Source organism: Atlantibacter sp., assembly GCF_032062175.1.
GTDB lineage: Bacteria > Pseudomonadota > Gammaproteobacteria > Enterobacterales > Enterobacteriaceae > Atlantibacter.
Genome location: NZ_DAMBQK010000014.1, coordinates 56,644 through 111,358 on the forward strand (window position 1 = coordinate 56,644; position 54,715 = coordinate 111,358).

General features: G+C 53.1%; 50 protein-coding genes (1 of these 50 cut by a window edge). 31 read left to right on the top strand and 19 right to left on the bottom strand.

The window, feature by feature from the left end:
* The 12 genes from RT120_RS13630 to RT120_RS13685 all read left to right on the top strand — a co-directional run.
* On the top strand, position 1 holds a 1-nt sliver of the coding sequence (locus RT120_RS13630; RefSeq protein WP_312983283.1) for a fimbrial protein. It extends 533 nt beyond the left edge of the window; only 1 of the gene's 534 nt is visible here; the start codon falls outside the window, past its left edge; the stop codon is cut by the window's left edge — 1 of its three bases falls inside, at position 1.
* Between the two features lie 78 nt (positions 2–79).
* Positions 80–787, top strand: a complete 708-nt coding sequence (locus tag RT120_RS13635; RefSeq protein ID WP_312983285.1) for a molecular chaperone — start codon at positions 80–82, stop codon at positions 785–787.
* A 13-nt stretch (positions 788–800) separates the two neighbouring features.
* A complete protein-coding gene (locus tag RT120_RS13640; protein ID WP_312983287.1) occupies positions 801–3,257 on the top strand; it encodes a fimbria/pilus outer membrane usher protein in 2,457 nt (818 codons plus the stop codon).
* A 7-nt stretch (positions 3,258–3,264) separates the two neighbouring features.
* Positions 3,265–4,239 carry a fimbrial protein gene (locus RT120_RS13645; RefSeq protein ID WP_409515050.1) on the top strand — a complete coding sequence of 325 codons (975 nt, stop codon included), beginning with the start codon at positions 3,265–3,267 and terminating at the stop codon, positions 4,237–4,239.
* Positions 4,240–4,316: 77 nt separating this feature from the next.
* Positions 4,317–4,868, top strand: coding sequence for a fimbrial protein (locus RT120_RS13650; protein WP_312983291.1), 552 nt, complete (start codon positions 4,317–4,319; stop codon positions 4,866–4,868).
* A gap of 44 nt (positions 4,869–4,912) precedes the next feature.
* A complete protein-coding gene (locus tag RT120_RS13655; RefSeq protein WP_312983293.1) occupies positions 4,913–5,443 on the top strand; it encodes a fimbrial protein in 531 nt (176 codons plus the stop codon).
* A 147-nt stretch (positions 5,444–5,590) separates the two neighbouring features.
* Complete coding sequence (locus RT120_RS13660) at positions 5,591–6,175, top strand: fimbrial protein (RefSeq protein ID WP_312983295.1); 585 nt, start codon at positions 5,591–5,593, stop codon at positions 6,173–6,175.
* A 42-nt stretch (positions 6,176–6,217) separates the two neighbouring features.
* Positions 6,218–6,745: a fimbrial protein gene (locus RT120_RS13665; RefSeq protein ID WP_312983297.1), complete on the top strand. Its 528-nt coding sequence runs from the start codon at positions 6,218–6,220 to the stop codon at positions 6,743–6,745.
* 114 nt (positions 6,746–6,859) lie between these two features.
* Positions 6,860–8,251: a uracil-xanthine permease family protein gene (locus RT120_RS13670; RefSeq protein WP_312983299.1), complete on the top strand. Its 1,392-nt coding sequence runs from the start codon at positions 6,860–6,862 to the stop codon at positions 8,249–8,251.
* Between the two features lie 504 nt (positions 8,252–8,755).
* Positions 8,756–9,286: a fimbrial protein gene (locus RT120_RS13675; protein ID WP_312983301.1), complete on the top strand. Its 531-nt coding sequence runs from the start codon at positions 8,756–8,758 to the stop codon at positions 9,284–9,286.
* A gap of 63 nt (positions 9,287–9,349) precedes the next feature.
* The gene (locus RT120_RS13680) at positions 9,350–9,904 is read left to right on the top strand and encodes a fimbrial protein (protein WP_312983303.1); all 555 of its coding nucleotides are present in this window, start codon (positions 9,350–9,352) and stop codon (positions 9,902–9,904) included.
* A 118-nt stretch (positions 9,905–10,022) separates the two neighbouring features.
* Positions 10,023–11,762: an AsmA family protein gene (locus tag RT120_RS13685; RefSeq protein ID WP_312983305.1), complete on the top strand. Its 1,740-nt coding sequence runs from the start codon at positions 10,023–10,025 to the stop codon at positions 11,760–11,762.
* 34 nt (positions 11,763–11,796) lie between these two features.
* Here the strand turns inward: RT120_RS13685 and fabY are convergent, their stop codons facing one another.
* From fabY to RT120_RS13735, 10 genes are all read right to left on the bottom strand, one after another.
* Positions 11,797–12,738 carry a fatty acid biosynthesis protein FabY gene (fabY, locus tag RT120_RS13690; protein ID WP_312983307.1) on the bottom strand — a complete coding sequence of 314 codons (942 nt, stop codon included), beginning with the start codon at positions 12,736–12,738 and terminating at the stop codon, positions 11,797–11,799.
* 44 nt (positions 12,739–12,782) lie between these two features.
* On the bottom strand, positions 12,783–13,220 hold the full coding sequence (gene dtd / locus RT120_RS13695) for a D-aminoacyl-tRNA deacylase (RefSeq protein ID WP_312983309.1): 438 nt from the start codon (positions 13,218–13,220) through the stop codon (positions 12,783–12,785).
* Positions 13,217–14,089, bottom strand: a complete 873-nt coding sequence (locus RT120_RS13700; RefSeq protein WP_312983311.1) for a virulence factor BrkB family protein — start codon at positions 14,087–14,089, stop codon at positions 13,217–13,219. The genes dtd and RT120_RS13700 overlap by 4 nt, the downstream gene beginning before the upstream one ends.
* Positions 14,083–14,682, bottom strand: a complete 600-nt coding sequence (yihX, locus tag RT120_RS13705) for a glucose-1-phosphatase (RefSeq protein WP_312983313.1) — start codon at positions 14,680–14,682, stop codon at positions 14,083–14,085. Before yihX ends, RT120_RS13700 begins: the two co-directional genes overlap by 7 nt.
* 130 nt (positions 14,683–14,812) lie before the next feature.
* A complete protein-coding gene (locus tag RT120_RS13710; RefSeq protein ID WP_312983315.1) occupies positions 14,813–15,610 on the bottom strand; it encodes an IclR family transcriptional regulator in 798 nt (265 codons plus the stop codon).
* Positions 15,611–15,734: 124 nt separating this feature from the next.
* Positions 15,735–16,382, bottom strand: a complete 648-nt coding sequence (locus tag RT120_RS13715) for a bifunctional 4-hydroxy-2-oxoglutarate aldolase/2-dehydro-3-deoxy-phosphogluconate aldolase (RefSeq protein WP_312983317.1) — start codon at positions 16,380–16,382, stop codon at positions 15,735–15,737.
* 46 nt (positions 16,383–16,428) lie between these two features.
* Positions 16,429–17,736 carry an MFS transporter gene (locus RT120_RS13720; protein ID WP_312983318.1) on the bottom strand — a complete coding sequence of 436 codons (1,308 nt, stop codon included), beginning with the start codon at positions 17,734–17,736 and terminating at the stop codon, positions 16,429–16,431.
* Positions 17,737–17,774: 38 nt separating this feature from the next.
* Positions 17,775–18,764, bottom strand: coding sequence for a 2-dehydro-3-deoxygalactonokinase (locus RT120_RS13725; protein ID WP_312983320.1), 990 nt, complete (start codon positions 18,762–18,764; stop codon positions 17,775–17,777).
* A 19-nt stretch (positions 18,765–18,783) separates the two neighbouring features.
* On the bottom strand, positions 18,784–19,800 hold the full coding sequence (locus RT120_RS13730; RefSeq protein WP_312983322.1) for a 2-dehydro-3-deoxygalactonokinase: 1,017 nt from the start codon (positions 19,798–19,800) through the stop codon (positions 18,784–18,786).
* 44 nt (positions 19,801–19,844) lie between these two features.
* The gene (locus RT120_RS13735) at positions 19,845–20,999 is read right to left on the bottom strand and encodes an iron-containing alcohol dehydrogenase (RefSeq protein ID WP_312983324.1); all 1,155 of its coding nucleotides are present in this window, start codon (positions 20,997–20,999) and stop codon (positions 19,845–19,847) included.
* 644 nt (positions 21,000–21,643) lie between these two features.
* On the opposite strand from RT120_RS13735, the gene RT120_RS13740 reads away from it, so the two are divergent.
* Together RT120_RS13740 and RT120_RS13745 are read left to right on the top strand one after the other, a co-directional pair.
* A complete protein-coding gene (locus RT120_RS13740; protein ID WP_312983326.1) occupies positions 21,644–22,927 on the top strand; it encodes a collagen-like triple helix repeat-containing protein in 1,284 nt (427 codons plus the stop codon).
* Between the two features lie 60 nt (positions 22,928–22,987).
* The gene (locus tag RT120_RS13745; RefSeq protein WP_312983328.1) at positions 22,988–24,700 is read left to right on the top strand and encodes a ShlB/FhaC/HecB family hemolysin secretion/activation protein; all 1,713 of its coding nucleotides are present in this window, start codon (positions 22,988–22,990) and stop codon (positions 24,698–24,700) included.
* Between the two features lies 1 nt (position 24,701).
* On the opposite strand, the gene RT120_RS13750 is transcribed toward RT120_RS13745, so the two are convergent.
* Positions 24,702–25,502 (bottom strand): DeoR/GlpR family DNA-binding transcription regulator, encoded by an 801-nt coding sequence (locus RT120_RS13750; RefSeq protein ID WP_312983330.1) that lies wholly within the window; start codon positions 25,500–25,502, stop codon positions 24,702–24,704.
* Positions 25,503–25,536: 34 nt separating this feature from the next.
* Positions 25,537–26,433 carry a sugar kinase gene (locus RT120_RS13755; RefSeq protein WP_312983332.1) on the bottom strand — a complete coding sequence of 299 codons (897 nt, stop codon included), beginning with the start codon at positions 26,431–26,433 and terminating at the stop codon, positions 25,537–25,539.
* 152 nt (positions 26,434–26,585) lie between these two features.
* Here RT120_RS13755 and yihU point away from each other — a divergent pair, with 152 nt between their 5' ends.
* From yihU to ompL, 9 genes are all read left to right on the top strand, one after another.
* Entirely contained in the window at positions 26,586–27,470 is an 885-nt protein-coding gene (gene yihU / locus RT120_RS13760; protein ID WP_312983334.1) for a sulfolactaldehyde 3-reductase, read from the top strand.
* Between the two features lie 26 nt (positions 27,471–27,496).
* Positions 27,497–28,372 (top strand): sulfofructosephosphate aldolase, encoded by an 876-nt coding sequence (gene yihT, locus RT120_RS13765; protein ID WP_312983336.1) that lies wholly within the window; start codon positions 27,497–27,499, stop codon positions 28,370–28,372.
* A 15-nt stretch (positions 28,373–28,387) separates the two neighbouring features.
* A complete protein-coding gene (yihS, locus tag RT120_RS13770; protein ID WP_312983338.1) occupies positions 28,388–29,629 on the top strand; it encodes a sulfoquinovose isomerase in 1,242 nt (413 codons plus the stop codon).
* A gap of 17 nt (positions 29,630–29,646) precedes the next feature.
* Positions 29,647–30,498, top strand: coding sequence for an aldose-1-epimerase (locus tag RT120_RS13775; protein ID WP_312983340.1), 852 nt, complete (start codon positions 29,647–29,649; stop codon positions 30,496–30,498).
* A 27-nt stretch (positions 30,499–30,525) separates the two neighbouring features.
* A complete protein-coding gene (locus RT120_RS13780) occupies positions 30,526–32,562 on the top strand; it encodes an alpha-glucosidase (RefSeq protein ID WP_312983342.1) in 2,037 nt (678 codons plus the stop codon).
* Between the two features lie 46 nt (positions 32,563–32,608).
* Entirely contained in the window at positions 32,609–33,496 is an 888-nt protein-coding gene (locus tag RT120_RS13785) for a sulfite exporter TauE/SafE family protein (protein ID WP_312983344.1), read from the top strand.
* Between the two features lie 29 nt (positions 33,497–33,525).
* On the top strand, positions 33,526–34,902 hold the full coding sequence (locus RT120_RS13790; protein WP_312983346.1) for an MFS transporter: 1,377 nt from the start codon (positions 33,526–33,528) through the stop codon (positions 34,900–34,902).
* 23 nt (positions 34,903–34,925) lie between these two features.
* Positions 34,926–36,350, top strand: coding sequence for an MFS transporter (locus RT120_RS13795; RefSeq protein WP_312983348.1), 1,425 nt, complete (start codon positions 34,926–34,928; stop codon positions 36,348–36,350).
* Between the two features lie 79 nt (positions 36,351–36,429).
* Complete coding sequence (gene ompL, locus RT120_RS13800; protein WP_312983350.1) at positions 36,430–37,116, top strand: porin OmpL; 687 nt, start codon at positions 36,430–36,432, stop codon at positions 37,114–37,116.
* A gap of 48 nt (positions 37,117–37,164) precedes the next feature.
* On the opposite strand, the gene typA is transcribed toward ompL, so the two are convergent.
* Entirely contained in the window at positions 37,165–38,988 is a 1,824-nt protein-coding gene (gene typA / locus RT120_RS13805; RefSeq protein WP_312983352.1) for a ribosome-dependent GTPase TypA, read from the bottom strand.
* Between the two features lie 368 nt (positions 38,989–39,356).
* Here typA and glnA point away from each other — a divergent pair, with 368 nt between their 5' ends.
* From glnA to RT120_RS13825, 4 genes are all read left to right on the top strand, one after another.
* Complete coding sequence (gene glnA / locus RT120_RS13810; RefSeq protein WP_125295044.1) at positions 39,357–40,766, top strand: glutamate--ammonia ligase; 1,410 nt, start codon at positions 39,357–39,359, stop codon at positions 40,764–40,766.
* 143 nt (positions 40,767–40,909) lie between these two features.
* Positions 40,910–41,959: a nitrogen regulation protein NR(II) gene (glnL, locus tag RT120_RS13815; RefSeq protein ID WP_312983355.1), complete on the top strand. Its 1,050-nt coding sequence runs from the start codon at positions 40,910–40,912 to the stop codon at positions 41,957–41,959.
* A 56-nt stretch (positions 41,960–42,015) separates the two neighbouring features.
* Positions 42,016–43,425, top strand: coding sequence for a nitrogen regulation protein NR(I) (gene glnG / locus RT120_RS13820; RefSeq protein WP_312983357.1), 1,410 nt, complete (start codon positions 42,016–42,018; stop codon positions 43,423–43,425).
* A gap of 111 nt (positions 43,426–43,536) precedes the next feature.
* Positions 43,537–43,659 (top strand): YshB family small membrane protein, encoded by a 123-nt coding sequence (locus RT120_RS13825; RefSeq protein WP_144133064.1) that lies wholly within the window; start codon positions 43,537–43,539, stop codon positions 43,657–43,659.
* A gap of 36 nt (positions 43,660–43,695) precedes the next feature.
* Here RT120_RS13825 and hemN read toward each other — a convergent pair whose 3' ends face one another.
* Positions 43,696–45,069 (bottom strand): oxygen-independent coproporphyrinogen III oxidase, encoded by a 1,374-nt coding sequence (hemN, locus tag RT120_RS13830; protein WP_312983359.1) that lies wholly within the window; start codon positions 45,067–45,069, stop codon positions 43,696–43,698.
* A 186-nt stretch (positions 45,070–45,255) separates the two neighbouring features.
* Entirely contained in the window at positions 45,256–45,762 is a 507-nt protein-coding gene (gene yihI / locus RT120_RS13835; protein WP_312983360.1) for a Der GTPase-activating protein YihI, read from the bottom strand.
* A gap of 620 nt (positions 45,763–46,382) precedes the next feature.
* On the opposite strand from yihI, the gene yihA reads away from it, so the two are divergent.
* Positions 46,383–47,018 carry a ribosome biogenesis GTP-binding protein YihA/YsxC gene (gene yihA, locus RT120_RS13840; protein ID WP_312983362.1) on the top strand — a complete coding sequence of 212 codons (636 nt, stop codon included), beginning with the start codon at positions 46,383–46,385 and terminating at the stop codon, positions 47,016–47,018.
* A gap of 303 nt (positions 47,019–47,321) precedes the next feature.
* Here the strand turns inward: yihA and polA are convergent, their stop codons facing one another.
* On the bottom strand, positions 47,322–50,108 hold the full coding sequence (gene polA / locus RT120_RS13845; protein WP_312983364.1) for a DNA polymerase I: 2,787 nt from the start codon (positions 50,106–50,108) through the stop codon (positions 47,322–47,324).
* Positions 50,109–50,532: 424 nt separating this feature from the next.
* On the opposite strand from polA, the gene RT120_RS13850 reads away from it, so the two are divergent.
* Entirely contained in the window at positions 50,533–51,456 is a 924-nt protein-coding gene (locus RT120_RS13850) for an acyltransferase (RefSeq protein ID WP_409515051.1), read from the top strand.
* Between the two features lie 20 nt (positions 51,457–51,476).
* On the opposite strand, the gene dsbA is transcribed toward RT120_RS13850, so the two are convergent.
* The 3 genes from dsbA to RT120_RS13865 all read right to left on the bottom strand — a co-directional run bounded on the left by dsbA (position 51,477) and on the right by RT120_RS13865 (position 53,459).
* Complete coding sequence (gene dsbA / locus RT120_RS13855) at positions 51,477–52,100, bottom strand: thiol:disulfide interchange protein DsbA (RefSeq protein ID WP_312983365.1); 624 nt, start codon at positions 52,098–52,100, stop codon at positions 51,477–51,479.
* 27 nt (positions 52,101–52,127) lie between these two features.
* A complete protein-coding gene (locus tag RT120_RS13860; RefSeq protein ID WP_312983366.1) occupies positions 52,128–53,114 on the bottom strand; it encodes a serine/threonine protein kinase in 987 nt (328 codons plus the stop codon).
* Positions 53,115–53,189: 75 nt separating this feature from the next.
* A complete protein-coding gene (locus tag RT120_RS13865; protein ID WP_312983367.1) occupies positions 53,190–53,459 on the bottom strand; it encodes a YihD family protein in 270 nt (89 codons plus the stop codon).
* 69 nt (positions 53,460–53,528) lie between these two features.
* Between RT120_RS13865 and mobA the strand changes: the two genes are divergently transcribed.
* On the top strand, positions 53,529–54,101 hold the full coding sequence (gene mobA, locus RT120_RS13870; protein WP_312983368.1) for a molybdenum cofactor guanylyltransferase MobA: 573 nt from the start codon (positions 53,529–53,531) through the stop codon (positions 54,099–54,101).
* On the top strand, positions 54,101–54,619 hold the full coding sequence (gene mobB, locus RT120_RS13875) for a molybdopterin-guanine dinucleotide biosynthesis protein MobB (RefSeq protein ID WP_312983377.1): 519 nt from the start codon (positions 54,101–54,103) through the stop codon (positions 54,617–54,619). The genes mobA and mobB overlap by 1 nt, the downstream gene beginning before the upstream one ends.
* Positions 54,620–54,715: the final 96 nt, after the last annotated feature.

Here is a 54,715-nt window from a genome sequence, read left to right on the forward strand (position 1 = left end):
ATCTTCTTTTATTTGTTGTCGCTTTGCCCGTTGCTTTTAAAGCAACGGGTTTTCCTCCGGTGTTTATTGGATTTAAAAAATGAAAAAGTTACTTTTATCAACGCTCTTCACTACCACTTTTCTATCAGGGATGTCACATGCAGCACTAATGCTGAATGCCGATCGTTTAATTTATAACGAGAAAGACGGAGATGCGTCAGTAACTGTACACAGCGATGAAGAACGCGCTTATCTTATTCAGTCATGGCTTGATGACGGCGACAGCACCGTTAAAAAAAATCTGCCGTTTGTCGTAACGCCGCCGTTATTTCGCCTGGCCCCGAAGAGTGACAACGTTATCCGTGTCGTTTATTTAGGAAAAGGACTCCCGGCCGATCGTGAAAGTTTATTTTGGCTGGATGTTAAGGGCGTGCCGGGTCTGAACGATGAAGAATCAAAAGTTGAAAGCCGCATGGTGCTGGCAATCAATAACCGTATCAAATTTTTCTATCGCCCAACGGGCTTAAAAGGCGAGCCCGGTGAGGCAATTAAAAACCTTCACTGGACACGCACTGGCAATACCCTAACGGCAAAAAACGATTCACCGTTTTATCTGGTGTTGAGCAGCATCGTTTCTGATAAAGAATCGGTTCCTGTTTCCGTGGTGGATAACAACACGGTTATCCCCCCTTTCGGTAACAAGTCATACCGGTTTAAACATACGCCAACAAGCGGAGCAAACGTTGAATGGAATGCCATTAATGATTTTGGCACGACGTCCAACACGTTTACCCAACGCCTTGATTAATTAACAGGGCGCTATGCGTAGTCCAACAAAAACGTGGCTAACGTCTTTGGCCGTGACGGCGGCATGCGTCCAAACCGCGCTGGCGGGCGAATACTTTGACCCAGGCCTTTTGCAAGCGGTTAACGGTAATGCGGCGATCGCTGACACCCGCGCGCTCAGTCAGGGATTTCAGCCAGCAGGGATCTATCGCGTTCATGTCAATGTAAATGACCAGAGCGTGATGGTGAGTGATGTCCGATTTGAGGCAGACAACAAGAAGCAATTAGTCGCCTGCCTTTCTTATCAGGACTATCAGAAACTGGGGGTGGATATGAGCAAACTTAATGCAAAAGCAGAAGACAATGCGCTCAAAAATACCTGCTTGCCCATCGAAGAACAGGTGCCCGGTTCAAAGAGCAACTTTGATTTCTCAAAGCTGCAACTGGATATCTCGCTACCCCAAACCGTATTGCGCGACGAAACCCTGACCGGTGTTCCTGTTGAAGAGTGGGATGACGGTATCCCGGCGTTAATCAGCATGTATCAGCTCTCCGGACAGCAGTACATCACGCACCATGGCGACACAGCAGACTCGATTTACGCCAACTTAACCAATGGGTTCAATCTGGGGCGTTGGCGTTACCGCAACAACTCGACGATGAGTAAAGAAGATGGCTGGAAAAATATCACCAACTACGTCGAAACCGCCGTTCGCAGCCTGAAAGGCGAGCTTACCTTCGGCGATGCCAGCACGCCCAGCGATGTTTTTGATAGCGTGATGGTACGTGGTGCTCAGCTCAGTTCCGATGATGACATGATCCCGGATCAGTTAACGGGTTTTGCCCCGTTGATTCGCGGTATCGCCAAAAGTAACGCCCGGGTCACCGTGAGAGAAAACGGCAACGTTATTTATCAGCGCTCCGTTCCGCCGGGCCCGTTCGTGATAAGCGATCTGTCTTCGGTTTCTAACGGCGGAAAACTGGATGTAACCATCACCGAAGCTGACGGTTCAGAGTCACACAGCACAATCTCTTACTCCAATGTGCCGCAGCTCCTGCGTACCGGGCAGATTAAGTACAGCCTTGTGGCCGGGCGCTATCTCTCTGGCGACAACGCCGTGGAAAAAGATCCCGACATCGTACAGGCCACATTATCCTGGGGCTTACCGCTGAATACCACGCTTTATGGCGGCAGCCAGTACCACGAACGCTATCAGGCATACAGTCTGGGCCTCGGATTTGATTTGCAACGCGCCGGGGGGATTGCGCTGGATGTCACGCGCAGTAATAGTCGCCGTCGCGCATCCCAGGAAAACAGCGGTGAAATGCTGCGCCTGACCTACCGCAACAGCATTCCGGAAACCGACACGCAAATCCAAATCGATAGCCGCTATTACCTGAATGACTATTTGTCGTTCAATGACTGGGCAGAATCCCACGAGCTGTTTGATGACTCCACCAAACGGCGTGAATACAACATGACCATCAACCAGTCGATCACCAGCGAGCACAGTTTTTTCGCCACGGTAAGCCGAAGCGAAAATGCCGACAGTTCGGTATCACGGATGTGGCAACTGGGCTGGAATGGCGCATGGCGATCGGCCAGTTTCTCACTGGCTTACAGTATGACGCGCGATAATGGCGCGGCGGAATGGGATAAACAGCTTGCCCTGACCTTATCTATCCCGTTCAGCGAAATGTTCCCGAACGCACAACCGATGGTGAATATGACCACCATGTCAGGGCTGAAGGACGACGTTTCCCAGCAGGTCGGGATCACGGGACGAGTCGGCGATCGTCAGGATCTCACCTGGAATACTCAGGTCTCTTATGCCCATCAGAATGGGCAAGATGATACGAAAAGCGGCTCCGCCGGGCTGAACTACCAGGGCCGCTACGGTGATATGGATGCGACCTGGTACACCGGGGACAACCAATATCTCTCCTGGAATGCGTCGGGCAACATTATTGCCCATCGTCATGGCATTACTGCGGGTCGCTATTCGAGCGGCAGCCAGGCGCTGGTTGCTATTCCCGGCGCGCCGGATGTGGTGCTGGACTCGGGTCAACACACCATCACGGATTCACGCGGATATGCCATTGCACCGGATTTACGCGCCTATCACCGCAACCCTCTACGTGTTGACACGCAAACCAGTAAACAGGTCGATTTCACCAGTACCGCGACACAGGTCGTGCCAACCAAAGACGCCGTCGTGCTGGCGCAATTTACCGCGATCACCGGCCATAAAATGGTCCTGACCGTTAAACACAACGGTGAGTACCTGCCATTTGGTGCCCGCGCCCGCATCGAAGGCAACGACGCCACTTATTACGTTGGCGACCAGGGTCAGGTTTACCTCAATGCAGCCCCGGAAAAAGGAACGGTGACATTTGACTGGGGTGAAAAGCAGCAGTGCGCTGCGCCCTTTATTATCCCGGCGAGCGATACCACGCTACCCCTCGCGTTGCTTTCAGTGAATTGCCAGTGATGATGCCATGAACAAATTCTTTATTCTGATCACAGCTCTACTTTTGGCGCTCGCGCTTAACGCCGCCGCTTTTGCCGCGGAGCCAGGCGACTGCAAAGCGCGTCATTCTGATGCCCAAAACCTTACCGTGCCCCTTACCGTACAGTTGCCGTTACGCACCGCCACCGCGGCGGCGGGCACCGTGCTGTATAAAAAAGAGGCATCGCTGGCGCAACTGACGGGTTCTCACCGTAACCTCACCGGCACCTGTCTTGAACAAATCCAAAAAATGCTCAGCGGGCGAATCTCCGCCTCGCAACAGGGAGCTGGCGTGTTTGCTACCGCATTGCCCGGCCTGGGTCTGCGGATAACGGTGATTTTTGATAAACCCGGCCAGCCCAGAAAAGAGTGGGTGCTGCCGTTTAGTTCGCCTATGACGGATTTATCGAAAGCCGTGGTCTCGACGGACGATATCAAGCTCCGCTTTGAAGCCATCAAGACCGGCATTATCCAAAGCGGTACGGTCAATGTCCGTTTACCGTCGCTGCTGGCGCTCAACGATAATTCCCTTGTCGTGAACCTGGCGATGACGATATTAACGGCAAAAGCCCACTGCACGATTCAGGTGGCGAGTCCTCAGATCGATCTACCGCCGATAGATTCATCACTTCTTGAAAAGAGCGGCAGTATTGCTGCGCGTCCAGTCAACGTCAATTTGTTATGCCTGAATACCCAGAAAGCCAGCATTAATATTGAAGGTGCCAACGATTCACAAAGCCCATCAATATTTAAAAATGTGTCTGAAGATAATCCTGCCAGCGGTGTGGGGATAGAAATGCTCTATAACCAAAATGTGATGATTCCTGGTCGCCCTATGGATATTTCATTACCGCAACAAAGCGGATATAGCCTGCCGCTTAGCGTTCGCTATGCCAGAACACAGGGGGCGGTTTCCACAGGAAAGGTTAAAGCGCAGATCACCTTACGCATTAATTATCTTTAAACAGGAAATAGGGAAGAATGTTCACCTTGGTGAATGTTTTTCACCTATTTCATTCATAAAACATTAGGGATTAGATTATGAAAAAGTCATTTTTGGGATTAGCGATTTCTACACTGTTTATGGTTGGTGTCGCTCAGGCAGAAGTCAGCCCTAACGATGTATCTGCAACACTGACTGTGACAGGTTCCGTCACCCATCAATATGCCTGCATGGTTAACCTGAGCAAGCCGACTATCAATGTGAGTGATAACGTTGACAGCCTGACTGCACAAGGTTCCAATGGCCTGAGCAATGCCAGTATCCAGTCTGTAGAAATTAGCCTGTCTGGCGATCAGGAATGTTCTGACAGCGCGCGTGAGCAGAAAATTGCCTATAAATTCCTGGGCACCGCTGACAGCGGAGATGGGACCTCACTGGCAAACAATGCAGGCGTTGATGGCGCAACCGGCGTAGGCATCGCGCTTTATGATATAAGCGGCAATATCGTTAAGGTTAACCAGGACACCATGCTTGCTAAACCTGACGAAAATGTTTCACAGCTTCTGCTTGGCGTGGTGAAACTGAATAATCAGACCGCGAAAGCCGGTTCTATTAACGGCTCTCTGACCGTACAGATTGAACGTCTGTAATTTCACGCATTCGTATTCTACGAATAAACAAAAGGATATTGAAAATGAAAAAAACATTACTTGGTTTAGCGCTGTCTGGCTTGTTTTCCATTGGTGCCGCGCAGGCAAATGACCACTCCGCAACGCTGGATATTTCCGGTACGGTAACTGCCGATGTAGTTGAATGTACTATTTATACCCAGGCTTCTGTCTCTCTGACGGGTAAAGTCGGTGAGATGATCGCCCCGGGATTGACGGCAACCAACCCAATCAATGTGCCTTTCTCAATTGGTAGCAGCAATACAGAGGGTAACAATACTTGCGCAGGTAAAGTTGCTATCCAGTTACATGGTACAGCAGACAGCACTTATAACGACGTACTGGCTAATACCGATATAAGCGAAGCAGGCGCGAAAGGCGTTGCTATTGGGATTTATGATGGCACGACAAATTCGCCGCTTCCGGTGAATGTGGCTGAAATTATCCCATCAACGGCTGGAGGCTCCTTTGGCTTACAGCTGGTCGCACTGGGTGGAGAAACTGTGGTTGCAGGTAATGTCCACAGCTCATTAACTCTGGATGTTGTGCGTCTGTAATTGAATTCATAATTCTAAGTTATTAATTACCAAAATCAATTAACCCTGCAATGACTTATTGCGGGTCACTCATTGGCATGCCCTGTGAAAATAGGGCGTGCTTTTTGGTAACAGAAATCAATGAATTATCTATCAAGAGAAAACGCAATGAAAAAATTAGCAATAGCGTTTATGGTCAGTAGCGCATTAATGACCATCACGAATACAGCAATGGCAGAAGAGGTCATCAGCCACGGGCATGGTATGACGATTTATGCGCGTCTGGAAAACGCAAAGAGCGGTTGTACCGTTCTGATGAGCAAATATCTGCTTAATCTGAATCATGACGATAAATCGTTACCGGCCCAAGGTTCAAACATCAATACCTATAGCGCAGACGACCATATTTACGTTCAACTCGGCGGTGAAAATTGCGACGCCAATGAGGGGTATAAAAATATAGGTCTGAAATTCCTGGGCACGACGGATGACAGTAAAGGAACGACTCTGGCGAATACGGATACCAGCAGCACTGCCGCTCAGGGGATCGGTGTGCAGCTTTCAGATATGTTTAACAATATCATCGAGCCGAATGTCACTATTGGGCATTTCCCGAGTGCCAGCCCAGATGGCAAATCAACCACGTCGACGGCCTCTTTCCCGCTCTATTTTTCACTGGTTCAGCTAAATAACCAGTTAGCGACGGCAGGGAATATCCAGACAAACCTCACGGTGCAAATCGAACGCCTGTAACAGGGCGTTGATTTTATCCGGAATCTGAAAGGATTTAGCGTTATGAAAAACACAGTTTTAGGCCTGGCCATTTCTGCCCTGTTTATTACAGGTTCGGCCATGGCGCAGGATAATTCAGCAACCGTGGTGATTGATGGCATCGTCAAACCTGCGGATACCGTCTGTGCAGTGCAAGCCAGTGAGGCTTCTGTCTCTTTACTGGAATTGCCAGAAAGTTTGATTAATCAGGGCGACAATGCGACAGCGCCTTATATTGTTCACCTCGCAGTAGACGGCGATACCAAATGCGCAACTCTGGTTGACGAAGGGAAACTGGCCTTCAGATTTTCTGGCGTTGCGGATGAAGGCGACGGAACGGCTCTGGCAAACCTGTTAACTGACGATAGCGCAGCGAAAGGCGTCGCAATTGGCATGTTTGATGGCGACAACAAACCGGTGCCAGTAAACACTGGCTTACTGCCCGCCAAAAAAGACACCACTTTTGGCCTGCAGATGGTGCGCCTGACGGGTAGCCAGGCAGTGAGCGGTAACATCAACTCCTACGTTACTATCGATATCGAACGTCTGTAATCTCCACGCCCATCTTTCGATGGGCGTTTCGCCAAAGACTTTTCGTTAGCAACCGTTTGCTTTTACCTTTCAGTCCGATAAAATGCCCGCTTTTCCACCGTGGGATTGCCTCTGATGTCTGTTAACGCCGTAGAGTCACACGATGCGCAACCGATTGCGCAGACTCAAAACAGTGAATTGATTTACCGCCTTGAAGATCGCCCGCCGCTACCGCAAACTCTGTTCGCCGCTGGCCAGCATTTGTTGGCGATGTTTGTTGCGGTCATCACGCCTGCGCTGTTAATTTGCCAGGCGCTCGGCCTACCGGCGCAGGACACCCAGCACATCATCAGCATGTCGCTGTTCGCTTCCGGCGTGGCATCCCTTATCCAGATTAAAGCCTGGGGCCCGGTGGGCTCTGGCCTGCTGTCTATTCAGGGCACCAGCTTTAACTTCGTTTCCCCGCTGATTATGGGTGGCCTGGCGCTGAAAAATGGCGGCGCGGATATCCCGACTATGATGGCGGCGCTGTTCGGCACATTAATGCTGGCCAGTTGCACCGAAATGCTGCTCTCACGCGTATTGCACCTGGCTCGCCGCATTATTACTCCGCTGGTCTCCGGCGTGGTGGTGATGATTATCGGCCTGTCGCTGATTCAGGTTGGTTTAACCTCTATTGGCGGCGGTTATGCCGCGATGAGCGACAAAACCTTCGGTGCACCGATGAACCTGTTCCTGGCAGGCGTCGTGCTGGCGGTAATTATCCTGCTTAACCGCCAGCGTAACCCCTATCTGCGCGTTGCTTCGCTGGTCATCGCCATGGCCGTGGGGTACGTAGTAGCCTGGGCGCTGGATATGCTGCCGCAAAACACCGCACCGTCCAACGACGCGCTGATTATGGTTCCGACGCCGCTCTATTACGGCCTGAGCATCGACTGGAACCTGCTGATCCCGCTGATGCTGATCTTTATGGTGACCTCTCTGGAAACCATCGGCGATATCACCGCGACCTCTGACGTTTCTGAACAGCCGGTTTCTGGCCCGCTGTATATGAAGCGCCTGAAAGGCGGCGTGCTGGCGAATGGCCTGAACTCCTTTGTTTCCGCCGTGTTCAATACCTTCCCGAATTCCTGCTTTGGCCAGAATAACGGCGTGATCCAACTGACCGGTGTAGCCAGCCGCTACGTGGGTTTTGTGGTGGCGATGATGCTGATTGCGCTGGGCCTGTTCCCGGCGGTGAGTGGTTTTGTACAGCATATCCCTGAGCCGGTACTGGGCGGCGCAACCATCGTGATGTTCGGCACCATTGCGGCATCCGGCGTACGTATCGTGTCCCGCGAGCCGCTCAACCGCCGCGCAATCATGATTATCGCGCTGTCGTTAGCGGTAGGTATGGGCGTATCCCAACAGCCGCTGATCCTGCAATTTGCCCCCGACTGGCTGAAAAACCTGCTCTCCTCCGGCATTGCCGCAGGCGGCATCACGGCGATTATCCTTAATCTGATTTTCCCACCGGAAAAAGCGTAATTTTCCACGGCGATGGCATCGAATTGCCATCGCCGCCTCCCGTCACTGTCTCTGCCCTGAGCCATCCCCATAAAATAAATCAGTATGTGTTACACAATAGTAATGACTCATAAAGCTGACGAGTTGTATTTTTGAGATAAAAATTCCGGGCCATTAAAACACAATCCAATCAAAGTCTAATTTTTATAGCGTATCCCCTGAGATAAAACGCATCACCATATTATATAGCAACCAATGCTATCACATTGAAAACTTTACGTATCGAGCCGTGTAAATAGTAAAACTCCATATTCACAAGTACATTAAAGCACAATTAATCGGAACAAATTAATATTTATCGAATCATGACAAATATTAAAAATTATTTTAAAATTAGCATCCTGTAATTATTTATAAATAACTTAAAAATATCACCAGAAAATATATAAGAACAATAACCCATTTAATAATGGTGAATATTCTTCGCCTATTTCAATTTCAGGGAAAATTAAAGGGAAATTTGATATGAAAAAAACACTATTTAGCCTTGCTGTCTCTACACTTTTCGTCGTATGCGCAGCGCAGGCAGAAGATCAATCCGCTGTAATTAATATTAATGGGGTGGTCACTGCAGGCACAGAAAGCTCATGTACCGTATTTCCTTCTACCAATTCAATAACCCTGTCAGGAAAAGCCGATACTCTGCCGCTACAAAATGAGCCTGTCTCCAGTGCGACAACTTTCACCGTTCAGGTAAGTGGCGACAAAGAATGCATGGACAAAATTGATACCAATCAAATTGGCGTTCAATTAAAAGGCACCGCAGATGCCAACGGCACAGTGCTGGCCAATACACATACCGGAAGCGATGCGGCACAAGGTGTCGGCATTGGGATTTATAATGCGAATGGTGACGTAATAAACGTTAACGACAACCATAACGTCATGCTTCCTGAAGGCATTGGCTTTGGCCTCAGCATGGTTCAACTCAATGGCCAAACCCCTGTAGCGGGTTTAGTCCATGGTTCACTGACTATTGATATCGAGCGTCTTTAACAAAGCTATGCCCATCATGTTAATGGGCATTTTTAATGCAAAATATAAATAAGGAAATTGAACATGAAAAAAATGCTCCCGATGTTTTTTTCAGCATTATCTTTAATAGCTGGTGCTCAGGGTAACGCGCAAGCAGAAGATGTAGGCGCTACACTCTCCATTACTGGATCTGTAACGCAAAGCATTGCGCAGTCATGCTCTATGTACCTCAGTAAAAATGCAGTCGCGCTACTTGGTGATGTTTCAAACCTGGTCAAGCAGGGCGAAGATTTTAAAGCAGGCGCCAGCATTGATGTTTCAATCGGTGCTAATTCAAGCACGGCGGCCTGTAAGCAGATGGCCGATGAAGGCAAACTGGCTTATAAATTTATGGGCATTGCAGATGATGCAGACGGTACTGTGTTGTCAAATAGTGAGATTTCTACTGGCGCTGCCAAAGGCATTGGTATCGGCGTTTTTGACTCGGAAACTAAAAAGCTCCTGAAGATTAATGAAGATACGATACTGGCTAAATCATGGGCAAATACCTTTAACGTAGCCATGGTCAAACTTAATGGCCAGACTGCGACCGCCGGCGCAGTAAAAAGCGCACTGACAATTCAGTTTGAGCGTTTGTAATACAATAAGTAAGGCCCATCCTACGATGGGCTTTTATTCCTCTGCATCCATTCTGCCTTGAGCAATCGCCATAAATCGTGCATAACTCCTTCATTGGCTATTCATCGGATGGAAGACAATGAAATTTCTTGGAAAGCTCATCGTTGCGCTGCTTGTCGCCGTTCTGGTCGCGATCCTGGGGCTGTACATTTTGCTTCAGACCCGTTGGGGCGCGGGCTGGATCACCGACTGGGTCAACGCGCACAGCGACTACCACATCACTTTTGATGAGATGGATCACCGCTTTTCATCGCCTTCACATGTGTTGCTGAAAAACGTGACCTTTGGACGTAACGGCCAGCCCGCGACGTTAGTGGCCCAAAGCGTAGATATTGGCCTGAGCAGCCGCCAAATCACCGATCCTTTCCATGTTGATGCCATTATCCTCAGAGAAGGCACGTTAAATATTTCCCCGGATACCGCCTCGATCCCTTTCCAGGCCGACCGTTTACAGCTCAGCGACATGGCATTCAACAGCCCGAACAGCGCGTGGAATCTCAGCGCCCAGCGGGTCAACGGTGGCCTGACGCCCTGGCTGCCGGAAGCCGGACGCATTCTGGGCAGCAAAGCCAGAATCGAACTCAGCGCCGGTTCGCTGACGTTGAACGGCATTCCGGCCAGCAATGTGCTGATCCAGGGCGATATCGATAATGACGAAGTGAATTTCACTACCCTCGGCGCGGACGTGGCGCGCGGCTCACTCACCGGCAATGCACGCCGTAATGCCGATGGCGGCTGGCAGGTGGATAACCTGCGCCTGAGCGATATCCGCCTGCAAAGCGATAAAAGCCTTGTCGATTTGCTCTACCCCGTCACCAGCCTGCCGTTGCTTAAACTGGGCCGGGTAGACGTCACCAATGCGCGCCTGGAAGGACCAAACTGGGCAGTGACCGATCTGGATATGACACTGCGGGACATCACCTTCAGCAATAACGACTGGCAGAGTGAAGAAGGGAGAGTGTCCCTTGATGCCACTGAATTTATCTACGGCTCCCTGCATTTCTTCGACCCTATCGCCAATGCGAATTTATCCAGCAAAGGTGTGGAAATCAGCCAACTGACGTCACGCTGGGAAGGCGGCATGATCCGCGCCCGTGGTGAGTGGACGCGCAATGATAAAGGGCTAACGCTGGCGGATGTAGCGATTGCCGGGCTGGAATATACCCTGCCAGAGGACTGGAGAAAGCAGTGGATGACGCCGCTGCCGGAATGGCTGAACCGCGTGACGGTGACCAAATTCTCCGCCAGCCGCAACCTGATTATTGATATCGATCCCGCTTTCCCGTTCCAGCTTACGGCGCTGGACGGCTACGGCAATTTACTGGAGCTGGTGCGCAACCGCCAGTGGGGGATCTGGAGCGGTAACGCCACGCTGAACGCCGCCGCCGCTACTTTTAACCGGGTGGATGTGCGCAGGCCATCTATCGCGCTTAACGCCAATAGCAATAACATTACCATCAGCGAACTGAGCGCCTTTGCCGGTAAAGGAATGCTGGAAGCCACTGCCTCGATTGCGCAACAACCAGAGCGGCAAATCGCCTTAAGCCTGAATGGCCGGGCAGTACCGGCCAACGTGCTGGAAAACTGGGGATGGCCGCAGGTGCCGTTACAAGGGGACGCCAATATGCGGCTCAGCGCCCGGGGCCAGCTTAACGCGGATCGACCGCTAAAACCCACGGTGAACGCAACCCTGACTATCAATGCCGCCAACGGTCAGCAAATTCAGCAAACCATGCAAGCGGGCGTGGTAGCGGGTACGCCGTCAACGCCAGAAGCGCCTTCGACAACAGAACAGCCCCAGGCGAACCCCTTTCAGTAGCGCAGCACCTTCACCGTCCAGGGCGGTGAAGGGTTTACTCCTCTTCGTTGCCACCCTCTTCCAGCGGCCCGAACGGTTTAGCAGGTAACACGATGTAAGTCCCTTCAAACACCGCGCCCAGCGTCTCGTCGCCAATCAGTTCCACCTGCAACTGCACCCGCGCTTTACGCCCGCGCGCCAGCCGATCCAGATCGCCGCTTAGCGAGCCCAGATCGGCAATCGCACTGGGGCGGCCTGTGATCGGCGCGCTATAACGAATGTGCGCATCGGCAAGAATGATGGTGCCGCCGAGATGGCGCTCACGCAGCATCAGCCAAATCAGTCCCCAGCCGGTCAGCGTGGCAAGGGAAAACAGACTTCCCGCGAACAGCGTATGGTGCGGATTTTGGTTACCCGCCTCCGGCATGGTGGTAACAAATTTCTGCCCGGTATATTGCAGAATACGCACGCCCATCTTCTCGCTGAGCGGAATATGCTGATACCACGCCTGCTGCAACTGCCCGCACCAGTCGGCGCGATGCAAAATATCATCCAGCGGCACGATGGGTTTGATCATCAAAAAGTGGCGCAGCGGCGTGGTTTGCGGCGTGGTGATCTCGCCCTGATTCACAAAGCCCAGCTTGGCGAAAAACTCCACGGCGTCTTCACGGGCGCTACAGGTCACGCGCTTCACCCCTTCCTGACGGGCGACGGATTCCAGCGTCATCGCCACCAGCGTGCCGAGGCCTTTGTCCTGCACGTTCGGGTCGACCGCCATAAAGCGAATAGAGGCTTCATTATCGGCATTGATATACAGCCTGCCCACGGCCACCGGTTTGCCGCTTTCATCCACCACCATTTGGTGATGCGCCAGCGCATCCCAGCCGTCGCGCTCGGAGCCTTTCGGTTGATGCAGGGGTTTACGCAACATTTCCCAGCGAAATTGATAGTAGCTTTCCAGCTCTTCTTCCGTTTGGGGTACGCGAAGATGATACATAGATGGACTCTCTCTTGTTGCCAGGGGCCGCGCCGTTAACGGGCTCATACTTGCAGCCAGAACGTGACGGGGCCGTCGTTCACCAGGGACACCTGCATATCTGCGGCAAAGCGCCCGGTTTGTGTCTCTGTGCCAAGGTTGCGGCAACACTCGACGAAATACTCGTACAGTTCTTCCGCCAGGGCAGGTGCCGCGCCGTTGGAAAAGCTCGGGCGCATACCGCTGTTGGTATCCGCCGCCAGGGTAAACTGCGACACCACCAGAACGCTGCCGCCCGCCTGTTGAACGTTGAGGTTCATTTTGCCGTTTTCATCGCTGAAAATGCGGTAACCCAGCACCCGTTCGCACAGCCGGTTCGCCTTCTGGGCGTTGTCTTCCTTTTCGACACCTAATAACACCAAAAGTCCTGGGCCGATTTCACCCGTCACGTCACCGTTAACGGCGACGCTGGCACACGTTACGCGTTGAATTAATGCAATCATGGTTCTTCTTCGGATTCTTGTTCTGCCGCTAATTTTAGCGCTCGGTAGTCCCCGAGAGTGACAGTAATTTCCGCGCCAAGCAAGACGATACACCACGTCCAGTACACCCAAACGAACAAAATGGGGATCACCGCAAGCACGCCGTAAATCAGCTGATAGGAGGGGAACATGGTGATATACAGCGCGAAACCTTTCTTACCCAGCTCAAAAAGCAGCGCCGCCACCAGCGAACCCACCAGCGCATCCCGGGCAGGCACACGAGTGGTCGGTACAATGCTGTACAGCAGCCAGAATGACAGCCAGGAGAGCAGCAACGGGAAAATGCGCAACACGTTGTCGATCAGCGAATCAAACCCGCTAACCCAGCGCAACGACAGCAGATACGAGCTGATCGCCAGGCTGGCCCCCGCCAGTAATGGCCCGAGGGTTAAAATCATCCAGTAAACCGCGAACGAATAAATTTTTGGCCGGACCCGCTTGCTGCGCCAGATGGTATTCAGGGCACTGTCCACCGCGTACATCAATAGCAGCGCCGTGACGATCAGCCCACAGGCACCTACCGCCGTCATCTTGCTGGAGTTGGCAACGAACTGCTCGATATAGCGCTGGATAATATCACCCGTGGCGGGCATAAAATTGGCGAAGATAAAGTGGCGCAACTGAATACTGACGTCGGAAAACATCGGAAACGCAGCAAACAACGCAAACACCACCGCGACGAACGGCACCAGCGAGAGCAACGACACATAGGCCAGGTTGCCCGCCAGGGTGGTCATGTTGTCCTGATCGATTCGCTCCCACAGCAACTTACACCATGCCCAGAAAGGCGCGGTGTGTTTGGTTGCATGATGGCGAACGCGTCTTAACATGGCTGTTTCGCAAAATAGTCCGGCAGCGTGGATTTATCGGTCACATGAATGCTGGTGATCCCCACGGCCTGCGCCCCTTTAATATTATCGGCGTTATCGTCGAAAAAGACCGCGTCACTGGCCGGATATCCTTCCGCTTCGAGGACTTTTTGATAAATCGCCGGTTCGGGCTTGCGTGACCCCAATTCCTGCGACAGATAGACATGGTCGGCAGCGGCCTGCACTTCCGGGTAGTTGGTCGGCCAGAAGGTGGTGTGCAGGCGATTGGTATTCGACAGCACCACCACGCGATGCCCCTGCTCGCGCAGCTTATGCATGATATCGATGACTTCCGGGCGCAGACCGACAAACACTGCCTGCCATCCCGCCGCGAACTGTTCGTAACTCAACGACAATTCCATGGATTCGCACAATAATTTTGCGAATTCCTCATCGCTGATTTCACCGCGCTCATGCTTCTCGAACGGTTCGCCCATAGTGAAACTTTGCTGAAGCGTAGCCAGCGGCACGCGGCTGTAATCACTCCATACGCCCAGCACGCGGTTAAAGTCGATATCGACGATGACGTTACCTAAATCAAACATATAAAGCATGACGCTCTCCTTTTTGGGCCATGGAGAGTTAACTGTAGCGGGAATATGGGGGGTTGAATAGTAACGGCTTCAAAACGAAAGCAAAGAAGTCTGACCACGGTTACACAATATAACCGTGGCGACAATAACGTTAAAAATCAGCGTACAGGCGCGGGCCGCGGTAACCAATGCGCTGCGACAGATCCAGCGCCGCATCGGCGATCATTTTGCCCAGCGCGGCGATTTTCTCCGGCTGGTTCTTGATTTTGGTATACAGGCTGGCAACGCTGATCGCCGCATACACTTTGCCCTGGAGGTTATACACCGGGGCCGCCAGGCAAAATACTTCTGCGTTATGCTCGCGATCGTCGATGGCGTACCCCTGCTGGCGCGCCTGGTTGAGGATGGCGAAAAACTTTGCCTCATCGGTACAGGTATACGGCGTGATCGGTTTTAATCCGCCGGTACGCGCCAGAATCGTTTTAACTTCCTCATCCGGCAGGGTGGCGAGGATCGCCTTGCCAAGCCCGGTGCAATACAGCGGGTTGTTGGAGCCGATACGCGCCGAGGTGCGCACCGAGTTCGGGCTCTCGACTTTATCGAAGTAAACCAGCTCGTCGTTATTGAGCAGCGCCAGGAAGGCAGTTTCCCCGGCCACGTCGGCCAGTTTTTCCAGCACCGAGTGCGCCACGTTCTGGAAGGGAGTCTGTTCGAGGTAACACGCGCCGGTCTGAAACAGCTTCACGCCCAGTTTGAACGATTTCTGTTTTTCGTTGGCCTGTTCCAGATAGCCTTTATCAAGCAGGGTATAGAGGATATCAAAGGTGGTGCTCTTCGGGATGCCAAGCTGCTTGCTGATTTCAGTGATTGTGAGTTCATCTTTACTTGCCGCAACCAATTCCAGCATCTCTAACGCCCGGGCTACCGAGCGATTAATCTTTTCCGACACGGGCTTACCTCACTGTCATTGTTATAGCGGGCAGTATAGCGAGGTAACGAGAGTGAAAACAGCCGCCGAACAGGGGCAACGTGCAATAAAAAAGCCACAAATTTGTGGCTTTTTCACAGTCAGGTCAGGCCTTTTTGCCTTCATGGAACGTCTGGATAAACCTCCTGGCCTGTTGGGTGATAGCGTCCCAGTCACCGCGCGCTATCCACTCTTTGTTGGTCAGCGCGCTGCCCACGCCCACCGCGAACGCACCGGCTTTGGCAAACTCGCGGGTGTTTTCCAGCGTGATGCCGCCCACCGGGATCAGAGACAGGTTATCCAGCGGTCCCTGCACTTCTTTCATATAGTTCACGCCCAGGCTGTTAGCCGGGAACAGCTTCAGCAAATCCACGCCCAAACGGCAGGCCTGGAGGATTTCTGATGGCGTCATTACCGCCGGGATCATCAGGCGCTGCTTCTCATGCACCATGGTGACCACGTCCGGGTTAAAATCAGGCGACAGGACAAAATCCGCGCCTGCATCCAGTACCAGTTGCGCCATCACCGGGTTAATGACCGTACCGGCGCCGACAAACATTTTGTCGCTCATTTCCTGTTTCAGGGCGCTGATGCTTTCCAGATGACGGGTGGAGTTACAGGTCACTTCAATGACCCGGATACCACCGTCATACAGGGCGCGGGCCAGCGGCAAAATCCCTTCAGGCGCGACGCCGCGTACAATGGCAATCATGCCGGTTTCTTCAATAGCGCGAATCACGCGATGTTTAATCATGGATAACCTCTTGGGGAAATATCAGGGAGTCGCCTCCCTGATTACATCAATCCTTTACGGTCACCGGCTCTCTGACGATGAACCAGTAACACAGCGCCGCACAGGCCGCGATAATCCCGCCGCTGGTGAATGCCAGGGCGTATGAACCCGTGACATCGGCGATAAGCCCGGTGACCAGCGGTGATAACGAACCGGCAAAGTAGCCGCCGAAGTTCTGAATACTGCCTACCGAGGCCACCATCGATGCAGGTGCCACATCGCCCGGCAATGCCCAACCGGTCGCGGACAGCGCGGACAGCAGCGCCATGGCGATAACCAGCAGCGTCAGGGTAGCGGCCAGGCTCTCTACCATCGGTATCGCGATAACGGCGACGCCAGCTAACAGCGCGGAAATACTGATGGTGACGCGCTTGGCTTTTAATGACTCTTTGATGATGCTTTTGTCCACCAGCCATTTCGATACATAGCCACCGACAATTGCGCCGACGATGCCGCCGAAATAAGGAATACTGGCGTAGATACCTAATTCTTTAAACTGAATGTTCTGGGTCTTCATTAAATAGAGCGGCAGGAAGGTGGTGAAAATATTCATCATCCACACATAGCAGAACCAGCCTAAAATCATTCCCCAGATGCAGCGGTATTTAAATAAACCGCCCCAGCTAATTTTCTCCGCTTCGCCGGTTAATTTCTCCGCCGTACCGCCGCCGCCTTCCTTAATATAATCCAGCTCTTCTTTGGTAATAGTCGGGTGCTTTTCCGGTTGATGGTAAGCAAAGATAAAGAACACCACGAACACCAAACCAATGGCACCGGCAATGTAGAACAGGGAACGCCAGCCGAACGGCACAATAATCGCCACCAGGATTGGCGGAGCGATTGCCGGGCCCCATTTGGATGCGGCATCCCAGAAACCGGTCGCCAGCGCGCGCTCGCTTTTCGGGAACCACGAGGCGGTGATCTTCGCTGCGCCCGGCCAGCACGGGGCTTCCGTTATGCCGAGGATGCCGCGGGCAAAAATCAGCGTCATCATGTTACTGCACGCGCCGGTCAGCATAGTCGCGCCGCTCCACAGCGCTACCGCCCAACCGTAGACCTTTTTCGGCCCGAAGCGGTCAACCAGGAAACCCGCAGGCAACTGGCACAGGGCGTAAATCAGCGCAAATACCGATCCTAATAAACCGATATCGGTATTCGATAAATTAAGATCTTTCATCATGTCCGGGGCAGCAATAGATAAGCTGGCACGGTCGAGGTAGTTAATAATACCGCCAATTAATAACAGGAAAACAACGAACCAGCGCTTATTTCCTCGTTTTTTAGTTACTGCTCTTTCATTAACGATGGTGTTCATAAAGCAGACCTTTTAATTATGTGTAGGGTACAAAGGAATTAAATAATCTGTCGACGGCGCGCCATGGCAAATAATCCAGCACTGGAGAGGGAACGGCTGGACGGCGCGACGGTAATTTTCCCGGTAAACCACGAATCGTTATCAATTAAGGTGGCGAAGGCAAACTTCAGGGTATCTTTACCGCACACCACCACGTGGGTATCCGGCGTCACGGTAAAGGCTTCGCTGTTTTTGACCGCCTGCAAATCATCCTGTAATACCGCGCCGAGCAGCACGTTGGCTTTCTGGTTTAGCGTTAAGTCGCTGAACATATCCAGCACACGAACCGAGAAGCAGGTGCGCGACAGGCCGGTTTGCAGACACTGATTCGCGCCCTGTAACAGCGCCGGCGCGTCGATTTCCTGGGCAAATTGCAGATTGAGCGAACTGGCGAGAATGGTGTGACGGGTAATCACATCCAGTAACTCGCCGCCGATAGTGGTTACGCAACCTTCAATACGGTTATCGGCATCGATTTTAACGAACTTCGAGTGTGAACCCGGCAGGATAATTAACGCCGGGCCAGTAATGCCCAGGCTTGCCAGTACGCCAATTGCCTCGGTTTCTTCGCCGCGCATCATGTCCATCTGCTCGGCGTTTTCCAGCGTAACGGTGGATTTGTGATTGCGAATGCCCGGCACAAACCAAATCGGCTCGTCGGTAATCGCCGGTAGACTGGCGCTAACCATGCCTTTCGCCAGTTCATTTAGCCCGGCGGGTGCCAGCAGATGTGGGATTTCACACAGACCCACGTTGGATGTGATCATGCCCGCAGAGAGGTAAACCACTTTCTCCCCTGCCGGAATGTTTGCCTGGCTACGTGCTTCGTGAACGGCGTCGCTGACGCCTTTCATTAATATTTCAGTGCTGCCGGAAATCGCGGTATCACGCACGCCCACAGGACGGGCGGCTTCGGCAAGCAGGCGCTCGTCCTGCCAGGCACACACGCGGGTATTGGTGGTGCCGGTATCGATGGTAATGATGTACATATCTTTCTCGCTCTTCTTATCACTGTAGGGTGCGAAGAATATTGGCAATCGCGCTGGCACCGGTAATGGCTAGCCTGTCTATTTGCTCTTCGTCGGAAATAATGCGTAATGGGTTATCAATATTTAACTGCTGCTGGATCACGTGCTGATAAATTTCACAGCGCTTAGCGTTACCGATTAAGAAAATATCGCCGTCGAAATTAAACCCTTGCTCCCTGGCGTCGGCGAATAATTTGATATCGTCGCCTGCCATGGCGCTATCGAGGAATAATTTGCGCTGGGCAGCCGTGGTCGGGAATGAGAATTGTAAAAAGCGCGTCATTAATACCGTGCGCAGTAATCCGCTTTCCGCTACAGAACGGCAGGCGGCGTCAATAATTAGCGGATCGACTTCGCTTTCCGCCTCTTCTGGCGATGTCGCGACGCTGGAAGAGACAAATGTCTGCTTCAGGATCGCCGCATATACCTGGCCGCTGAGCGAGGTAATACTGCCGGCGATTTGCCCCTGCTCATTGATCGAAATAAGCTTGGTGGTGGAGCCTAATTCAATCAGCGTGCAGGGCAAGCGCGGCTGGTAACCCAGCATTACGCCTGCCGCCTGGGTTTCTTCACCGCGCATTAAATCGATGCCGCGCAGGTTTTTCCAGGATGGCGTGGTCTGGTTTTTAATCCCGGGGATCAGCATCACCGGGATATCCAGCGCCAGCAGTTCGTTTTCCGCGAACGCCACCGTGTGCCGCGCCAGTTCTTCAATACTGGCCGGGGCGACGCGGTGTGGAATTTCATGCAGGCCCAGGTTTGAGGTAATCATTCCCGAGGCGATAATAAATTGAATATCCTGTTGAGATTTTCCGTTTCTCGCCAGTAATTGTTTGACGCCTTCCGCCATGGCCTGGCGCAATACTTCATTACTGCCGTGGGTAAGGGTGGAATTTACCCCTTCGGTAATCATCTCTTTATCGACAATGGCGCTGCCTGCAAATTCCAGCAAATAAATACGCGTTGCTGACGATCCTGAATCAATAACAACAAACATATTCACTCCTTTTTAAAAATTCCGTTCGCGGTTTGCCGGGTTGATTACAGGCTGCGCTGCAAAATATCACGCAGAGTTTGGGCATCCGGTACGCGCGGGTTATTTTCCAGCACCACTTTCATGGTGGTTTGCACGTTATTGATGATCCAGTCGAAGTGCTCTTCTTTCACGCCCAGTTCGGTGAGCGATGGCAGCATGTTGACGGATTTCAGGAAGTCGGTGACCGCTTTAACGCTGCTGTACGCGGCTTCTTCGGTGTTCATATCCCGGGTATCCACGCCCATTGCTGCTGCGATAGCGGCGAATTTTTCCGGCGCGGCCGACCAGGTGTACTCCATAAAGGCCGGATACACGGCGGCGATCCCTTCAGCATGAACCACATCCAGCAGGCCGCCCATCGGGTGTTGCAGCGCATGCGGAAGCGTAGTGCCCGCACAGTCGATAGCCATACCGGCCAGGGTGCTGGCAAACGTCACCTGTTCCCAGGCGGCCAGGTCGGTCACGTCGGCATAAACGCGCGGCAGGTTTTTCGCCAGCAGCGTGATGGCGCGCAGGGACAGCATTTCGCTGAAAGGATGGGCATTGCGGGAAATATAGGATTCCAGCGCATGGAACAGCACGTCTGCGCCCGGCCCGGCAATCACGCGCTTCGGCAGAGTGAGCATCAGCTCGGGGTCGACGATAGAGGCCACCGGATAAATCAGCGGGTTAACCAGGCCTTTTTTGTCGTGGGTTTCCGGGTTAGTGAACACGGCGGTACGGTTGGCTTCACTGCCCGTGCCTGCGGTGGTCGGCACCAGGATGATCGGCAGGGCATGCTGCGCCTGTTTTTTACCGAACACGTAATCCCAGATGCTGCCTTCGTTCAGGGCGCAAAATGCGATGCCTTTCGCCATATCCATGGCGCTGCCGCCGCCGATACCGATCACCAGATCGCAGTTTTCCTGCTGCGCCATGCTTGCGCCCGCTTCAACCAGAGTGGAGAGCGGGTTCTGCATAAATTCGTCATACACCGCGTAAGCCATGCCTGCGGCGGTTAACGCTTCCTGAGCGCGCGCCAGTTGCCCGGTAGGCTTGGTGCTGTCGGACACCACCAGCAGCGCTTTCTTACCGTATTGCTGGGCAATGTTGCCGAGTTGACCAAATTTGCCAGGACCAACGTGTAGCTTAACCGGGTTATTGAAAATGAAATCGGTCATTCTGTATTCCTTTTGTTCGTATATGCGGACCATGTTCGGATATGTGATTATTATGGGATGCTTTTTGTTCGCGACACAACCTGTTTTGTCTGAACAATGAGCGGAATCACATTTTTTTCTGTAAAGAAGCGGCCCGGCGCTTTTTAGGAATAGTCCTCAGCCTTTCTGCGAGGGTTAAAAACTCCGACCCAGGGAGGCAGCAATAACAAAGTAATGGCTGACGGTAATGTATTGATGAATCAACAAGATAATATTTACGCCTCTCTATTATTTAACGTAAATAATAAATTCTTCGCGCTTCGTTAAGGTTAAAAACCCTACTGATAGTAGATGTTTATAATGTAGGAAATATAAAATTGACAAACTTACGCATGAGAACTAGTTAGCCGATAATAATCACTCACTATTGAGAGGTTATTAAATAAATGCGCTTAAATTATGCAAATTAAAACTACAACAGTATGATATTTATAGATTTAGTTATCAATCAATCATATGAGTAATATTATTCACCAGAAATATATGATACACCTTGTCACTTATTAAATATATTTTTAATAAACAATCGGCCTTTTGTCGTATTCATAAAACTTTCTTACACTGATTTATACGTCGTCCGGCGTGTAATTCAGTGGAGTATTGTTATGAAATCTAATAACACCAACCACAAAAGCATGATTGCTTTGGCGGTACTGCTTGCATTATCTCTTTCCGCCTGCAGTGGAAGCGGGGGCGGCTCTCATTCAACAGCCAAAAATAATCCAGCCACAGAATCCGGCAGTGCCGCGGGTGGAGATGGCTCAGGTAGTGGTTCCGGTAGTGGTACCGATACGGCTAATAACGGCGGTACCGGAACGGGCGGTGGAACGGGTACAGGGAGCGGTACAGGCACTGGCAGCGGCAGCGGTACAGGCGGCGGCAGCGGCAGCGGTACAGGCGGCGGCAGCGGCGGTGAGGGTTCGGGCGGCGGCTCAGGCGGTGATGGTACTGGCGGAGGCAGCAGCGGCACGACCTCTACCGCGCTCAATAACATACTCGGTGATGTAGGAAGCGCAGGTTCCGGCGTCGGCACCACGCTTTCTGATTTAGGCAGTCAAATCCCCACCAGCAACCCTGTGACGTCGACCGTCTCCACGACTGTCAGCGGCGTGGGTAGCTCGGTCAGCACCCTGAGCACCGGCATTACTACCGGCGTGGGTGATACCAGTAACCCGAATGGCGTCGGGACCACGGTACAGGGCGTAACCAGCACCGTCAGCGGGTTGGGCACGACCGTATCGGGCGTGGGCACCCAGCTCGCCAGCACCACCAGCGGAACGCCGATAAGCGGGGCCACCGGGCTGGTGGGTACGGTGGTGGATAACACCGGCCAGGTTGTGACTGGCGTCGGCAATAATCTGACCTCCACCGTGCAAAGCAAGGGTGTCACCCAACTGACGACTGGCACAACCACGGCGCTGAATAATACCGCCAGCGGCGTGCAGGGCATCACCCAGCAGGTAGGCGGCGCAACGGGATTAGGCACGCCGGTGAATAATCTGCTGACCAATGTCGGCACGGCGGTCAGCGGCGTAGGTTCGCAGGTCGGCACCTCTACGCCAGCGCTAACTGGCGTGGGTCAGATTGTCCAGAATACCGGGCAAGTGGTGACCGATGCGGGCGGCCTGGTGAAACCCACTGCGCCCACCAGCGGTGATAGCGGAACGGCAGCCGGCAGCATTACCGCCGATGCTAACGTGAATGCCGGAAACGGCGGGCTACTCGCCAACGTGGGCACCACCGTCAACGGTGTGACGTCTGGCCTGACCGCTGGCCTGAACGCCAATGTCACCACCACCTCAACAGGCAGTGAAACCACCCAGGCTACCGGGCCCATCACCAGCCTGACCAATACACTCGGCGGCATCCTGAAACCTAAGTCGCAATAAGCCAGCCCGTGCTCCCGTCAAGGGAGCACGCTTTCCAGCCGTTTCAGAAGGGATTGCATCATGAAACTGCCCTTATTTTGTGCGCTGTGGGGAATATTCGGGACGGCGATGGCGGATACCCTGCCCGCGTTAATCGACCCGGATAACCCGGCAATGCCTGCGCGAAGCGTTTCCGGCCCCGAAACGACCCAGAACCCGGCATCGCGTATTCGCGTGACCGAGCCGGTACGTAAATACACGCCGGATACGCCAATTCAGGTCCGCCATATTCAGTTTGTCGGCGGAACACGTTATCCCCTGAAATCGTTACTTGAGCCCTTTCGTCCTTACGCCGGGAAAACCGTGCCGTTAAAAACCCTTGTTAAACTGGCTAACGACATCACGGCGCGTTATCAGACGGATGGTTTTCCGCTCTCCTACGCCTGGCTGCCTGACGACAACTTTCACAACGGCACCATTAAAATCGTGCTGGTGGAAGGCTATGTCGCCCACAGCAATATCAACAGCGATAACCCAAAAACCGCCGAGCGGCTGAAGCGGTTATCGGAAATCATCATGGCGGAGAAGCCGCTCAGCGCCGAACGCTTTGAGCGTTACAGCCTGTTAATGACCCGCACGCCAGATACCAAAGTTGAAGCCAATGCCCAACTGCCTAAAAATATCTACGGCGCGGCGGTGATGCAGGTAGACGCAAAGCAGCCGCGCATCTGGGATCTCTCATCAACGCTGGATACCCGCAAAGGGCAGAATCTGGCGTTTGTGAATGGTTCGCTAAGCAACCTGACCCGTTATGGTGACCGCCTGGGTGTGGCCACATTAATTCCGCTGGACGATGAGTCAAAGAAAACCTATATCGGCCTCAACTATCAGCAGTTTCTCAACGACGACGGGCTGAGCATGCAGTTAAAAGGCAGCTACTATCGCGACGATCCAAAAGATTATACGCCGCTGCTGTCGCTGCCGCAGGACATTACCATTGATGTGCATAACACCTCGACGCAGTACAACGGCGGCGTGAATTTCAGCTACCCGCTGGTACTGGAGCGGAAAAAACAGATCGGCCTGACGGGCGGGATGGATTACACCGATAAGCGCAACGACTACAGCCTGCGGGCGCGCGGCTTCGGGCAAACGCTGGATTTGCCGTCCCAGAATCAGCATGTGCGCTACCCGGCGCTGGAATTTGGCATCAACGGCTACCGCGAGTTTGAAAAAGTGAGCGGCAGCGGCAGCATTACGATACGTCAGGGAATGGATGCGCTGGGCGCGGATGCAGCGCCGTCGCTGGGCACGGACGTGGATTTCACACTCTGGAAAGGCCGGGTAGACGGCGCATGGAGGGTAGCGGAAAACTGGCGGCTCTCCACGGCGCTGGACGGCAACTGGACCGATAACGACCTCCCGGAACCGGAGCGCGTTAACTATGGCGCACAGCGGTTTGGACGCGGCTATCAGGATGGCGAGGCGACGGGCGATTATGGCTACGGCGGCCAGCTTGAGCTGCGTTATCTGCATATGCGCCCGGAAAGTAAATGGCTCTCTACCGTTCAGCCGTATCTATTAGCGGATGCGGCGCGCACCGGGTTTAATCAGCCGGGCTATCACCATCCCAAACTGGCTTCTGTCGCGGGTGGGGTGATGTTAGGCGATATGCGGCATTACGGCTTAACGCTGGAAGCCGCCCGTCCGGTGGGCGACAAACCGTCCGACGCCAGCCGCCGCGACTGGCGCTTCAGCCTGACGGTGACGTGGAATTTTAATGATTTACGGTGAGTTATCCATTTTCGGCCAGCGAGGCGGGCGTGACCTCAATGATCTCCACCTGATGAGTGTGAGCCAGTTGGTTCATTGCCGCAGGCGGCGACTCATCGGTAAACAGCGCTGATACCTGGCTGATATTGCCGATGCTGACGGCGGCCGACGCATGGTATTTCGTATGATCGGCCGCCAGCAGGATATGGCGTGCATGGGCCATCATTCCTTTCGCCACGCTGGCTTCATTCACATCAAACTCTAACAGCGTTCCATCGGTATCAATGGCACCGATGCTGGTGATCAGATAATCCGCGCGAAATTCGGACACAAACGCCACCGCATGCGGGCCGATAATTCCGCCGTTGTGGGCGCGGATTGAGCCGCCCGGCATCATTACCTCGAAGCGTGGGTTTTTATACAGAATATGCGCCACACGCAGGCTGTTGGTAATAATGCGCAGATGGTTATGGTTCAGCAGAGCGCGCGCCACATGTTCCACGGTGGTGCCAATGGTAATAAAAATGGTGGATCCGTCAGGAATGTAGTCGGCGATGGCTTCCGCAATCGCCTGCTTTTCATCCGTCAGAGACACTTCGCGCTGTTCAAATGCCGTATTGACCACGCTGGAAGCCCGCCCCGCCCCACCGTGATGGCGGGTGATTAACCCCTGCTCGCTCAGTTTACGGATATCGCGACGCACCGTTTGCGTTGATACATCCAGCAGTTGCGCCAGTTCATCAATGTTCATGTAGCCGCGATCGGCGATCAGCGTTAATAACTGATCGTGCCGCGGGTTACCGGTTAGCTCAGTCAGGCTCATAGGTTGTCCCTGGAAAAACATCTCGCTCCGCATTTTATACATAAAGTGACAAGAAAGAGCGGGTTTGATCACAGTCAGGGATACCGGCACGTCCGCCTGGACGGGTACATTTCAGGGCTGCCACCGCGCTGGCGAAGCGGATCGCGGCTTCGGTTGTGCTGTTTTGCGCCAGGCTGACGGCCAGTGCGCCGTGGAAGACATCTCCAGCCCCGGTGGTATCGACAACCTCAACATTGAAAGCGGGCAGGTGTTGTAAGCGGGAATTTTCCAGCCAGAGGCACCCTTGCGCCCCCTGTGTGACGTAGACGTGACCATTTGTGAGCGTTTGTGCTTGTTTTAACGCCTTCGGAGCATCGCTGATTTCTGTCAGCCGCACTAAACCCGACGCAGAAAACGCCGCATGATCGCTAAGCGCCACCAGTTCAGCAATATTCTGCGGCGTCACGTCAGCATCCAGTATTGTCGGTACGCCTTTAGCACTCGCCAGAGTAAAGGCCTGTTTCGCCCCGTCATGCCAGCGCACGTCCGCAAGAACCGCGTCCCACTGACCAAAATCGATTTCTGTCAGCCAGTCGGCGCAAGAGGGTAAATCTGGGCTGGGATAATTAGCAATAATGCGCTCGCCTGCCGCATCCACCAGTACGGCGGACTGGGACGAGCGCGCGCCTTTAACGATACGCGTATAACGCGTATTGACGCCATACGCCTGTAATTCCGTGAGCAGACGGTTGCCCGTGTCGTCATCCCCCACTCGACCGATAAAGTCGACCTCAGCGCCCAGTTTCGCTGCCGCGACGGCGGCTGTTGCAGCCGGCCCGCCACCGACCTCTTTATAGTCCCCCGCCACATACTTCCCGCCTTCGTTCGGTAAATCAGTGAGATACCAGATACGGTCCAGCACGGCGATCCCCACACAAGCAATACGAGTCATGGTCATTCCTTTCACGTTTTTGATACCGCTATTTTAATTTCGCAAATTGTTTAAAAAGTGACGACTGTCAATTTTTTGACCATAAATTACAAATACGATCAAACAAAATCCACAAATGATCACTAAATGACAAAATAAGACAGGAGAGACCAATGTCAGTCATAGGATTTATCGGGCTCGGGCAGATGGGTGCGCCAATGGCCAGCAATCTATTGCGTCAGGGCCACCAGCTCAGGGTGTTTGATGTCAATCCGGACGCCGTGCAAACGCTGGTGGCTAAGGGAGCGCAATCCTCAATAACGCCAGCACAGGCTGCTGAGGGTGCTGAATTCGTGATTACCATGCTGCCCAACGGCGATCTGGTACGCGCGGTACTGTTTGGCGAGCGTGGCGTTTGCGAAGGATTAGCCCAAGACACGCTGGTGATCGACATGTCCACTATCCATCCGCTGCAAACCGACAGGTTGATTAGCGATATGGCCGGGCGCGGTTTCAGCATGATGGATGTTCCCGTAGGTCGCACCTCCGATCACGCCGTCGCCGGGACGCTGCTGCTGCTGGCAGGCGGCACGGCGCAACAGGTTGAACGCGCCAGGCCGGTGCTGATGGCAATGGGTAACGAGCTGATTAACGCAGGCGGCCCAGGCATGGGTATCCGCGTCAAACTCATCAACAACTATATGAGCATCGCCCTCAATGCGCTCTCCGCCGAAGCCGCTGTGCTGTGCGAAGCGCTGGGTCTCTCTTTCGATATCGCCCTGCAGGTGATGAGCGGCACGCCAGCCGGTAAAGGCCATTTCACCACCTCCTGGCCCAACAAAGTGCTGAAAGGGGATCTCTCTCCGGCCTTCATGATCGACCTCGCCCATAAAGATCTGGGCATTGCGCTGGATGTCGCTAATAAGCTGCACGTCCCGATGCCGCTCGGCGCGGCGTCACGCGAAGTTTACAACCAGGCGCGCGCCGCCGGACGCGGGCGTGAAGACTGGACCGCCATTCTGGAGCAGGTGCGCGCCAGCGCTGGCCTGTCTCACTGATGTTAACGTTTCAATAAGGAATCACCATGAGTCAATACACCCTTAAGGATATCGCCCGGCCTTCCGGCGGCTTCGCCATGCTGGCGGTCGATCAGCGTGAAGCGATGCGTTTAATGTTCGCCGCTGCGGGCGCTGCGCTTCCCGTTGCCGACAGCGTGTTAACGGATTTCAAAGTTAATGCCGCCAAAATCCTGTCGCCCTGGGCATCGGCGATCCTGGTCGATCAGCAGTTTTGCTACCGCCAGATCGTAGAGCAAAAGGCGGTTGCCAAAAGCTGCGCAACGATCGTCGCGGCAGATGCGTTTATCCCGGGCAATGGCATTCCGGTAGATAGCGTGACCATTGATAACCATGTCGATCCGCAAACGGTCAAACGCGACGGCGGGAAAGCGCTGAAACTGCTGGTGCTGTGGCGCAGTGATGAAGATCCGCAGCAGCGTCTGGAGAGGGTGAAAACCTTTAATCAACTGTGCCACGCCCATGGTCTGCTGAGCATTATCGAACCGGTGGTGCGCCCTCCTCGTCGCGGCGACAGCTTTAACCGCGAGCAGGCGATTATCGATGCCGCAAAAGAACTGGGCGACTGCGGTGCCGATCTCTACAAAGTGGAAATGCCGCTGTTTGGTAAAGGTCCACAGCACGCCCTGCTGAGCGCATCACAACGGCTGCACGATTGCATCAATATGCCCTGGGTCATTCTCTCTTCCGGCGTGGACGAAAAACTGTTCCCGCGTGCGGTCAGAACGGCTATGGCGGCTGGCGCATCCGGTTTCCTGGCGGGCCGTGCTGTCTGGTCATCCGTGGTCGGCTTGCCGGACAGCGAGTTGATGTTCCGGGATGTCTGCGCGCCCAAACTGCAACGCCTGGGCGAGATTGTTGACGAAATGATGGCGAAACGCTGAGAAAAGGACAGAGCAATGAAATGGTTTAACACCCTGAGCCATAACCGCTGGCTGGAACAAGAAACTGACCGCATTTTCGATTTTGGTAAAAACGCCGCCGTGCCGACCGGATTCGGCTGGCTGGGCAATAACGGCCAGGTCAAACCCGATATGGGCACCCACCTGTGGATCACCGCGCGTATGCTGCACGTCTATTCCGTTGCCGCCTCGATGGGCCGGCCAGGCGCGTATTCGCTTGTTGAACACGGGATTAACGCGCTGAACGGCGCACTGCGCGATAAGCAACACGGCGGCTGGTACGCCTGCGTGAATGACAACGGCGTGGTGGACGCCTCCAAACAGGGCTACCAGCACTTCTTCGTACTGCTGGGTGCCGCCAGCGCGGTGACGACCGGCCATCCCGCTGCGCGCCCGTTACTGGATGACGCGATTGACGTTATCGAGAAGTATTTCTGGAGCGAGAAGGAGCAAATGTGCCTCGAGTCCTGGGACGAAGCCTTCACTGAGACGGAAAACTACCGTGGCGGCAACGCCAATATGCACGCAGTCGAAGCGTTTCTGATTGTTTACGACGTGACCCACGATCGTAAATGGCTCGACCGCGCGCTGCGCGTGGCGTCGGTGATTATTCACGACGTGGCGCGCAAGGGCGAGTATCGCGTTAATGAACACTTCGACGCTAACTGGAACCCGATCCGCGATTACAACAAAGAGAATCCTGCCCACCGTTTTCGCGCCTATGGCGGCACGCCTGGCCACTGGATCGAGTGGGGCCGTTTAATGCTGCACCTGCGCGCCGCGCTGGAAGCCCGCTTTGAAACCCCGCCGGAATGGCTGCTGGAAGACGCCAAAGGACTGTTCCACGCCACGATCCGCGACGCCTGGGCACCCGACGGCGCGGAAGGCATCGTGTATACCGTCGACTGGGACGGTAAGCCAATTGTTCGCGAACGGGTACGCTGGCCGATTGTGGAAGCGATGGGCACCGCCTATGCGCTGTATACCGTGACAGGGGATGCGCAGTACGAAGCCTGGTATCAGACATGGTGGGACTACTGCATCAAATACCTGATGGATTACGAGAACGGGTCATGGTGGCAGGAGCTGGATACCCATAACGAAGTGACCACCAAAGTCTGGGACGGCAAACAGGACATTTACCATCTGCTGCACTGCCTGGTGATCCCACGTCTGCCGCTCGCGCCGGGACTGGCTCCCGCCGTCGCCGCCGGTTTGCTGGATGTGAACGCGCAATAACGCAGCGTCGTGAATGAATGAGGGAAGCCATCATGCAAAAAAGCGGGAAAACGCTGGTCCTCTGCGCAGGAGATTATCAGGCGAAGATCGTGACCGTCGGCGCGGGGATTGCCGAACTGACGCACCGGGGGCGTCATCTGGTGATCCCCCATCATCCTGACGAAATGCCGTTAGCGCATTTGGGGAAAGTGTTGGTCCCCTGGCCTAACCGCATCACCAACGGATGCTACCGGCACGACGGCGTAGAGTATCAACTGGCGATCAACGATCGCGCCTCGCAATCCGCCATTCATGGGCTGCTGGCCTGGCGCGAGTGGCAAATCGACGACTGCTCGGAAACCACCGCCACGTTGAGCGTGTTTTTACCGCCGCATTATGGCTACCCTTTCATGCTGATGACGGCGATCCGCTACCAGCTGGACGCAGAGACGGGCCTGTCAGGCAGCATTAAAACCACCAATCTCGGGGATGTCGCTGCGCCTTACGGCGCAGGGATCCACCCTTATTTAACCTGCAACCTGGCCAGCACCGATAGCTGTGAACTCACCCTTCCATTCATTGACGCCGTGCCGCCAGCGCTGGACTACCGGCGCTCACGAAAAATCGGCGATGCGCAAATCGACCACACCTTCAAAACGGTTGGCAATGAATGGGAAGTCAGGCTCACCAGCCGGGAACAGCGCATGACCGCCTGGCTGCGTTCCGATCAGCCCTGGCTGCAAATCTATACCGCCGACAAATTAAACCGCAAAGGGCTGGCCGCAGAGCCGATGAGTTGCCCACCGGATGCGTTTAATTCCGGCCAGGACGTGGTTTTGCTGGCACCGGGAGCGTCACACCGGTTTAGCTTTACCCTTGGCGGCGAATAACCGACCTACCCTACATCAGAGGCAATAATGAAATCACAACGCACCGATCTTAATGGCATTGAGCTTATTACGCTCGACGATGGCTTTACGCTCGCGTATCACTCACGGCTTATTCTTCGCCACACCTCACAGGCCCCCTGCTTATGGGTCGGCGCAGGCGAAGCGGATATCGAAATGTTTCGCGGCAACTTCAGCATCAAAGACAAGCTGAATGAAAAGGTGGCGCTGAACCAGGCGACGGTGGTCGCACAGCCGGAAGGCTGGGCGATCCGCTTTACGCGCGGCGACGCCATCAGCGCAACGCTGCATGTTCGTCTTGATAACCACCAGCGCTTGCTGCTTGAGCTAAAGAACGATGCCCCCAGCCACAACCGCATCTGGCTCCGGCTGGCGGCGCAGCCGGAGGATCATATTTACGGCTGCGGCGAACAGTTCTCTTATTTCGATCTGCGCGGTAAACCCTTCCCGCTGTGGACCAGCGAACAGGGCGTGGGACGTAATAAAGAGACGTATGTCACCTGGCTTGCCGACTGCAAAGAAAACGCGGGTGGTGACTATTACTGGACCTTCTTCCCGCAGCCGACGTTTGTCAGCACCCAGAAGTATTACTGCCACGTCGATAACAGCGGCTATATGAACTTCGACTTCAGTGCGCCGGAATTCCACGAACTGGCGTTCTGGGAAGACAACGCCACGCTGCGTTTTGAATGCGCGCCAGGTTACGTCGAGCTGCTGGAGAAACTCACCGGTCTGCTTGGCCGCCAGCCAGAACTTCCGGACTGGGTTTACGATGGTGTGACGCTTGGCATTCAGGGCGGCACCGATGTTTGCCAGCAAAAACTCGACGCCATGCGCAATGGCGGCGTCAAGGTCAACGGCATCTGGGCGCAGGACTGGTCCGGCATCCGCATGACGTCTTTTGGCAAGCGCGTGATGTGGAACTGGAAGTGGAACAGTGAGCTGTATCCCCAGCTTGATGAGCGCATCCCGCAGTGGAAGCGCGAAGGCGTGCAGTTTCTCACTTATATCAATCCGTATGTCGCCCGCGATCGTGATTTGTGCGAAGAGGCGGCAAAGCGCGGTTATCTCACTAAAGATCATCACGGCAACGATTATCACGTCGAGTTTGGCGAGTTTTACGCGGGGGTTATTGATCTCACCAACCCCGAAGCCTGGGACTGGTACAAAGGCGTGATTAAACAAAACCTGATTGCGCTCGGTTGCGGCGGCTGGATGGCGGATTTTGGCGAATATCTTCCCACCGACACGGTGCTGCATAACGGCATCAGCGCGGAGATCATGCATAACGCCTGGCCTGCCCTGTGGGCGAAATGCAATTACGAAGCGCTTGAGGAAACCGGCAAACTCGGCGAGATCCTGTTCTTTATGCGCGCTGGTTATTCCGGTAGCCAGAAATACTCCGTGATGATGTGGGCAGGCGATCAGAACGTCGACTGGAGCCTGGACGATGGCCTGGCATCGGTTATCCCGGCGGCGCTGTCACTGGGGATGAGCGGCCACGGTTTGCATCACAGCGATATTGGCGGTTACACCACGCTGTTTGAGATGAAGCGCAGTAAAGAGCTGCTGTTGCGCTGGTGTGATTTCAATGCATTTACCCCAATGATGCGCACCCACGAAGGCAACCGTTCGGGGGATAACTGGCAGTTCGACAGCGATGCAGAAACTATCGCTCACTTCGCCCGGATGACCACGGTCTTTACCACCCTGAAGCCGTATATCAAAGACGCGGTGGCGCAGAACGCGAAATCGGGACTGCCGGTGATGCGTCCGCTGTTCCTGCACTACGAAGACGATGCGCACACCTACACCCTGAAATACCAGTATCTGTTTGGCCGTGATCTGCTGGTGGCCCCGGTTTATGAAGAGGGACGCAGCGACTGGACGCTCTACCTGCCGGAAGATAATTGGATAAACGTCTGGACGGGGGAGCACCATCACGGTGGTGAAGTGACTGTTGATACCCCGCTCGGCAAACCGCCGGTGTTTTATCGCGCAGACAGCCAATGGGCGCAGTTATTCCAGACGCTGCAACGTCTCTGAGGCAAGGGCCTTCGCGCAGTAATAATAAATAGCTCAAGGAACGATTATGGATTTTTTTACCCTGTTTACACCTGACGGCCTCCAGTTAGATACCACCGCCATGTTGATCGTCATTGCGATCATGTTTTTATATACCTTTGTTGGCATATGCGCCGGTTTTGGCGGCGCATTAACCACCATGCCGTTAATTACCTTATTATTGCCATTAAAAATGGCGGCACCGATGTCGGTTATTGTGGGTACGGCAACGGCATTATATGCGACCTGGCTTTCGCGCAAAGAAACCGACTGGAAATCTGCACTCGTTTTAATTCTTTTTTCTTTTGCTGGCATTCCCGTCGGACTCTACGCGCTGGCCTATTTGCCGGATCATATTATGAAAACAGGACTCGGCGCGTTTCTTATCCTGTATTCCTTTTACAGTCTGTTTATTCCCCGGTTACCGGTTTATGACAAAGCCTGGATCGCCATGCCGATGGGCGCTATCGCAGGAGCGCTGGGCTCTGCATTTTCCACCAACGGGCCGCCAGTGGTGATCTACGGCATGCTGAGAAACCTTGGACCGGCGGCATTCCGCGGCACGCTGAATGCGTTCTTTACCGCCAATAACGTCGCGATTATCGGCGGCCTCGCCACCAGCGGCATTCTGACTATTTCAACCGTTAAGCTGGTGATGTTCTGCATCCCCACCATGATTCTCGGTTCATTGGTGGGGCAGTACGTCCATAAGCGTATATCAGTAAAAGTCTTTCGCATTATCGTCTTTTTATTATTAATCGCCTCCGGTGCGATGTTGATTAAAGGCGCAACAGGAATATCGCCAGCCGCCGCGTTAATACCGGTATTTGGACTGCTGATCGTATTGCAATTGTTATTCGGTAAAAAAGTCGCCGCGATCCGTGAAGCCAGTGAGGCGGAAAAAGTCACCCACTAATCTGCTTATAAAGCCAATGGAGAAGGTCTATGGGTCAGGTAAGTCCGGAAAAATTGCGCCTGTCGCTGAAAGAAAAGATCGCCTATGGCATGGGCGATTTAGGTTCGAATATCTTGCTGGATATTGGCACACTTTATTTATTGAAGTTTTACACCGATATTTTGGGGCTGCCGGGCACCTATGGCGGGATCATATTTTTAATTTCTAAATTCTTTACTGCCTTTACCGATATGGGCACGGGCATCATGCTCGACTCGAGGCGCAATATTGGCCCGAAAGGAAAATTCCGGCCCTTCGTGCTGTATGCCGCCTTCCCTGTGACCTTACTGGCTATCGCCAACTTCGTCGGCACGCCGTTTGAGGTGACCGGAAAAACCGTGATGGCGACGGCGCTGTTCATGCTGTACGGCCTGTTCTTCAGCATGATGAATTGCTCCTATGGCGCGATGGTGCCCGCCATCACCAAAAACCCCGATGAGCGGGCTTCTCTGGCGGCCTGGCGTCAGGGCGGCGCAACGCTGGGTCTGCTGCTGTGCACCGTGGGTTTTGTCCCGGTAATGAATCTGGTCGAGGGTAATCCTCAGCTCGGCTATATCTTTGCCGCTACGCTGTTTTCTGTTTGCGGGCTGTTCTGTATGTGGCGTTGCTACGCTGGCGTGCATGAGCGCTATATTGATCCGCAGCCTGCAAATCCTCAGCATAAACCCGGTTTATTGCAGTCGTTTCGCGCCATCGCCGGTAATCGTCCGCTGTTTATTCTCTGTATCGCCAATCTCTGTACCCTTGGCGCATTCAACGTCAAACTCGCCATCCAGGTTTACTACACCCAGTACGTGCTGAATGACCCCATCTTGTTGTCATATATGGGATTTTTCAGCATGGGCTGCATCTTCTTCGGCGTCATGCTGATGCCCGCCGCCGTGCGCCGCTTTGGTAAGAAAAAGGTTTATATCGGCGGTCTGCTCATTTGGGTCGCAGGCGATCTGCTCAACTATACCCTGGGCGGCGGATCGGTCAGCTTCGTGGCGTTTTCTTGCCTGGCGTTCTTTGGCTCTGCCTTCGTTAATAGCCTGAACTGGGCGCTGGTTTCCGACACGGTCGAATACGGCGAATGGCGCACCGGCGTGCGTTCTGAAGGAACGGTCTATACCGGTTTCACCTTCTTCAGAAAAGTCTCCCAGGCGCTGGCGGGTTTCTTCCCCGGCTGGATGCTGACACAAATCGGCTATGTGCCTAACGTGGCGCAATCCGCCGGTACGGTTGAGGGCTTGCGGGAACTGATATTTATCTACCCCGCCGCGCTCGCGGTGGTCACGATTGCGGCGATGGGGTGCTTCTACAACCTCAATGAGAAGCTGTATATCCGCATCGTGGAAGAGATCGAGATGCGTAAGCGTCCGGCGTGAAAACGATTTTAAGGAGGATCGACATGAACACCAGCCCTGATCCGTTAACCCTGAAACTGAGCCTGCGGGAAAAATGCGCCTACGGAATGGGTGATGTCGGCTCAAACCTGATGTTGTCCATCGGGACGTTGTACCTGTTAAAGTTTTACACTGATGAACTGGGTCTGCCCGCGTTTTACGGCGGCGTGATATTTCTGGTGGCGAAGTTCTTTACCGCGTTCACCGATATGCTAACCGGCGTATTGCTGGACTCACGCCGAACTATCGGCCCAAAAGGCAAATTCAGGCCCTTTATTCTCTACGCTTCTCTACCGGTTGCGCTGGTGGCCACAGCGCAGTTTATGGCTACCGGTTTTGATTTGCCGGTGAAAACCGCCATTGCCACGGCGCTGTTTATGCTGTTCGGGCTTTTTTATAGCCTGATGAATTGTTCTTATGGCGCGATGGTGCCTGCCATCACCAAAAACCCTAATGAGCGCGCCCAGCTCGCCGCCTGGCGGCAAGGCGGCGCAACGGTGGGTTTGTTGATTTGCACCGTTGGCTTTATGCCGATTCAGGCAATGTTTATTTCCAGTTCATCGTTAGGTTATCTGATAGCGGCCATACTGTTTGTGACTGTCGGGCTATGCTGCATCTGGTGGTGCTACAGCGGCGTAAAAGAGCGCTATGTAGAAGTGATACCCACTCACCATAAGCCGAGCATTCTTAAATCGTTTTACGCCATCTTCCGTAATCCACCGCTGTTGGTGCTGTGTATCGCTAACCTGTGCACGCTGGCGGCATTTAACATTAAGCTGGCGATTCAGGTTTATTACACCCAATACGTACTCAACGATATCCACCTGCTGTCATGGATGGGCTTTTTCAGTATGGGCTGTATCCTGGTAGGGGTGCTGTTAGTCCCTGCTGCGGTAAAGCGCTTCGGCAAGAAACAGGTTTACCTGGGAGGGTTAATCCTCTGGGCTGTGGGCGATGTGCTGAACTTTTTCTGGGGCAGCAGCTCGTTCATATTTGTGCTGTTTTCCTGCATGGCGTTTTTCGGGACCGCCTTTGTGAATAGCCTTAACTGGGCGCTGGTTCCGGACACCGTGGAATATGGCGAATGGAAAACCGGTATTCGCGCCGAAGGTTCGGTTTATACCGGCTATACCTTTTCGCGAAAAATTTCCGCCGCGCTGGCCGGATTTCTGCCAGGTATTATGTTGACTCAAATCGGCTATATCCCACATATCGCCCAAAGTGATGCAACCCTGGCGGGGTTACGGCAACTTATTTTTCTTTGGCCCAGCAGCCTGGCGATTATCGCCGCAGTAACCATGGGGCTGTTTTATAAACTCAATGAACAACGTTTCGCTTTTATTATCGAGGAGCTCGGAAAACGCAAAAAATATTTATCCCCTGAATCTGAAATCAATAAAGAAAATAAAGCGTCAGCCGTCACTTTATAACTAAAAACCTGGCCGTAATGACTTTCCTTCGTGCTTCGCATGAGGGCGGCCTTTCTGTACTTGATACATGGAAAGCATAATGAAAAAACGACTCACAGCAGCGTTGGTGTTGACCATTTCCAGCCCGGTTTTTGCCGGGGCGTATGTGGAAACCCGTGAAGCCTATAATACCGCGTCGGATCTGCATGAAGTTATCCTCAGAGCGGGTTATAACTTTGACAGGGGGGCAGGCATTATGGTGACTAACGCCTACAACCTCGGCAGATGGGATGAAATCAAACACAGCTATAACGAAATAGAAGGCTGGTATCCGCTCTTCAGGCCTACCGATAAATTAACTTTTCAGCCCGGCGGATTAATTAATGACAGTCGTGACGGCTCCGGTGGTGCCGTTTATTTAGATACCAATTATAAATTCACGCCGTGGTTTAATCTGACGTTCCGCTACCGCTATAACCACAATAATTATGATACACCCGACTTCAACGGCAATATGGATAAAAACGATACCCACGAGTTTGCCAATTACTGGAATTTTAAAGTCACCGACCTGTTCACCTGGATCTTTGAGCCTCATTTTTTTCAGCGTGTGAACGATTACCACAGCAAAAATGGCAAGGACCATCACTGGGAAATCACTAACGGTTTTCGGTATAAAGTCGATCAGCACTGGTTACCGTATCTGGAGTTGCAGTGGCTGGACCGGTGGAATGCGTATAACAAAGAGCAGTACCGTATACGCTTAGGGTTACGGTATTCGTTTTAAAAAAAAAGCCGCTGAAATCAGCGGCTTTTTTGCATCACTCAAACAATCTTAGTCTTCTTTCGAACCGCGGCTTGCGCGACGACGATCGTTCTCGGTCAGGTGACGTTTACGAATACGGATGGACGTCGGGGTCACTTCGACCAGTTCGTCATCATCAATAAACTCAAGCGCCTGCTCCAGAGACATTTTGATCGGCGGAACCAGAACCGTGGCTTCGTCGGTACCGGACGCACGCATGTTGGTCAGTTTCTTACCGGTCAGGCAGTTAACGGTCAGGTCGTTAGAACGGCTGTGAATACCGATGATCTGGCCTTCGTACACTTCTGCACCGTGCCCCAGGAACAGCTTACCGCGATCCTGCAAACCGAACAGCGCAAACGCAACCGCTTTGCCCTGGCCGTTGGAGATCAGCACGCCGTTATTACGCTGGCCGATTTCGCCCGGACGCACGTCGTCGTAGTGGCTGAAGGTGGAGTACAGCAGACCGGTACCGGAAGTCATGGTCATGAACTCGGTACGGAAACCGATCAGGCCACGCGCCGGGATCAGGTAATCCAGACGAATACGACCTTTGCCGTCAGGGATCATGTCTTTCACGTCGCCTTTACGCTCGCCCATGGCTTGCATAACCGCGCCCTGGTGCTGTTCTTCGATATCCAGGGTGACGTTTTCGAACGGTTCCTGCATACGGCCGTCAATCACGCGGTTGATAACTTTCGGACGGGACACAGCCAGTTCGAAGCCTTCACGACGCATGTTTTCGATCAGCACCGACAGGTGCAGCTCGCCACGACCGGATACGCGGAACGCATCGGAGTCTTCCGTTTCTTCAACGCGCAGCGCCACGTTGTGCACCAGCTCTTTGTTCAGACGCTCAAGGATCTGACGAGAGGTCACGAACTTACCTTCTTTACCGCAGAACGGTGAGGTGTTGACGTTGAAGAACATGGTCACGGTCGGCTCGTCAACAGACAGGGCCGGCAGCGCTTCCACGTTTTGCGGATCGCATAGCGTGTCGGAGATGTTCAGTTCGCCCAGACCGGTGATCGCGATGATATCGCCTGCTTCCGCTTCGGTGGATTCAATACGCTCCAGACCGAGGTGGGTCAGTACTTTACCGACTTTACCGTTACGGGTTTTGCCTTCGCTGTCGATCAGGGTGATCTGCTGGTTAGGCTTCACTTTACCGCGCTTGATGCGACCGATGCCGATAACGCCAACGTAGTTGTTGTAATCGAGCTGGGAGATCTGCATCTGGAACGGACCGTCGAGGTCAACGTTCGGCGCCGGTACGTGGTCAACAATCGCCTGATACAGCGGAGTCATATCTTCCGCCATGTCGGTGTGATCGTTGCCTGCGATACCCATCAGCGCAGAAGCATAAATAATTGGGAAGTCCAGCTGCTCGTCAGTCGCGTCGAGGTTTACGAACAGGTCGAATACCTGGTCAACAACCCAGTCCGGACGCGCACCAGGACGGTCAACTTTGTTGATAACAACAATAGGCTTCAAACCATGAGCAAACGCTTTTTTGGTTACGAAGCGGGTCTGCGGCATTGGGCCATCCATTGCATCCACAACCAGCAGTACTGAGTCCACCATGGACATAACACGTTCAACTTCTCCACCGAAGTCGGCGTGCCCTGGGGTATCAACGATGTTGATACGGTAGTCATTCCATTTGATAGCGGTGTTTTTAGCGAGGATGGTAATCCCACGCTCTTTCTCCAAATCGTTGGAGTCCATCACACGTTCTGTGGTCTCAGCACGTTCGCTGAACGTACCGGATTGCTGCAGCAGCTTGTCAACCAGGGTCGTTTTCCCATGGTCAACGTGCGCAATGATGGCGATGTTACGCAGATTTTCGATCACAACTTTGCCTCAGGCATTAGAAATAGCGCGTTATTGTACACGTATTAATCGAAGGACTAAACAGGATCACAAAGAACCTTTACAAACAATATAAACAGTAAGGGATTGTGATCGGTTTCACGAAGCCAAAAAGAGAGCGCCCAACGAAAATTGCACCAATATGGTGCTCAATATTCACACATGAGCACTATATTGGTGCAAGGTATCCATCCTGGTGCAGCCCTTTTGCACTATGGTGTGCATAATAGCGCCTTTTTAGGGTAATTTGAAAGTTGGCACAGATTTCGCTTTATCTAAATCAGGGTGAAAACACCAACTATTGAGCAGTGCCATTCCACGACGACGATGACCAATCCGGGAGAGTAAGTATGTCCGCCGAACACATTCTGACGATGCTGAACGAACATGAAGTGAAGTTTGTTGATCTGCGCTTCACTGATACCAAAGGTAAAGAGCAGCACGTCACAATCCCTTCCCATCAGGTAAATGCTGACTTCTTCGAAGAAGGCAAAATGTTTGATGGCTCCTCGATTGGTGGCTGGAAAGGCATCAACGAATCCGACATGGTGCTGATGCCTGACGCATCCACCGCAGTGCTGGACCCGTTCTACGAAGAACCCACGCTGATCATCCGTTGCGATATTCTTGAGCCGGGCACCATGCAGGGCTACGACCGTGACCCGCGTTCCATCGCCAAGCGCGCTGAAGAGTACCTGCGTTCTACCGGTATCGCGGATACTGTGCTGTTCGGGCCAGAGCCGGAATTCTTCCTGTTCGACGATATCCGTTTCGGCAGCACCATTTCTGGTTCTCATGTGGCTATCGACGATATCGAAGGCGCATGGAACTCCTCGACCAAATACGAAGGCGGCAACAAAGGCCACCGTCCGGGCGTGAAAGGGGGTTACTTCCCGGTTCCGCCAGTCGACTCTGCACAGGACATCCGTTCTGTTATGTGTCTGACCATGGAAGAAATGGGCCTGGTTGTTGAAGCTCACCACCACGAAGTGGCGACGGCGGGTCAGAACGAAGTGGCAACCCGCTTCAACACCATGACCAAAAAAGCAGACGAAATTCAGATCTACAAATATGTGGTGCACAACGTGGCGCACCGCTTCGGCAAAACTGCGACCTTTATGCCAAAACCGATGTTCGGTGATAACGGCTCCGGTATGCACTGCCACATGTCCCTGTCCAAGAACGGCACTAACCTGTTCTCTGGCGACAAATATGCGGGTCTGTCTGAGCAGGCGCTGTACTACATCGGCGGCGTAATTAAACACGCTAAAGCGATCAACGCCCTGTCTAACCCGACCACTAACTCATACAAGCGTCTGGTCCCGGGTTACGAAGCACCGGTCATGCTGGCTTACTCTGCCCGTAACCGTTCCGCTTCCATCCGTATTCCGGTGGTTGCTTCTCCGAAAGCGCGTCGTATTGAAGTGCGTTTCCCGGACCCGGCGGCTAACCCGTACCTGTGCTTTGCCGCACTGCTGATGGCCGGCCTTGACGGTATCAAGAACAAAATCCATCCGGGCGAAGCCATGGATAAAAACCTGTATGACCTGCCGCCGGAAGAAGCGAAAGAAATCCCGCAGGTTGCAGGCTCTCTGGAAGAAGCACTGAACGAGCTGGATCTGGACCGTGAGTTCCTGACTGCCGGTGGCGTGTTCACCGACGAAGCTATTGATGCTTACATCGCCCTGCGTCGTGAAGAAGATGACCGCGTGCGCATGACTCCGCACCCGGTAGAGTTTGAGCTGTACTACAGCGTTTAATTTTGTAGTCGTTAATGTTGCCGTGGAATTTTAGCCCATCTTCGGATGGGCTTTTTTCTCCACCAATAAGCTGATTCCAGAGGCTTTTTGCCTGTATAACGCTATAATGCACTAAATTGGTGCAATCATCCGGAGACTGCTGAATGGCTACAGGCATGCTGCCCGATGCTGGGCAGATCCTCAATTCTTTGATTAACAGCATTTTGCTGGTGGATGACGAGCTGGCGGTCCATTACGCCAACCCTGCCGCCCAGCAACTGCTTGCCCAAAGCTCGCGCAAACTGTACGGCACACCGCTGCCGGAACTGCTGAGTTATTTTTCGCTCAATATTGCGCTGATGCAGGAGAGCCTCAACGCGGGCCAGGGGTTTACTGATAACGAAGTCACGCTGGTGATCGACGGGCGCTCGCATATTCTTTCCCTGACCGCCCAACGTCTGCCGGACACGCTGATCCTGCTGGAAATGGCACCGATGGATAATCAGCGTCGCTTAAGCCAGGAACAGTTACAGCACGCCCAGCAGATCGCCGCACGTGATCTGGTGCGCGGCCTGGCGCATGAAATTAAAAATCCGCTCGGCGGTTTGCGCGGCGCTGCGCAATTGTTGAGTAAAGCGCTTCCCGATCCTTCTCTGACGGAGTACACCAAAGTCATTATCGAGCAGGCCGACCGGTTGCGTAATCTGGTCGACAGGCTGCTTGGCCCGCAACAGCCGGGGATGCACGTCACGGAAAGCATCCATAAGGTTGCGGAGCGCGTGGTGAAGCTGGTGTCGATGGAGCTGCCTGATAACGTCACGCTGATCCGTGATTACGACCCCAGCCTGCCGGAACTGGCCCACGACCCCGATCAAATCGAGCAGGTGCTGCTGAATATTGTGCGTAACGCGCTACAGGCGCTGGGTAGCGAAGGCGGAGAAATCACGTTACGTACCCGTACAGCATTCCAGTTGACGCTGCACGGCGTGCGCTATCGGCTGGCGGCCCGCATTGATGTGGAAGACAACGGCCCGGGTATCCCGGCCCATTTGCAGGACACGCTGTTTTACCCGATGGTCAGTGGCCGCGAAGGCGGCACCGGTTTGGGGCTGTCTATTGCCCGCAATCTTATCGACCAACATTCGGGAAAAATCGAATTTACCAGTTGGCCGGGTCATACCGAGTTTTCGGTGTACCTTCCCATTAGAAAATAGCCGCCGCGTCGTTCAGGTTGCCTGGACTGGGCGATAACGCGTATATCGAGGTGTTTATGCAACGAGGGATAGTCTGGATCGTTGATGACGATAGCTCCATCCGCTGGGTGCTGGAGCGAGCGCTCACCGGCGCCGGATTGCACTGCACGGCATTTGAAAGCGGGAACGAGGTGCTTGACGCGTTGACCACCAAAACCCCGGACGTGCTGTTATCGGATATCCGTATGCCGGGCATGGATGGGCTGGCGTTGCTTAAGCAGATCAAACAGCGCCATCCGATGCTCCCGGTCATCATAATGACCGCGCATTCTGACCTGGATGCCGCCGTAAGCGCCTATCAACAGGGCGCGTTCGATTATCTTCCCAAACCGTTTGATATTGACGAAGCGGTGGCGCTGGTCGAGCGCGCCATCAGCCATTATCAGGAGCAGCAGCAGCCGCGCAATGCGCCGGTCAGCGGGCCGACGACTGATATTATCGGCGAAGCGCCGGCAATGCAGGATGTGTTTCGTATTATCGGCCGTTTGTCGCGCTCGTCGATAAGCGTGCTGATCAACGGCGAATCAGGAACGGGTAAAGAGCTGGTGGCCCATGCACTGCACCGCCATAGCCCACGCGCCAAATCCCCGTTTATCGCGCTGAATATGGCGGCCATCCCTAAAGATCTGATTGAGTCTGAGCTGTTTGGCCACGAGAAAGGCGCGTTTACCGGCGCGAATCAAATCCGTCAGGGACGTTTTGAACAGGCTGACGGCGGCACGCTGTTTCTCGATGAAATCGGCGATATGCCGTTAGATGTGCAGACCCGTTTACTGCGTGTGCTGGCAGACGGGCAGTTTTACCGGGTCGGCGGCTATGCGCCGGTGAAAGTGGACGTGCGGATCATTGCCGCCACCCATCAGAATCTCGAATTACGGGTTCAGGAAGGCAAATTCCGTGAGGATTTATTCCATCGCCTGAATGTGATCCGCGTGCATTTGCCGCCGCTACGCGAACGCCGGGAAGATATACCGCGCCTGGTGCGCCACTTTTTACAGGACGCAGCGCGAGAACTGGGAGTAGAAGCCAAGCTGCTGCACCCGGAAACCGAAGCAGCGCTGACGCGTCTCGCCTGGCCGGGCAACGTGCGCCAGCTTGAAAATACCTGCCGCTGGCTGACGGTGATGGCCGCAGGCCAGGAAGTGTTGATTCAGGATCTGCCGGGCGAGCTGTTCGAAACCACGGTGCCTGACAGCCCGAGCCAGACGCTGCCAGACAGTTGGGCAACACTGCTGGCGCAGTGGGCCGATCGCGCGCTGCGTTCCGGTCATCAAAACCTGCTTTCTGAAGCGCAACCCGAAATGGAACGCACGCTGTTAACCACGGCGTTGCGCCACACTCAGGGCCATAAACAGGAAGCAGCGCGATTGTTGGGCTGGGGCCGTAACACCCTGACGCGCAAGCTGAAAGAGTTGGGTATGGAGTAGCGATTTGCCGCTGTGTAAATATGGACCGTTTAGCGCAAACTGCTGCAATTTTGTACTTTACTGTATTAACAACTTCAGTATGATCACGCGCGTTCACGCGAGGGAAAAATCATGCTGGAATCATTAATTCATTTTGTGTCGAGCAGCGCAGAAGTGGGCGCAGCGGCAAGCCAGACGCCGCACACCGCCGTCGCGGCTGTACTCTGTGCGGCACTGCTTGGGCTGTTTAGCTGAGACTATCCCCTCAACCAGACCGGTGAGGGGGTTGTTTTAGATAACACGCGAGAATTGCTGCATCCGCGCTTTCTGGCGCAGATACACATCAAAGCACATGCAGATGTTGCGGATCAGCAACCGGCCTTTCGGCGTCACCTGGATGCCTTTCTGATCAATATCCACCAGCCCATCTTTCGCCAGCGGCGCTAACAACTTCAAATCTTCGGCAAAGTAGTCAGCAAAATTCAGCTGCCATTGCTGCTCAACCGCAGAAAAATCCAGACGGAAGTTACAGATCAGCGCTTTGATCACGTCACGGCGAATGCAGTCATCGCGGGTGAGCGATAGGCCGCGCCACAGGGCGTCGCCGCGCTCGTCGACGTACTGATAATACTGCTTCAGTTCTTTGTAGTTCTGTGCATAGCTGTCGCCAGTCATGCTGATCGCCGACACGCCAAGGCCAAGCAGATCGGTGTCGCCCTGAGTGGTGTAGCCCTGGAAATTGCGGTGCAGGACACCTTCGCGCTGAGCGATGGCCAGTTCGTCATCCGGGCGGGCAAAGTGGTCCATACCGATAAACTGATAGCCAGTCTGCATCAACGACCCGATGGTTTGCTGCAAAATATCCAGCTTCTGCTGGGCGGAAGGCAAATCGGCGTCTTTGATTTTACGCTGGGCGGCAAACAGCGTCGGCAGGTGTGCATAATTAAAGACGCTCAGGCGATCCGGATTAAGTTCCGCCACGCGTTGCAGCGTATAGGCGAAGCTTTCCGGCGTCTGTTTCGGCAGGCCGTAAATCAGGTCGATATTGGTCGAGGTAAAGCCAATTTCCCGCGCGTGGTTCAGTAGCGCAAAGATAAACTCTTCATCCTGTTCGCGGTTCACCAGACGCTGCACTTCTTTATTGAAGTCCTGTACGCCCATGCTGAGGCGGTTGAAGCCTTCACTCCGCAGGTGATCGAGCACATCCAGCTCAATTTCACGCGGGTCAACTTCGATAGAAATTTCCATTTCGTCGCTGAAGTTGAATGCGCCGCGCAACAAGTTCATCAGACGGCTGATTTGCGCTTTGTTCAGATAGGTTGGCGTTCCGCCGCCCCAGTGCAATTGCTTAACGGTGCGGGCCGCGAACAGCGGTGCACGATGGAGGATTTCCTGCTCCAGCGCATCCAGATACTGATCGGCTTTATGCTGCTGGCGGGTGACGATTTTATTGCAGCCGCAGAAGTAGCAAAGCTTGTGGCAGAACGGGATATGCACATACAGCGACAGCGGGCGCTCAGGATAGCGCGCCACCGCCTGGTGGAATTCGGTTTCGCCGAACTGTTCAGAGAATTCAAGCGCGGTAGGGTAAGAGGTATATCGCGGCCCGGAATAATTATATTTCTGGATAAGGGCCAGATCCCAGTCGATCAACTGCACAGACATGCTCACTCCTTCCGATGATGTCTTTGGCGGGTACGCTTAACGGACCCACCAGCACCACGGGCGATGAGCCGGTTGCGCAACCGCTTCTGGCGGCGCGACAACCGCTGTAGTTTAACGAATAACCACACCAGATAACATACTATTGGCAGGACAACGATCAGGACGGGCAGGCCCATAGCGTGCCGATCAGTTGCCGCCCTTGAGCAGACGCATCAAATCGTCGCCGCGGTTTTCGTCTTCTTCCTCTTCATCATCATCCCAGGAGAGGCCAAGCTGCTGCATCAGCTCATCAATACGATCCAGTTTTGCATCGACCCATTCCTGATCGGCTTTGCTCAGGGTTTCCCCCTCTTCGAGACGCTCCAGCAATCCATCCAGACGCTCGTCGTTTTCCAGCATATCCAGTTCAGCCTGCGGTGAAAGCATAGGTTTCTTCTCACTCTTCGGTTTCTGCTGCTTGGTTACAGGCGTTTCTGTCACGCCCAAAGGAATGGGGGTTTTGCTGCCGATACGCGGGTCTTTTTTCTGACCGCTGCGGGCATTTTTTGCATCAGCCGCAACGCCGGATGCGCGGCTGCCTGGCGCGTGGCCGCTGTGTTTTTTCTGGCGCTTGCGTTCGCGCCCTTCCTGGTTGAGCTCTTCGCGTGTTTTGCGATGCGCTTTTGCCGGACGTTTGGAGGTTGGTTGCTTCATATCAGGGTCGTCTTAAGCCATTTACGAGAATAATGACATCATACTTCAAGCCGCTTCTTACATTATGGGTAATTAAACGATATGTGAGAGACAGTTTATTTATGATGATGAGAATTGCGGCGGAATCTATCAGAAAGGCAGAAAAGAGAAAAGGCGACAGTTTTGCTGTCGCCTTCTTTCTTAGCTCAGTTAATCATCCTTGTTTGCTCCCGACCACCCTGTCTTTCCTTTAGCAAACAACGCTCCGTGTCTGTCCTTGTCCTTTTGCGTCTTGTAACGCTGGCTCTCCAGCCCGATCCTGTTCTTCGTCAGCCTGACGTTCCTTAACCCTGCTCCTGAGCCTCCTGGCTCGCGTTGCCTACTTTACCGTTTTGGCGAAGTGACACAACCCACCGGTACGTTAATCCACCCTTTTTAAGAGTGGTCTTATAAAATATCCACATGATTTATAAAATTTTATTTAGGAAAATGCGCGAAACAATCCCTGTTTTTCTCAGGGTTTTAATGGCCGATCTCTTACAGCGTTTCGGGAATATCGCGTAAGCGAGAATTTAAGAAACCTGTCTTTGGCAGGGGTTCAGGTATAATCCCTTCATCGCTTGTCCTGATGGAGACGACCTTTGACAAACTGGAACTATCAACAGACGCACTTTGTGACCAGTGCGCCTGATATTCGCCACTTGCCTTCCGACACCGGCATTGAAGTGGCTTTCGCGGGCCGCTCGAATGCAGGAAAATCAAGTGCGCTTAATACGTTAACCAATCAAAAAAGCCTGGCCAGAACCAGTAAAACTCCTGGCCGTACGCAGCTCATCAACCTGTTCCAGGTGGCAGAAGGCAGACGCCTTGTCGACCTTCCTGGCTACGGTTATGCCGAAGTACCGGAAGAGATGAAGCTTAAATGGCAGCGCGCGTTGGGCGAATATTTGCAGGCGCGTCAGTGTTTGCAGGGTCTGGTGGTGCTGATGGATATCCGCCACCCGCTTAAGGATCTCGACCAGCAGATGATTCACTGGGCCGTTGAAAGCCAAATCCCGGTGCTGGTACTGCTGACTAAGGCCGATAAGCTGGCCAGCGGCGCGCGTAAAGCGCAGCTTAATATGGTGCGCGAAGCGGCAATTGCCTTTAACGGCGACGTGCAGGTTGAAGCGTTTTCGTCATTGAAGAAGATTGGCGTCGACAAACTGCGTCAGAAACTGGACAGCTGGTTTAGCGATCTGACACCGGTTACGGAAGATTCACAGGCTGAAGAATAATCAGGCGTACGGGGCAACCCGTACCCTCAAAAACTTTTCTTTGGGCAATAAAAAACGCCCCAGTCATTAGATGACTGGGGCGGCTAAATATTCAGCCAAATCCGATTACGTGAAGTAAAAGGTCTGAAAGATAGAACATCTTACCTCTGTACCCTACGCGTTTAACTCTACTACCTTTTTTCCATGCCACAAAGTATTTTTGTAATTTTTTTTCAATCTTTACATTCTGAATTCAAAGCGTCATCACAAAAAGTGATAACTTATGTTGCTAAGTTACAGAAAAATGACTTTGCGGCTGATTCGTTAGTGAGCTTGATCCCAGTTTTCTCCGCTACCCACTTCCACCAGCAACGGCACATCCAGTTTCATACTGTTTTCCATTAGCTCGTGGATCTTCACAGACACGGCTTCGACATCATCTTTGTGCACTTCAAACACCAGTTCATCGTGTACCTGCATGATCAGTTTGACGCGCGGCTGCTCTTTCTCAAGCCAGGCGTCTACAGCGATCATGGCGCGTTTGATGATGTCTGCGGCGGTGCCTTGCATCGGGGCATTGATCGCCGCGCGCTCTGCACCGGCACGGCGGGCCGCATTGCTGGATTTGATGTCCGGAAGATACAGACGACGGCCGGCCAGCGTTTCAACATAGCCCTGCTCTTTCGCCTGCTGGCGGGTACGCTCCATGTACTCACGCACGCCGGGGTAGCGTTCGAAGTAAAGATCCATATATTTTTGCGACTCTTTACGCGGGATATTGAGTTGGCGCGATAGCCCAAATGCGCTCATGCCGTAAATCAGCCCAAAGTTGATCGCTTTAGCGCTGCGGCGCTGTTCGCCGGAGACGCTTTCCAGCGGCAAGCCAAACACTTCCGCCGCCGTAGCGCGGTGGATATCTTTGCCTTCGGCAAACGCGCTGAGTAAGCCTTTGTCGCGGGAAAGATGCGCCATGATCCGCAGTTCGATTTGAGAGTAGTCCGCCGAGACAATCACATAATCTTCCGGGGCGATAAACGCCTGGCGGATTCGGCGCCCTTCCTCATTACGTACCGGGATGTTTTGCAGGTTCGGATCGGTGGAGGAAAGCCGCCCGGTAGCCGCAACTGCCTGATGATAAGACGTATGCACGCGCCCGGTTTTCGGGTTAATCATCAGCGGCAGTTTATCGGTATAGGTGGACTTAAGCTTGGCCAGCCCGCGATATTGCAAAATCACTTTCGGCAGCGGGTAATCCAGTGCCAGCTCTTCCAGCACTTCTTCCGACGTAGAAGGCGCGCCGCCAGGCGTTTTCTTCAGCGGCTTGATGCCCTGCTTTTCAAACAGAATGGTTTGCAGTTGTTTGGTGGAAGAGAGATTGAATGGCTCACCGGCGATGTCATGGGCTTTTTGCTCCAGCTCGGCCAGGCGTAGCGTCAATTCTTCGGAATGACGGTGCAGTACCGCCGGATCGATCTTGACGCCGTTACGTTCAACGCGCGACAGCACCGGTACCAGCGGCATCTCGATAGTTTCGAAAACGTGGCGCGGCCCTTTTTCTTTCTCCAGCTTCGGCCACATTTTGAGATGCAGTTGCAGAGTCACGTCCGCATCTTCGGCGGCATAGCGCCCGGCTTCTTCCAGCGCGATCTGGTTGAAGGTTAGCTGGTTTTTACCTTTACCCGCAATCTGTTCGAATGTGATGGTTTTATGCTTCAGCCAGCGATCGGCGAGGCTGTCCATATCATGGCGACCCGCAACGCTATCAAGAATATACGACTCCAGCATGGTGTCGAAGGCGATGCCGCGCAGTTCAATGCCGTAATTCTGCAACACGCCGCGATCGTACTTCAGGTTTTGCCCTACTTTACGGGCGCTTTCGCTTTCAAGCAGCGGCTTAAGCAGTTCCAGTACGCGTTCACAAGTAAGCTGTTCCGGCGCATCAAGATAATCATGCGCGACCGGCACATAGGCCGCGATTCCCGGTTCGGTGGCGAAGGAGAAACCCACCAGCCGCGCGCTGTGATTATCGAGACTGTCTGTTTCGGTATCAAAAGCGAATACCGGCGCTTTCTCAAGACGGGCAATCCACTCGTTGAGGGTGTCCTCATCGAGAATGGTGACGTAGTTGTCATAAGACAGGGCTACAGCCGGTTCATCAGGCTCTTCGTTGATAACGATGGTTTCCAGCGGTTTTGCCGCTGGCTTCGCACCTTTGGCCTGTAGCCATTTACCGGCTTCGACATCTACAGTCCAGCGCTTAAATTCGTATTTTTTGAACAGGTCGACCAACACATCAACGGTCGGCTGTTTCACTTCCAGCTGGTCGCAGGTCAGTTCCAGTTCAACATCGGTTTTGATGGTGGCGAGCTGATAGGAGAGGTACGCCACTTCTTTATGATCGGCAAGCTTAGCGGCCATAGTTTTGGCCCCACGGAAGCTCAGACCGGCGATTTTTTCCGGCTCGGCAAACAGCGTATCCAGCCCACCCAGACCCTGTAGCAAGCCCTGCGCAGTTTTTTCGCCCACGCCAGGCACGCCCGGAATGTTATCCGAGGAGTCGCCCATCAGCGCCAGGAAGTCGATGATTAATTCTGGTGGCACGCCGTATTTGGTGACCACTTCTTCAGGACCAAGGATGGTATTGGTCATGGTGTTGATCAGCGTGATGCCCGGAGTAACCAACTGGGCCATGTCTTTATCGCCGGTACTGATCAGCACCGGACGGCCCGCTTTTTCTGCTTCGCGCGCCAGAGTACCGATGACGTCGTCTGCTTCTACGCCAGAGACGGCCAGCAGCGGCAGACCCATGGCTTTCACCATGGCGTGCAACGGCTCGATCTGCGCGCGAAGATCGTCGGGCATCGGCGGACGGTGCGATTTGTAATGCTCAAACAGCTCATCACGAAAGGTTTTGCCTTTGGCGTCAAAAACTACCGCCGCGTGAGACGGCTGATACTGCATCAACAGGCTGCGCAGCATATTAAGTACGCCGTACATGGCCCCGGTCGGCTCTCCTGCGCTATTCGTTAGCGGCGGGAAGGCGTGATATGCCCGATACAGGTATGAAGAGCCATCAACGAGGATAAGGGGATTTTCTGGGATCTGAACCATAATGTCCGTGCCTGATGTTTAAGTTATCCCTAAAGGATGCCATAGCTGGCAAAGAAATATGAATTTTTCAGACCAATATGCATGAAAGAATTAACGATCCTCGACCTCTCTCGCAGGATCAACCTGTGGATAACTGTGTGCACAAAAATTTTTATAATAAATACATATATAAAAATAACGATCGTTGAAATTAAAAAAACGCTGAATATCAGTGCATTAAGATAAGATATTGATCTGCAATATTCCTCTCACGATCGTTTGATTATTGTGGATATAAAATATCGCAAAGTTTGTTAACTCACTGATAAATCCGAGGCTTTCCACGCATTCAAATACCGTAACGTTTCGGTTCGTCAACAAACCGGGTTTTCTGATAAAATCTCCCGCTTGTGCGCATTTTCAGCGCACCGTTTCCGATAAGCTCATGAATATAATCATTATGTCGAGATTGATTGCTGCGATAACGCTGTTTTTAAGTATCGCGCTGACTATTTTAGTGACGGTTTTTTGCTCTGTTCCGATTATCCTTGCGGGGATTATAAAGCTATTAATGCCATTTCCCGCAGCCTGGCGAACGATCTCTGCCTTCTGTAATTTCATGATGTATTGCTGGTGCGAAGGACTGGCTGCGCTGTTAAAACTGAATCCGCATTTAAAATGGGACGTGGAAGGTCTGGAAGGATTAAGCAACAAAAACTGGTATCTGCTGATTTGTAATCACTACAGCTGGGCCGATATTGTGGTGCTATGCGTTTTGTTCCGTAAACACATCCCAATGAACAAATATTTCCTCAAGCAACAGCTCGCCTGGATCCCTTTTATTGGTCTGGCTTGCTGGGCGCTGGATATGCCGTTTATGCGCCGCTATTCCCGCAGCTACTTATTGCGCCATCCTGAACGGCGCGGAAAAGACGTCGAAACAACCCGTCGTTCCTGCGAAAAATTTCGTCATCATCCTACAACTATCGTTAATTTCGTCGAAGGCTCGCGATTTACTGAAGAAAAAAGCCAGCAGGTACGCTCGCCCTTTAAACATCTGCTTCCACCAAAAGCGGCGGGTGTCGCCATGGCGCTTAATGTGCTTGGCAAGCAATTCGACAAGATGCTTAACGTCACGCTATGTTACCCACAAAATAGCGCAACGCCATTTTTCGATATGCTGAGCGGTACACTTACCCTTATTGTCGTGAGAATCGATCTTTTACCGGTGGCGGATGAATTACACGGTGATTATGTCAGCGATAAAAATTTTAAACGGCAGTTCCAACTCTGGCTGAATGCGATCTGGAGTGAGAAAGACAATCAGTTGGACGCGATAAAACAGCAATACAAAAAAGCCGGTCAGTGACCGGCTTTTTCATTTCTGGCTTATTTTTTCTCAACCAGGAATTTCACGGTATCCGCATATTGCTGAACAAATGCGTCCATGTTGCTGGTATCCATACCCTGCGGGTTCAGCTGATATTTACCGTTAACAAACATTGCCGGTACACCACGCAATTCAAGATCGGCAGCCGCTTTTTCCTGCTGGGCGACCAGAGATTTCACCACGAAGCTGTTCCAGGCGGCGTCGTATTCTTCACCTTTTACACCCGCATCGATAAAGACTTTACGGATATCCGCAACGGTCTGTACGGTTTGGGTTTTCTGAATGGCGTCAAACATCGGCGCAGTGATTTTGTCTTCCACACCCAGTGCCATCGCGACTGCCCAGGCCTGCGTTAAATCTTTACCCAACGGCCCCAAAAATTCGACGTGATACTTGGTCATTTTGGTGCCTTCCGGCAGTTTCTTTTTCACGTTGTCAGAAACGTGGATGACTTCCTCAAACTGATAGCAGTGCGGGCAATAGAATGAGAAAAACTCAAGCACTTGCGGTTCGCCGGCAACCGGTTTTTCGAGCGTAATATACTGTTTACCGTCGGTGATTTGGGCCGCTGATGCGCTAAATGCCAGAATCATCCCCGCCAGCGCCAGTAATACTTTTTTCATCTTCAACTTTCTCCTGAATATTACAGATTAATACATCGGCGTTAACTGCAATGGGGGTTCATTGAGAACCCGTACCTGCTCTTGAAATGTTGCCGTTTGCCTGCGCCAGTAATCTTCCTCTGTTAGCCAGGGAAAATTACGGGGAAACGCAGGATCTTCCCAGCGTCGAATTAACCACGCCAGGTAATAAACCATACGCATCGCGCGTAACGGTTCAATTAAGGCCAGCTCGCTCATATTGAAGGGAGTAAATTCTTCGTACGCTTCAATGATGGTTTCGAGTTGCATGCGCTGCTCGGCTTTATCACCGTTTAACAGCATCCATAAATCCTGTACGGCGGGGCCGTTGCGCGCATCATCCAGATCGACGAACAGCGGCTCGTCGCGCCAGAGAATATTTCCGGGATGGCAATCACCGTGTAATCGCAGCATGATGCCGTTATCGTCCCAACGTGCTCTGACCGCATCGATCAAAGTATCCGTTGCGCTTAGAAAACCATCTTTTAACGCAGCGGGAACCAGAGAGGAAGCGGCCAGCAAGGCACGCGGCTCAATAAGGTATTCATGGATGCCAATCGAAGGGCGATGCTGGAACAGCGCGCGACGACCAACCTGATGAATACGGCCAAGGTAGCGTCCCACCCATTCCATCTGATCGAGGTTATCGGTTTCATACTGACGGCCTCCCAGGCTGGGGAAAACCGCAAAGCGATAGCCCTGGTGTACAGGTAGCGTTGTGCCGTTAAGCATCAAAGGCGCTGCCAGCGGGATCTCATCAGCGGCTAATTCCAGCGCAAAAGTGTGTTCTTCGAGAATCTGCGCATTTGTCCAGCGCTGCGGACGATAGAACTTCACCACATAGCGTTTACGATCTTCATCCTGAAACTGGTAAACGCGATTCTCATAGCTATTCAACGGCGTTAGCCCGGAATCAACGCGGATGCCCTGTTCAAATAAGGCATCCATTATGATGTCCGGGTGTAACGTCTGGAATGTAAAAGCGTTATCTGTCATTCCGTTATCCAAAAACACGACCAATACTTCAGAATATCATTCCGGAGGCGCATTGTTGGCTTCGCTTACATGCTTTTACTCTTTAATGACGCCGCGAGCCCGCAATAGTGCCGTTTTAAAGTCCTCTTCGTAATCTTTTTTTAATCCAGGAATGACTTCGTCTTTCGCGGAATCACGCATTTTGAGGTGATATATCAAGATATCATCGGTGAGATCGGCCAGATCGCCGGTAAAACCTGACTCCTTCGCCAGTTTCTGCAAAAATTGCATCAGATTAAGGTCGGGCTCTTTTTGCCAGGCTGGCTGAAGTAATTCGATAACTTCATTAAGGCGTTTGCATTTCATAATGGCGCTCCTTTCTTAGAGAAAGACACGTTAACAGGGTCAAACCCACAATAAAAGAGGCGATACTTTTTGGAGAATTTAACGGGTGCAATACTGGCTGGAGGCCGTGCGACGCGGATGGGCGGCCAGGATAAAGGTCTGTTGCAACTTAATGGCAAGCCGTTATGGCAGCATGTGGCGTCCAGCCTGTTACCGCAGGTTGATTGCCTGGTGATTAGCGCGAATCGCAACATCGAACAATATCAGCAAAGCGGTTTTAGTGTGATTACCGATACGCTGGCGGATTTTCCAGGGCCGCTGGCGGGAATACTGTCGGTTATGCAGGCGGTTGAAAGCGACTGGTATCTGTTCTGCCCTTGCGATACACCCAATATCCCTTCAGATTTAGTCGCGTGTTTACAGGCGAGAATTCACGATGCACCCGCAGCCTGGGTTAACGATGGACAGCGCGACCATCCCACGTTGTGCCTGATAAACAGGCGCGTTGCGCCGTTGCTTGCAGCGTATTTAGCCAGCGGAGAAAGACGCGTAATGGTTTTCCTGAAGCAGATCGGTGGTCATGCCGTGTTGTTTAATGACAGAACGCACTGCTTTGCAAACGTCAATACCCCTGACGATCTTGAACAGTGGCAGGTGACATGATGACGCCCATACTCGGCATTGCTGGCTGGAGTGGTACAGGGAAAACTACGTTGTTGAAAAAGCTTATCCCAGCGTTAAATCAGCGCGGTATTCGTACGGGATTGATTAAGCACACCCATCACAACATGGACGTCGATAAGCCAGGCAAAGATAGCTATGAACTGCGCAAAGCAGGGGCGTATCAGACACTGGTCGCCAGTACGGAACGTTGGGCATTGATGACGGAAACGCCGGATGAAGCACCACTCGATCTTCATTACCTGGCCAGCCGGATGGATCATCGAACACTGGATATCATCCTGGTAGAAGGGTTTAAGCACGAAACCATACCTAAGCTGCTTTTATACCGTGAAGGAACAAAGCATAGCATTGTCGATCTTGATTGCGATGAGTATGCCATTGCATTAGTCACCGATATCAAGTTGCCTCACCGTTTGCCGGTTATTGATATTAACAATGAGCAGCAGGTAGCTGATTTTATTGAGGAGTGGCTGAAAAAGGAGACTCATTTAGCTTAATAAAGCAGCGGATCGATATTCATTCCGTCTGTTTTTTTGCTATATTGCAGACAGCAAAAAGCCCATCCGTGAGGATGGGCTTCTGCTTGTTTGATG

Coding starts and splice junctions, on each gene's coding strand:
- RT120_RS13635 (WP_312983285.1), top strand. CDS start 80: ATGAAAAAGTTACTTTTATCAACGCTCTTCACTACCACTTTTCTATCA.
- RT120_RS13640 (WP_312983287.1), top strand. CDS start 801: ATGCGTAGTCCAACAAAAACGTGGCTAACGTCTTTGGCCGTGACGGCG.
- RT120_RS13645 (WP_409515050.1), top strand. CDS start 3,265: ATGAACAAATTCTTTATTCTGATCACAGCTCTACTTTTGGCGCTCGCG.
- RT120_RS13650 (WP_312983291.1), top strand. CDS start 4,317: ATGAAAAAGTCATTTTTGGGATTAGCGATTTCTACACTGTTTATGGTT.
- RT120_RS13655 (WP_312983293.1), top strand. CDS start 4,913: ATGAAAAAAACATTACTTGGTTTAGCGCTGTCTGGCTTGTTTTCCATT.
- RT120_RS13660 (WP_312983295.1), top strand. CDS start 5,591: ATGAAAAAATTAGCAATAGCGTTTATGGTCAGTAGCGCATTAATGACC.
- RT120_RS13665 (WP_312983297.1), top strand. CDS start 6,218: ATGAAAAACACAGTTTTAGGCCTGGCCATTTCTGCCCTGTTTATTACA.
- RT120_RS13670 (WP_312983299.1), top strand. CDS start 6,860: ATGTCTGTTAACGCCGTAGAGTCACACGATGCGCAACCGATTGCGCAG.
- RT120_RS13675 (WP_312983301.1), top strand. CDS start 8,756: ATGAAAAAAACACTATTTAGCCTTGCTGTCTCTACACTTTTCGTCGTA.
- RT120_RS13680 (WP_312983303.1), top strand. CDS start 9,350: ATGAAAAAAATGCTCCCGATGTTTTTTTCAGCATTATCTTTAATAGCT.
- RT120_RS13685 (WP_312983305.1), top strand. CDS start 10,023: ATGAAATTTCTTGGAAAGCTCATCGTTGCGCTGCTTGTCGCCGTTCTG.
- fabY (WP_312983307.1), bottom strand. CDS start 12,738: ATGTATCATCTTCGCGTACCCCAAACGGAAGAAGAGCTGGAAAGCTAC.
- dtd (WP_312983309.1), bottom strand. CDS start 13,220: ATGATTGCATTAATTCAACGCGTAACGTGTGCCAGCGTCGCCGTTAAC.
- RT120_RS13700 (WP_312983311.1), bottom strand. CDS start 14,089: ATGTTAAGACGCGTTCGCCATCATGCAACCAAACACACCGCGCCTTTC.
- yihX (WP_312983313.1), bottom strand. CDS start 14,682: ATGCTTTATATGTTTGATTTAGGTAACGTCATCGTCGATATCGACTTT.
- RT120_RS13715 (WP_312983317.1), bottom strand. CDS start 16,382: ATGATTAAACATCGCGTGATTCGCGCTATTGAAGAAACCGGCATGATT.
- RT120_RS13720 (WP_312983318.1), bottom strand. CDS start 17,736: ATGAACACCATCGTTAATGAAAGAGCAGTAACTAAAAAACGAGGAAAT.
- RT120_RS13725 (WP_312983320.1), bottom strand. CDS start 18,764: ATGTACATCATTACCATCGATACCGGCACCACCAATACCCGCGTGTGT.
- RT120_RS13730 (WP_312983322.1), bottom strand. CDS start 19,800: ATGTTTGTTGTTATTGATTCAGGATCGTCAGCAACGCGTATTTATTTG.
- RT120_RS13735 (WP_312983324.1), bottom strand. CDS start 20,999: ATGACCGATTTCATTTTCAATAACCCGGTTAAGCTACACGTTGGTCCT.
- RT120_RS13740 (WP_312983326.1), top strand. CDS start 21,644: ATGAAATCTAATAACACCAACCACAAAAGCATGATTGCTTTGGCGGTA.
- RT120_RS13745 (WP_312983328.1), top strand. CDS start 22,988: ATGAAACTGCCCTTATTTTGTGCGCTGTGGGGAATATTCGGGACGGCG.
- RT120_RS13750 (WP_312983330.1), bottom strand. CDS start 25,502: ATGAGCCTGACTGAGCTAACCGGTAACCCGCGGCACGATCAGTTATTA.
- RT120_RS13755 (WP_312983332.1), bottom strand. CDS start 26,433: ATGACTCGTATTGCTTGTGTGGGGATCGCCGTGCTGGACCGTATCTGG.
- yihU (WP_312983334.1), top strand. CDS start 26,586: ATGTCAGTCATAGGATTTATCGGGCTCGGGCAGATGGGTGCGCCAATG.
- yihT (WP_312983336.1), top strand. CDS start 27,497: ATGAGTCAATACACCCTTAAGGATATCGCCCGGCCTTCCGGCGGCTTC.
- yihS (WP_312983338.1), top strand. CDS start 28,388: ATGAAATGGTTTAACACCCTGAGCCATAACCGCTGGCTGGAACAAGAA.
- RT120_RS13775 (WP_312983340.1), top strand. CDS start 29,647: ATGAGGGAAGCCATCATGCAAAAAAGCGGGAAAACGCTGGTCCTCTGC.
- RT120_RS13780 (WP_312983342.1), top strand. CDS start 30,526: ATGAAATCACAACGCACCGATCTTAATGGCATTGAGCTTATTACGCTC.
- RT120_RS13785 (WP_312983344.1), top strand. CDS start 32,609: ATGGATTTTTTTACCCTGTTTACACCTGACGGCCTCCAGTTAGATACC.
- RT120_RS13790 (WP_312983346.1), top strand. CDS start 33,526: ATGGGTCAGGTAAGTCCGGAAAAATTGCGCCTGTCGCTGAAAGAAAAG.
- RT120_RS13795 (WP_312983348.1), top strand. CDS start 34,926: ATGAACACCAGCCCTGATCCGTTAACCCTGAAACTGAGCCTGCGGGAA.
- ompL (WP_312983350.1), top strand. CDS start 36,430: ATGAAAAAACGACTCACAGCAGCGTTGGTGTTGACCATTTCCAGCCCG.
- glnA (WP_125295044.1), top strand. CDS start 39,357: ATGTCCGCCGAACACATTCTGACGATGCTGAACGAACATGAAGTGAAG.
- glnL (WP_312983355.1), top strand. CDS start 40,910: ATGGCTACAGGCATGCTGCCCGATGCTGGGCAGATCCTCAATTCTTTG.
- glnG (WP_312983357.1), top strand. CDS start 42,016: ATGCAACGAGGGATAGTCTGGATCGTTGATGACGATAGCTCCATCCGC.
- RT120_RS13825 (WP_144133064.1), top strand. CDS start 43,537: ATGCTGGAATCATTAATTCATTTTGTGTCGAGCAGCGCAGAAGTGGGC.
- hemN (WP_312983359.1), bottom strand. CDS start 45,069: ATGTCTGTGCAGTTGATCGACTGGGATCTGGCCCTTATCCAGAAATAT.
- yihI (WP_312983360.1), bottom strand. CDS start 45,762: ATGAAGCAACCAACCTCCAAACGTCCGGCAAAAGCGCATCGCAAAACA.
- polA (WP_312983364.1), bottom strand. CDS start 50,108: ATGGTTCAGATCCCAGAAAATCCCCTTATCCTCGTTGATGGCTCTTCA.
- RT120_RS13850 (WP_409515051.1), top strand. CDS start 50,533: ATGAATATAATCATTATGTCGAGATTGATTGCTGCGATAACGCTGTTT.
- dsbA (WP_312983365.1), bottom strand. CDS start 52,100: ATGAAAAAAGTATTACTGGCGCTGGCGGGGATGATTCTGGCATTTAGC.
- RT120_RS13860 (WP_312983366.1), bottom strand. CDS start 53,114: ATGACAGATAACGCTTTTACATTCCAGACGTTACACCCGGACATCATA.
- RT120_RS13865 (WP_312983367.1), bottom strand. CDS start 53,459: ATGAAATGCAAACGCCTTAATGAAGTTATCGAATTACTTCAGCCAGCC.
- mobB (WP_312983377.1), top strand. CDS start 54,101: ATGACGCCCATACTCGGCATTGCTGGCTGGAGTGGTACAGGGAAAACT.